Source organism: Ruegeria sp. BA2 (assembly GCF_056539605.1).
On sequence record NZ_JBQFVE010000014.1, the window covers coordinates 1 to 57,389 of the forward strand.

52 protein-coding genes and 1 tRNA gene (1 of these 53 running past the window's edge) are annotated in these 57,389 nt (G+C 57.9%); 32 read left to right on the top strand and 21 right to left on the bottom strand.

Annotated elements, in window-relative coordinates; genetic code table 11:
- Both ACR0NN_RS20895 and ACR0NN_RS20900 read left to right on the top strand, forming a co-directional pair.
- A partial coding sequence (locus ACR0NN_RS20895) for a COG4223 family protein (protein WP_480685468.1) occupies window positions 1–1,114 on the top strand: 1,114 nt, incomplete at its 5' end.
- Between the two features lie 10 nt (window positions 1,115–1,124).
- Window positions 1,125–2,612, top strand: a complete 1,488-nt coding sequence (locus ACR0NN_RS20900) for a heme biosynthesis HemY N-terminal domain-containing protein (RefSeq protein ID WP_170722614.1) — start codon at window positions 1,125–1,127, stop codon at window positions 2,610–2,612.
- Between the two features lie 4 nt (window positions 2,613–2,616).
- Here ACR0NN_RS20900 and ACR0NN_RS20905 read toward each other — a convergent pair whose 3' ends face one another.
- The 5 genes from ACR0NN_RS20905 to ACR0NN_RS20925 form a co-directional block, all read right to left on the bottom strand.
- Window positions 2,617–3,390 carry a citryl-CoA lyase gene (locus tag ACR0NN_RS20905; protein ID WP_170722611.1) on the bottom strand — a complete coding sequence of 258 codons (774 nt, stop codon included), beginning with the start codon at window positions 3,388–3,390 and terminating at the stop codon, window positions 2,617–2,619.
- A complete protein-coding gene (locus tag ACR0NN_RS20910; RefSeq protein ID WP_170722610.1) occupies window positions 3,387–4,574 on the bottom strand; it encodes a CoA transferase in 1,188 nt (395 codons plus the stop codon). The genes ACR0NN_RS20905 and ACR0NN_RS20910 overlap by 4 nt, the downstream gene beginning before the upstream one ends.
- Window positions 4,564–6,075 (bottom strand): tripartite tricarboxylate transporter permease, encoded by a 1,512-nt coding sequence (locus ACR0NN_RS20915; protein ID WP_170684612.1) that lies wholly within the window; start codon window positions 6,073–6,075, stop codon window positions 4,564–4,566. Before ACR0NN_RS20915 ends, ACR0NN_RS20910 begins: the two co-directional genes overlap by 11 nt.
- A 1-nt stretch (window position 6,076) precedes the next feature.
- Window positions 6,077–6,559, bottom strand: a complete 483-nt coding sequence (locus ACR0NN_RS20920) for a tripartite tricarboxylate transporter TctB family protein (protein ID WP_170722607.1) — start codon at window positions 6,557–6,559, stop codon at window positions 6,077–6,079.
- Between the two features lie 69 nt (window positions 6,560–6,628).
- Window positions 6,629–7,609 carry a tripartite tricarboxylate transporter substrate-binding protein gene (locus tag ACR0NN_RS20925; RefSeq protein WP_170684609.1) on the bottom strand — a complete coding sequence of 327 codons (981 nt, stop codon included), beginning with the start codon at window positions 7,607–7,609 and terminating at the stop codon, window positions 6,629–6,631.
- A 109-nt stretch (window positions 7,610–7,718) separates the two neighbouring features.
- Between ACR0NN_RS20925 and ACR0NN_RS20930 the strand changes: the two genes are divergently transcribed.
- The 11 genes from ACR0NN_RS20930 (at window position 7,719) to ACR0NN_RS20980 (ending at window position 19,355) form a co-directional block, all read left to right on the top strand.
- Window positions 7,719–8,387 (top strand): response regulator transcription factor, encoded by a 669-nt coding sequence (locus ACR0NN_RS20930; protein ID WP_170684607.1) that lies wholly within the window; start codon window positions 7,719–7,721, stop codon window positions 8,385–8,387.
- The gene (locus ACR0NN_RS20935; protein WP_170722605.1) at window positions 8,377–9,744 is read left to right on the top strand and encodes a sensor histidine kinase; all 1,368 of its coding nucleotides are present in this window, start codon (window positions 8,377–8,379) and stop codon (window positions 9,742–9,744) included. Before ACR0NN_RS20930 ends, ACR0NN_RS20935 begins: the two co-directional genes overlap by 11 nt.
- A complete protein-coding gene (locus ACR0NN_RS20940; protein WP_170722601.1) occupies window positions 9,723–10,721 on the top strand; it encodes an extracellular solute-binding protein in 999 nt (332 codons plus the stop codon). Before ACR0NN_RS20935 ends, ACR0NN_RS20940 begins: the two co-directional genes overlap by 22 nt.
- 77 nt (window positions 10,722–10,798) lie before the next feature.
- Entirely contained in the window at window positions 10,799–11,881 is a 1,083-nt protein-coding gene (locus tag ACR0NN_RS20945; protein WP_170722599.1) for an MHYT domain-containing protein, read from the top strand.
- A gap of 139 nt (window positions 11,882–12,020) precedes the next feature.
- Entirely contained in the window at window positions 12,021–12,854 is an 834-nt protein-coding gene (locus tag ACR0NN_RS20950) for an FAD binding domain-containing protein (RefSeq protein WP_170722597.1), read from the top strand.
- 12 nt (window positions 12,855–12,866) lie between these two features.
- Window positions 12,867–13,361: a (2Fe-2S)-binding protein gene (locus ACR0NN_RS20955; RefSeq protein ID WP_170722595.1), complete on the top strand. Its 495-nt coding sequence runs from the start codon at window positions 12,867–12,869 to the stop codon at window positions 13,359–13,361.
- The gene (locus tag ACR0NN_RS20960) at window positions 13,358–15,775 is read left to right on the top strand and encodes an aerobic carbon-monoxide dehydrogenase large subunit (RefSeq protein ID WP_170722593.1); all 2,418 of its coding nucleotides are present in this window, start codon (window positions 13,358–13,360) and stop codon (window positions 15,773–15,775) included. The genes ACR0NN_RS20955 and ACR0NN_RS20960 overlap by 4 nt, the downstream gene beginning before the upstream one ends.
- Before the next feature lie 103 nt (window positions 15,776–15,878).
- A complete protein-coding gene (locus ACR0NN_RS20965; RefSeq protein ID WP_170722591.1) occupies window positions 15,879–16,784 on the top strand; it encodes an AAA family ATPase in 906 nt (301 codons plus the stop codon).
- Window positions 16,785–16,831: 47 nt separating this feature from the next.
- Window positions 16,832–17,974, top strand: coding sequence for a vWA domain-containing protein (locus ACR0NN_RS20970; RefSeq protein ID WP_480685472.1), 1,143 nt, complete (start codon window positions 16,832–16,834; stop codon window positions 17,972–17,974).
- A gap of 11 nt (window positions 17,975–17,985) precedes the next feature.
- Window positions 17,986–18,795, top strand: a complete 810-nt coding sequence (locus tag ACR0NN_RS20975; protein ID WP_170722586.1) for an XdhC family protein — start codon at window positions 17,986–17,988, stop codon at window positions 18,793–18,795.
- 107 nt (window positions 18,796–18,902) lie between these two features.
- Window positions 18,903–19,355: an SRPBCC family protein gene (locus tag ACR0NN_RS20980; RefSeq protein WP_170722584.1), complete on the top strand. Its 453-nt coding sequence runs from the start codon at window positions 18,903–18,905 to the stop codon at window positions 19,353–19,355.
- A gap of 104 nt (window positions 19,356–19,459) precedes the next feature.
- On the opposite strand, the gene ACR0NN_RS20985 is transcribed toward ACR0NN_RS20980, so the two are convergent.
- From ACR0NN_RS20985 to ACR0NN_RS20995, 3 genes are read right to left on the bottom strand one after another with little or no spacing between them, the layout of a single operon-like run.
- Window positions 19,460–20,209, bottom strand: a complete 750-nt coding sequence (locus tag ACR0NN_RS20985; RefSeq protein ID WP_170722581.1) for a PhnD/SsuA/transferrin family substrate-binding protein — start codon at window positions 20,207–20,209, stop codon at window positions 19,460–19,462.
- Window positions 20,206–20,823: a response regulator gene (locus ACR0NN_RS20990; RefSeq protein WP_170722579.1), complete on the bottom strand. Its 618-nt coding sequence runs from the start codon at window positions 20,821–20,823 to the stop codon at window positions 20,206–20,208. Before ACR0NN_RS20990 ends, ACR0NN_RS20985 begins: the two co-directional genes overlap by 4 nt.
- Window positions 20,820–23,207 (bottom strand): ATP-binding protein, encoded by a 2,388-nt coding sequence (locus tag ACR0NN_RS20995; protein ID WP_170722575.1) that lies wholly within the window; start codon window positions 23,205–23,207, stop codon window positions 20,820–20,822. The genes ACR0NN_RS20990 and ACR0NN_RS20995 overlap by 4 nt, the downstream gene beginning before the upstream one ends.
- Before the next feature lie 244 nt (window positions 23,208–23,451).
- Here ACR0NN_RS20995 and ACR0NN_RS21000 point away from each other — a divergent pair, with 244 nt between their 5' ends.
- The 5 genes from ACR0NN_RS21000 (at window position 23,452) to ACR0NN_RS21020 (ending at window position 30,688) form a co-directional block, all read left to right on the top strand.
- Window positions 23,452–24,414 (top strand): TAXI family TRAP transporter solute-binding subunit, encoded by a 963-nt coding sequence (locus tag ACR0NN_RS21000; protein WP_170684583.1) that lies wholly within the window; start codon window positions 23,452–23,454, stop codon window positions 24,412–24,414.
- A 108-nt stretch (window positions 24,415–24,522) separates the two neighbouring features.
- The gene (locus ACR0NN_RS21005) at window positions 24,523–27,132 is read left to right on the top strand and encodes a TRAP transporter permease (RefSeq protein WP_170722573.1); all 2,610 of its coding nucleotides are present in this window, start codon (window positions 24,523–24,525) and stop codon (window positions 27,130–27,132) included.
- Window positions 27,129–27,560: a universal stress protein gene (locus ACR0NN_RS21010; protein WP_170722571.1), complete on the top strand. Its 432-nt coding sequence runs from the start codon at window positions 27,129–27,131 to the stop codon at window positions 27,558–27,560. Before ACR0NN_RS21005 ends, ACR0NN_RS21010 begins: the two co-directional genes overlap by 4 nt.
- Before the next feature lie 84 nt (window positions 27,561–27,644).
- Window positions 27,645–29,396: a gamma-glutamyltransferase gene (gene ggt / locus ACR0NN_RS21015; protein WP_170722569.1), complete on the top strand. Its 1,752-nt coding sequence runs from the start codon at window positions 27,645–27,647 to the stop codon at window positions 29,394–29,396.
- 86 nt (window positions 29,397–29,482) lie between these two features.
- Entirely contained in the window at window positions 29,483–30,688 is a 1,206-nt protein-coding gene (locus ACR0NN_RS21020; protein WP_170722567.1) for an MFS transporter, read from the top strand.
- A gap of 58 nt (window positions 30,689–30,746) precedes the next feature.
- Here ACR0NN_RS21020 and ACR0NN_RS21025 read toward each other — a convergent pair whose 3' ends face one another.
- Together ACR0NN_RS21025 and ACR0NN_RS21030 are read right to left on the bottom strand one after the other, a co-directional pair.
- A complete protein-coding gene (locus ACR0NN_RS21025) occupies window positions 30,747–32,222 on the bottom strand; it encodes an NAD-dependent succinate-semialdehyde dehydrogenase (protein ID WP_170722565.1) in 1,476 nt (491 codons plus the stop codon).
- A gap of 2 nt (window positions 32,223–32,224) precedes the next feature.
- On the bottom strand, window positions 32,225–33,502 hold the full coding sequence (locus tag ACR0NN_RS21030) for a 4-aminobutyrate--2-oxoglutarate transaminase (protein WP_170722563.1): 1,278 nt from the start codon (window positions 33,500–33,502) through the stop codon (window positions 32,225–32,227).
- Between the two features lie 149 nt (window positions 33,503–33,651).
- On the opposite strand from ACR0NN_RS21030, the gene ACR0NN_RS21035 reads away from it, so the two are divergent.
- From ACR0NN_RS21035 to ACR0NN_RS21095, 13 genes are all read left to right on the top strand, one after another.
- Window positions 33,652–34,218 (top strand): cupin domain-containing protein, encoded by a 567-nt coding sequence (locus tag ACR0NN_RS21035; protein WP_170722561.1) that lies wholly within the window; start codon window positions 33,652–33,654, stop codon window positions 34,216–34,218.
- A gap of 138 nt (window positions 34,219–34,356) precedes the next feature.
- Entirely contained in the window at window positions 34,357–34,830 is a 474-nt protein-coding gene (locus tag ACR0NN_RS21040) for a VOC family protein (RefSeq protein WP_170722559.1), read from the top strand.
- Window positions 34,827–35,177: a hypothetical protein gene (locus ACR0NN_RS21045; protein ID WP_170760959.1), complete on the top strand. Its 351-nt coding sequence runs from the start codon at window positions 34,827–34,829 to the stop codon at window positions 35,175–35,177. The genes ACR0NN_RS21040 and ACR0NN_RS21045 overlap by 4 nt, the downstream gene beginning before the upstream one ends.
- The gene (locus tag ACR0NN_RS21050; RefSeq protein ID WP_170722555.1) at window positions 35,174–35,311 is read left to right on the top strand and encodes a hypothetical protein; all 138 of its coding nucleotides are present in this window, start codon (window positions 35,174–35,176) and stop codon (window positions 35,309–35,311) included. Before ACR0NN_RS21045 ends, ACR0NN_RS21050 begins: the two co-directional genes overlap by 4 nt.
- Window positions 35,308–36,276, top strand: coding sequence for a carbon-nitrogen hydrolase family protein (locus ACR0NN_RS21055; RefSeq protein ID WP_170722552.1), 969 nt, complete (start codon window positions 35,308–35,310; stop codon window positions 36,274–36,276). The genes ACR0NN_RS21050 and ACR0NN_RS21055 overlap by 4 nt, the downstream gene beginning before the upstream one ends.
- A 42-nt stretch (window positions 36,277–36,318) precedes the next feature.
- The gene (locus ACR0NN_RS21060; protein ID WP_170722548.1) at window positions 36,319–39,051 is read left to right on the top strand and encodes an aminotransferase class I/II-fold pyridoxal phosphate-dependent enzyme; all 2,733 of its coding nucleotides are present in this window, start codon (window positions 36,319–36,321) and stop codon (window positions 39,049–39,051) included.
- A 17-nt stretch (window positions 39,052–39,068) separates the two neighbouring features.
- Window positions 39,069–40,517 (top strand): biotin carboxylase, encoded by a 1,449-nt coding sequence (locus tag ACR0NN_RS21065; RefSeq protein WP_170722545.1) that lies wholly within the window; start codon window positions 39,069–39,071, stop codon window positions 40,515–40,517.
- An 8-nt stretch (window positions 40,518–40,525) separates the two neighbouring features.
- Window positions 40,526–41,515, top strand: coding sequence for a C45 family autoproteolytic acyltransferase/hydrolase (locus tag ACR0NN_RS21070; RefSeq protein WP_170722542.1), 990 nt, complete (start codon window positions 40,526–40,528; stop codon window positions 41,513–41,515).
- Window positions 41,516–41,652: 137 nt separating this feature from the next.
- On the top strand, window positions 41,653–43,137 hold the full coding sequence (locus ACR0NN_RS21075; protein ID WP_170722541.1) for a glycosyltransferase family 39 protein: 1,485 nt from the start codon (window positions 41,653–41,655) through the stop codon (window positions 43,135–43,137).
- Window positions 43,138–43,278: 141 nt separating this feature from the next.
- Window positions 43,279–44,040: a glycosyltransferase family 2 protein gene (locus ACR0NN_RS21080; protein ID WP_170722539.1), complete on the top strand. Its 762-nt coding sequence runs from the start codon at window positions 43,279–43,281 to the stop codon at window positions 44,038–44,040.
- Window positions 44,037–44,336 (top strand): lipid-A-disaccharide synthase N-terminal domain-containing protein, encoded by a 300-nt coding sequence (locus ACR0NN_RS21085; protein ID WP_039542759.1) that lies wholly within the window; start codon window positions 44,037–44,039, stop codon window positions 44,334–44,336. Before ACR0NN_RS21080 ends, ACR0NN_RS21085 begins: the two co-directional genes overlap by 4 nt.
- A gap of 151 nt (window positions 44,337–44,487) precedes the next feature.
- On the top strand, window positions 44,488–45,114 hold the full coding sequence (locus ACR0NN_RS21090; RefSeq protein ID WP_170722537.1) for a GNAT family N-acetyltransferase: 627 nt from the start codon (window positions 44,488–44,490) through the stop codon (window positions 45,112–45,114).
- Between the two features lie 86 nt (window positions 45,115–45,200).
- Window positions 45,201–46,970 (top strand): adenylate/guanylate cyclase domain-containing protein, encoded by a 1,770-nt coding sequence (locus ACR0NN_RS21095; RefSeq protein WP_170722534.1) that lies wholly within the window; start codon window positions 45,201–45,203, stop codon window positions 46,968–46,970.
- A gap of 180 nt (window positions 46,971–47,150) precedes the next feature.
- Here ACR0NN_RS21095 and ACR0NN_RS21100 read toward each other — a convergent pair whose 3' ends face one another.
- From ACR0NN_RS21100 to ACR0NN_RS21120, 5 genes are all read right to left on the bottom strand, one after another.
- Window positions 47,151–47,897, bottom strand: a complete 747-nt coding sequence (locus tag ACR0NN_RS21100; protein ID WP_170722532.1) for a M74 family metallopeptidase — start codon at window positions 47,895–47,897, stop codon at window positions 47,151–47,153.
- A gap of 163 nt (window positions 47,898–48,060) precedes the next feature.
- Complete coding sequence (locus tag ACR0NN_RS21105) at window positions 48,061–48,981, bottom strand: pentapeptide repeat-containing protein (RefSeq protein WP_170722530.1); 921 nt, start codon at window positions 48,979–48,981, stop codon at window positions 48,061–48,063.
- 137 nt (window positions 48,982–49,118) lie between these two features.
- The gene (locus tag ACR0NN_RS21110; RefSeq protein ID WP_170684550.1) at window positions 49,119–50,429 is read right to left on the bottom strand and encodes a gluzincin family metallopeptidase; all 1,311 of its coding nucleotides are present in this window, start codon (window positions 50,427–50,429) and stop codon (window positions 49,119–49,121) included.
- Between the two features lie 12 nt (window positions 50,430–50,441).
- Window positions 50,442–51,797: a TfuA-like protein gene (locus ACR0NN_RS21115; RefSeq protein ID WP_170684548.1), complete on the bottom strand. Its 1,356-nt coding sequence runs from the start codon at window positions 51,795–51,797 to the stop codon at window positions 50,442–50,444.
- The gene (locus ACR0NN_RS21120; protein ID WP_170722527.1) at window positions 51,794–52,987 is read right to left on the bottom strand and encodes a YcaO-like family protein; all 1,194 of its coding nucleotides are present in this window, start codon (window positions 52,985–52,987) and stop codon (window positions 51,794–51,796) included. The genes ACR0NN_RS21115 and ACR0NN_RS21120 overlap by 4 nt, the downstream gene beginning before the upstream one ends.
- Window positions 52,988–53,271: 284 nt before the next feature.
- On the opposite strand from ACR0NN_RS21120, the gene ACR0NN_RS21125 reads away from it, so the two are divergent.
- Window positions 53,272–53,347, top strand: a tRNA-Thr gene (locus ACR0NN_RS21125).
- Between the two features lie 683 nt (window positions 53,348–54,030).
- On the opposite strand, the gene ACR0NN_RS21130 is transcribed toward ACR0NN_RS21125, so the two are convergent.
- The 6 genes in view from ACR0NN_RS21130 to napA are tightly spaced (at most 27 nt apart) and all read right to left on the bottom strand, a layout consistent with a single transcriptional unit that may run on beyond the window.
- Entirely contained in the window at window positions 54,031–54,288 is a 258-nt protein-coding gene (locus ACR0NN_RS21130) for a hypothetical protein (protein WP_170722525.1), read from the bottom strand.
- Between the two features lie 13 nt (window positions 54,289–54,301).
- Complete coding sequence (locus tag ACR0NN_RS21135) at window positions 54,302–54,994, bottom strand: NapC/NirT family cytochrome c (protein ID WP_170722523.1); 693 nt, start codon at window positions 54,992–54,994, stop codon at window positions 54,302–54,304.
- Between the two features lie 26 nt (window positions 54,995–55,020).
- Window positions 55,021–55,455: a nitrate reductase cytochrome c-type subunit gene (locus ACR0NN_RS21140; protein ID WP_170722521.1), complete on the bottom strand. Its 435-nt coding sequence runs from the start codon at window positions 55,453–55,455 to the stop codon at window positions 55,021–55,023.
- A 12-nt stretch (window positions 55,456–55,467) separates the two neighbouring features.
- A complete protein-coding gene (napH, locus tag ACR0NN_RS21145) occupies window positions 55,468–56,379 on the bottom strand; it encodes a quinol dehydrogenase ferredoxin subunit NapH (protein WP_480685476.1) in 912 nt (303 codons plus the stop codon).
- The gene (gene napG / locus ACR0NN_RS21150) at window positions 56,376–57,194 is read right to left on the bottom strand and encodes a ferredoxin-type protein NapG (RefSeq protein ID WP_480685478.1); all 819 of its coding nucleotides are present in this window, start codon (window positions 57,192–57,194) and stop codon (window positions 56,376–56,378) included. The genes napH and napG overlap by 4 nt, the downstream gene beginning before the upstream one ends.
- A gap of 27 nt (window positions 57,195–57,221) precedes the next feature.
- Window positions 57,222–57,389: the final stretch of a nitrate reductase catalytic subunit NapA gene (gene napA / locus ACR0NN_RS21155; protein WP_170722515.1), read on the bottom strand. It continues 2,325 nt past the right edge of the window; the window shows 168 of its 2,493 coding nt (coding positions 2,326–2,493); its start codon lies beyond the right edge, outside the window; it ends in the stop codon at window positions 57,222–57,224.

Consider the following 57,389-nt stretch of genomic DNA (forward strand, 5'->3'; position numbering starts at 1 on the left):
CGAAGCCGAAGCCGAAGCCGAAGCCGAAGCCGAAGCCGAAGCCGAAGCCGAAGCCGAAGCCGAAGCCGAAGCCGAAGCCGAAGCCGAAGCCCTGAACAGGGCCGAGCCGACCGAAGAGAAGGTGATCGAACGCACCGTTGAAAAGCGCGGCGGGTTTGTTCCGGCGCTGCTGGGCGGCGTTGTTGCGGCTGGAATTGGGTTTGCCGTGGGCAGCGGCGGGTATTTGTCCAGTGGGGCAGAAAGCTCGGACGCAATTGCCGCGCTTGAAAAGAAGCTGTCGGAACAATCCGATCAGATTGCCCAACTGACAAAATCTCTTGCTGATGGCCCCGATGTCTCGGGCCTTTCGGATCAGATCAAGGCTTTGTCAGACAAGCTATCGCCGGTCGAAAGCGATCTGAGCTCCGTAAAGACCAGCGTTGATGGCCTGACCGGGAAGGTCGACCCGTTGGAGGAACGCCTGAGCGCGCTTGAGAAGCAACCGCTTGAGGCAAATGTCTCGCCCGAGGCGACGGCAGCCTTTGAGGCCGAGTTGAAGAAACTGCAGGATTCTCTGGCCGCACAGCGTAGCGAAGTGGAAAAGATGGTTTCCGATGCGCAGGCGCTTGAATCCAAAGCCTCGGCCGAGGCCCGCGCTGCAACCAACGCGGCCATCCTGTCTCGTCTGCATGGCCAGTTGGACGCCGGTCAGCCTTATGAAGATCTGGTCTCGGAACTGAAGGCCGGTGGGGTCGACGTGCCGGATACCCTGGCCTCCTCCGCGAAGGACGGGGTCGAGACGCTTTCAGCCCTGCGCAGCGCATTTGCCCCCGCAGCACGCACGGCGCTGGCGGATGCGCGTGATGCCGACAAAGGCACCGGGTTGATGGCCTTCCTGCAGCGTCAGACGGGCGCGCGGTCGGTGACGCCGCAAGAGGGGGATGACCCCGATGCGATCCTGTCGCGCGCGCAGGCGGCCTTGGCGGATGGAGACGTCGCAAAGGCGTTGACCGAACTGAAAGCATTACCAGAGGCGGCGCAGACTGCATTGGCGGATTGGGAGCAGGCGGCGCAGACGCGGGTCTCTACCGTCGAGGCCGCAAACACGCTTGCTTCAAGCCTGAACTCGAACTGAAGGACCTGCCATGCTGTGGTCATTGTTAAAGATCCTTGTTTTTGTTGCGATTATCGGCCTGCTGGCCATGGGCGCCGGGTTTCTTATGGAATCATCAGGCGGCGTACAGATCACCGTCGCCGGCACCGAATACACGCTGGGGCCGCTGCAATCGGTGATCGCGCTGGGCGTGTTGGTGTTTGCGGTCTGGCTGTTCTTCAAACTTCTGACGCTGCTGATTGCGACGCTGAAATTCCTCAACGGTGATGAGACCGCCTTGTCGCGCTACTTTGATCGCAGCCGTGAACAGCGCGGATATCAGGCGCTGGCCGACGGGTTGATGGCGCTTGCCTCGGGTGAAGGGCGCGTTGCCATGACCAAGGCCAGCAAGGCCGAAAAGCTGCTGAACAAGCCCGAGCTTACCAATTTGCTGGTGGCACAAGCGGCCGAGATGACCGGTGATACCAAGAAAGCGTCCGAGACCTACAAGAAGCTGGTCACCAACAATGCCACGCGTTTTGTTGGCGTGCGCGGGATCATGAAACAAAAGCTGGCCGAGGGCGACGATGAAACCGCACGCAAACTGGCTGAGAAGGCATTGGCTCTGAAACCCCGGCACGAAGAGACTCAGGATGTGCTGCTGAACCTGCAGACCAAGGCGCAGGATTGGGCCGGGGCACGGTCCACGCTGACATCAAAGCTGAAGGCCGGGTATCTGCCGCGCGACGTGTTCAAGCGGCGTGATGCGGTCTTAGCCCTGTCCGAGGCCAAGGTGCTGCTAGATGACACGGCGACCGTTGAACAGCAGGAACACGCGATTGAGGCAAACCGCCTGTCCCCCGATCTGGTACCAGCCGCCGCCATGGCCGCGCGCGCCTATATCGAAAAGGGCAAACCGCGTGCGGCGACCAAGATCCTGAAAAAGGCGTGGGAGGTTCAACCGCATCCCGATCTGGCCCATGCCTTTGCCGAAATCGCGCCGGACGAAACACCCGAACAGCGGATCAAGCGGTTCACAGCGCTGACCCGTATTCACCCGCAGGACATGGAAACCCGCCTGATCCTAGCCGAATTAAATATTGTCGCCGAAGACTTCCCCGAAGCCCGCCGCGCGCTGGGTGATGTGGTTGAAAAACAAGGAGATGCACGGGCCTACACGCTGATGGCCGCGATCGAACGGGGCGAGGGCGCCACGGACGCGGTGGTTCAGGGTTGGCTAGCCAAGGCGCTGAACGCACCGCGCGGGCCGCAATGGGTCTGCACCAATTGCCACGACATTCAGCCCGAATGGGGCCCAGTGTGTCAGAACTGCGGCAGTTTCGATACGCTTAGCTGGCAGACACCGCAGACGCCTGAGATTGCAAGTGCGACGGGTGTGCACATGCTGCCTCTGATCGTCGGAGCACTTGAGGATCAGTCAGAGGCTGAAGAGGAATCGGAAGCAGAAGAGCCCGAGGCAGAAGATGTGATTGAGGTAAACGCTGAGCCTGTGACAGTCGAGGACGAGAAGCGCGTCTAGCCCGCTACGGCGTTTCGCCCGTATAAGTCCAGCGATATTGAGGTGGGGTCGGGCCTTTGTTGCGCCCGCCCTGCTGCATCTGCTCCCACGCATGCGCTAAAATCCCGACCGAACGCGAGAGGCAAAACAGACCACGCGCCAGAGGTGGTGCAAAGCCCAGCTCGGCATAGATGACGGCGGTGGCCCCGTCGATATTCATCGGAACAGGCTTGCCCTTTCGACGTCTGAGCGCCGCTTCCACGTCGCGTCCGATTTTCATGTACCGCCCCTCACACGCGCCCGCGTCAACCGCTTCTTCAACCAAGTCCATCAGTTTTGGCGCGCGCGGGTCGGTCGGCGTATGAAACCTGTGGCCAAAGCCGGGCAGAATCTTTCCGTTACGCGCGATCCAGTCATCCAATCCGGCATCCAGATCCTCGGACTGTGTTTCAATGAACTGGTAGAGTTCGACTGCTTGCTCTCCGGCTCCGCCATGGACGTCCCCGAGCATATTGACCGCGCTGGCCATAGCGTTGTTCAGAGGTAGACCGCAGGTCACCGCCATCCGCGCGGTCGCGATTGAGGGGGCTTGCGGGCCGTGATCCACAGCTGCGACTAAAGCTGCTTCGAACAATCGTGCCTGCGAAGGTGTAGGCCTGTCACCCCGCATCATCAGCCAGATCATTTCTGCGAATCCAACTGTGCCGATCAGGTTTTCAATCGGCTGACCGCGCAGAGCAATCTTCCCGGGTTCCATATCAATGATGGCCGTCTGCCACCAATCGGCTACGTCACTCATATGATCCCCTCTTGCCGCAGGGCCTCGAGCTCAACGTCTGACAAACCAAGCTCAGACCAGATTGTTGCATTGTGGGCACCAAGTGAGGGTGGCGCACTCTGGGGCATTTTGCGTTCGCCATTCATAACAACCGGGCTACCAGCCAGACGCATGTTTTCACCGTAAGCCGAGAGAGTTCCGATCAATCCCCGGCCCTCCATTTGATCATCCGACAGAGCCTCAGGCACCGTCAAAACCTGCCCAGCAGGTACGCCGAGTGCGTTCAATTCGCGAACCCAATCTGTGGCTGGTCGGGTGATCAATGTGTGTTCGAGTTCCTGCCGAAGAGCATGCCGGTTTTGTTTGCGATCCTCGCGCGTTTGGTAGTCGGGATTAGACAGCAAATCCTCTCGTTCCAGGTGTTTTGCCAAGGCCTGCCATTGCTCATCCCGGTTGGCCGCGATGTTGATCGGGCTATCGGATGTTGCGAAGGTTCCGGATGGGGCCGAGGTCGTGTTTTCATTGCCATGGGCACTCGGCAGAACGCCCCCCAAGAGGTAGTTCGACACGACCCAACCCATTGTCGAGACAACGGCCTCGGTCATTGCAATGTCCAGAAATGCGCCGCGTGGATTGGCGTTCAAGGCAGCGCTGATGGCAAAGGCTGCGGTCAGGCCACCCACTGTATCTGCCAGTGGATATCCGACCCGGTAAGGTGCCGTATCGGGCGCGCCAGTAATGGACATGACACCGCTGAGGCCTTGCACAATCTGATCATAAGCCGGATCGTTGCGACGCGGCCCGTTCTGACCGAATCCGCTGATCGCGCAATAGATCAGGTTGGGATTTTCGGCACGCAAATTCTCAAAGCCCAGCCCCAGCCGATCCATCACTCCGGGTCGGAAGTTCTCAACAAGAACGTCGGCGTTTTGAACCAGCCTTTTCAGCAGAGCTTTTCCCTGCTCGGTCTTCATGTCCAACGTAACGGATTTTTTGTCGGCGTTCTGAGCCAGAAAGCTGATGCCCATTCCGGCCTTATTCCGGTCGGGGTCCGCGCCCAGCACCCGGGCCAGATCACCAGTGCCGGGGCGTTCAACCTTGATGACCTTGGCCCCCATCAACGCTAGTTGATAGCAACAATAGGGGCCCGCCAGAACATTGGTCAGGTCAAGGACGCGGACCCCCGAGAGTGGCTCAGTCGCCATCTGCGATCCCGGCTGCACGCGCTTTTGCACGACGTGCGCGGTAGCTTGGCAGCAGGACCAAAAGCACGGCGATGACCAGCAAGCCCAGCGTCATCGGGCGTTCCCAAATGAAAGCGATACCGTCGTAGAGTTGCATGGAGCGGGCGAAATTATCTTCCATCATGCCGCCGAGAATGAAGCCGATCAGCAAGGGAGCAAGTGGATAATCCGCGAACTTCAACGCGGTCGCGCAGACCCCGAACCCAACGAGTATCAGCAGTTCGGTGGCGTTGTTCTGCCCGATATAGGCCCCCATAAGGGTGAAGAACAGAATGAACGGGATCAGATAGTTCCGCGGAACGGCCAGCACCTTGGCGATGTACGGGATCAGCGGTAGGTTCAGGATCAGCAGGACGAGATTGCCGATGAACATCGACATGATGACCGCCCAGAAAATCTGCGGCTCATCGATCATCAGACGCGGACCGGGTGTGACGTTCAGCGCGATCAGCGCGCCAAGCAGGATGGCGGTGGTGCCAGAACCGGGGATGCCCAACGTCAGCAGCGGTACGAAAGAACCCGTACAAGCCGCGTTATTTGCTGCTTCAGGCGCAGCAAGCCCTTTGATAGAGCCTTTTCCAAACTCTTCCTGCTCTTCTTTCGGCGCAATGTTACGTTCGACCGCATAACCAAGAAAGCTGGCGATCGTCGCGCCCGCGCCAGGTAGGACTCCGATAAAGAACCCCTGTGTTGATTGGCGTCCAATGACCGGGGCGATGGCCTTCGCCTCGTCTTTCGTGATGCGCAGGTCCTTGATTTCTCCGTCATCACCTTGCAGGTCCTTGGGTTTGAGGACCAGAAACAGCGCTTCGGGCAAGGCGAACATCGCCATGGCTAGTGTGATGAAACCAAAGCCGGATTGCAGGTCCATAATGCCCATGGTGAAGCGCGGCAGGTTGAACAACGCACCCTCGCCAACGGTTGCCATAATCAAGCCAAGGATGGTCATGATCAGTGCCTTGGCCACCTGTCCAGATCCCGCGAAGGCGGCGATGGCGGACAGGCCAACAACCATCAGCGCAAAATACTCGGCGGAATGGAACAACAGTGCGACCGAAGACAGGGCAGGGGCGAACACCATCAGTAGGATCGCACCCAATGTACCACCCGCGAAACTGGCAATCGCGGCAATGGTCAGCGCTTTACCGGCTTTGCCTTGCCGCGCCATCGGATAGCCATCAAAGCTTGAGGCCACCGTGCCCGCGACCCCCGGCGCGTTCAGCAGGATAGACGAGGTCGAGCCACCGAATATCGCGCCATAGTAGACACCCGCCAGAAGGATCAGAGCAGCGGATGGATCTCCCATCGAAATCGCGACGGGAATCATGATCGCGATGATCGACATCGGCCCCAGCCCGGGCAGCATGCCGATGAAAGTACCGATCAGGCACCCCGCAATGACCATCAGCAGGTTTTGAAGCGAAAAGGCCGTTTGCAGGCCGATCAGAAGTCCTTCGAGCATGTCAGCCTCCGAACACGCCCGGCAGGGGGCGCAGGTAAATTCCAAGAACTTGCTGAACCAGATACCAGACGACTCCGGTTGCGATCAGGGCGACAGGCACCATTATGTGCCACTTGCGCTCGCCCAGTAGGTACGAACCGAGGATCAGGAAACCGGATGTTGCGATCAGAAAGCCGACCGGACGCAAGCACAAAGCATAGACAACCATTAGAACCAGCAGCGAAATCGCCTGCCCAAGGTGGTAGTCACCCAGGCGGCGGTAATCGATATCTGCCTCTTTTATCTCGCTTTTCTCAAATCCCAGCAGGATGATTGTGCAAGCGATGATCCCCAATATGGACAGTACCTTTGGGAAGGTGCTGGGCCATATCGGGTTTCTTTGCATGAAAGGGGGCAGGCTGCCGTCCATCGTGAACCAGGCCGCATAACCATAGCTTAGACAAATCCCCAGCAGAACAAGCGCGATCCAGCGATCCAGCGCCATGGTGTCCCCTCCCGTCTTAGTTTTTTGAATTTTGGGGCAGAGCGGCGGCCCGCTCTGCCAATGCTGCCCTTAAAGGAAGCCCAGTTTTTTCATCAGATCACTGATCTGCTTCTCTTGCTCTTCAAGGAAGGCCGAGAAGTCGTCGCCCGAGTTGTGGATGTTTACCCAACCGTTGCGTGCACGAACTTCTTCCCATTCAGGCGTATCATACATTTTGGTGATCGCGTCCTGATAGGCGACCAGTTTGTCTTCTGGCAGTCCGGGGGCTGCGAAGAACCCGCGCCAGTTGACGAAAGTAGTGTCGATACCCTGTTCCTTCATGGTCTGGGCATCCGGAGCCGCATCCACCCGCTCTTCGGCCGTGACGCCGATGATTTTCACTTCACCCTGATTGGCCAGATCGACCGCTTCCGAGAAGCCAGTCGACAATGCAGCGATCTCGCCGGACAGCAGCGCTGCCATTGCCTTACCGCCTGCATCATAAGGAATGTATTTGACGCCCAGTGCGTCTTTGCCCGCCGCTTCCATTACCATGGCAGCCACCAGATGGTCCATGCCACCCGGAACTGAACCGCCGCCAATAGCCGTTGAACCCGGATCGGCGTCATAGGCTGCCAGCAGGTCCGCCATGGAATTGATTGGGCTATCCTTGCCGACAACGATTGCCGCGTAGTCGCCGATCGTGCCCGATACCAAGGTCAGGTCGCGGAAGTTATGCGGGAACACGCCTGTCAGAGACCGGATCACGATGGGCGTCGAATTGACCATCAGAGTTCCATGATTGCTTTCGGCGTTTTCGATCAAATAGCCGATGGCTTTACCACCACCGCCGCCTGACATGTTCTCGTAAGACGCGGTGCCGACTAGCCCTGCGTTTGTCAGCGCCTCTCCCGTACCACGCGCTGTACCGTCCCAGCCTCCGCCAGCGCCGCCGGGGATCAGAAAGTGGATGCTATCCACAACCTGGTCCTGCGCCAACGCGGGTCCTGTCAGGCCGACTGCGGCCACAGCTGCGATCAGGGCACGACGGCCCAGTTTGAATGTTGTCATGATGTCCTCCCATTTGACATCCGGCCGCAGGGCGGCTCAGATTATTCCGAAGTTTAAACACACGAACCTGACATCAACCTGTCACGCGCTGGGATACGCTCCGAACCTCATGAAATTCCTTCTGATCGAAGATAATCTGGATCTGGCTAACGCGATGTGCACCCGCATGCGTCAGGATGGTCATGTTATTGATCATGCAGCAAAATTGGATGATGCGACGGCCTATGCTGAGATTGAAGAATACGATCTGATCCTGCTTGATATCATGCTGCCCGACGGCGATGGACGAGACTTCCTTCAGCGACATCGGGCCCGTGATCCTGACACTCCGGTCATCGTTTTGACGGCGCGCAGTCAGGTTTCAGATCGAATCGGATCGCTCGATCTTGGTGCGGATGACTACGTCACAAAGCCCTTTGACCATGCAGAGCTTGAGGCCCGGTGTCGGGCCATTCTGCGCCGTAAATCCGGGATTGCAAAATCAAGGATTGAGGTCGGCGGGATCGTATTTGACCCTGTCGCGGGCCATCTGAGCGTCCGGGGTGAAACGATATCCTTGCGTAACCGTGAGCTGCGAATGATGGAGCTATTCATAAACGCGCCCGGTCAGGTGTTCTCGAAACAGAAGCTGGCCGACAGGTTGTTTTCTTATGACGACAACATCTCGGACAACGCGATTGAGGTCTATGTAGGTCGGCTGCGTAGGCACCTTGAAAAGTCCGAGCTGAAAATCACAACACTGCGCGGGTTGGGTTACAGGTTGGACCATGACGGTTAGCCCGGCTGTCTCAGGTTCGCTCAGAAACCGGCTAGTGCTGACGTTGATCAGTGGCGCGGCTTTACTGGCCATACTGCTGTTCTTTGCTGTCCGAAACTATGCTGCACAGGTGGCGCAGCAGGGGCAGGATAACATTCTTGAAGCATCTGCAGCCTCGATCCTCGACGCGGCGGCGCTGCGCGATGGGCAGCTTGAGATTGATATTCCTTATGCGGCGTTTTCGATGCTGGCGACACCGTCGGATGACCGGGTGTTCTATGCGATTTTTCAGGATGGAGCGTTCATTTCGGGGTATGAGGACCTACAGCTTGCTAAAGGCGCCGATGACGGCAACTGGACCTTTGGGGCTGGCGAATTGCGAGGTGAGCGCATCCGTCAGGTTAACGCCAGTCGCACGCTGGTTGGTCTGGGCCGTCAGACAGAGATCGAGGTCGCGCTTGCGCAGACACAGGATGCTCTGGCTGAAACGCTGGATCAGATTTCTCGTAACGCAGCCTTTCTGGGCCTTGGTTTCTTCGTGCTGACCGCGGCTTTGTCTTTTTGGGTCACTTCCGCAACAATCGGACAGCTGAACAAGCTGACGACCTCGGTCACTCGTCGCGGGCCGCAGGATTTGAGTCCGTTCCGGAAACCGGTGCCGCGGGAAATGGCCCCTCTGGTATCTTCGCTGAATTCTCTGATGGGGCGGCTGGATCAGTCGCTCAGCCAGTCAGAGGATTTCATAGCTGAGGCGGCACATCGGGTGCGCACACCTTTGGCGACCGTCCGATCTTATGCTGAAGCAACATTGCAGCGAGTTGAACGGAAAGAAAATCGGGAAGCCCTGCGTGCGATGGTACGAGCCATTGATGAAAGCTCTCGTGCGGCTGGCCAGCTTCTGGATCATGCAATGATCACTTTCCGTGCAGATCATCTGGAACGAGAGAACCTTGATCTTGTTGTCCTCACCCATGAGCTTGTGCAGCGTCTGACGCCCATAGCCGAGATGAAAGACCTGTCGTTGTCTCTGACTGGCGATGCCTCTGTTCTGTATTCGGGTGATCCGATCCTGTTGCAGAACGCGGTGCGTAACATGGTCGATAACGCGCTGAAATACGCGCCACCGGACAGCACGGTTGAAATCAACGTTACCGCAACGCCGCAACTCCAGATCAGTGTAAAAGACTCAGGACCGGGATTTCCGCCCGATGAGATTGACATGCTGACGCGCCGGTTTGAGCGAGGCCAGAACGCCACCGGAACCATCGGCTCGGGTCTGGGTCTTACGATCGCTCAGGACGTGGCGACTGCGCATGGCGGCACGCTTGTCTTAACCAACCAACCAGAGGGCGGCGCATGCGTTATCTTATCGCTTTGATCCTGTCGTTGTTGCCGCAAATCGGCTCTGCAGAGGACTGGGAAGATCGCAGGTTGTTTAACGAAGAATTCGATGGTGCACCTCTGCGCGTCATATCAAGCACTGACACCGTTCTGTTCGCGCCACTTATTGAAGATTTTGTTGCCGAAAATCCCTTAATTAGTATCGAATATTTGGTGTCCAGCACTGCAGAAATCTACGAGCGCGTGCGCGCGTCACCCGACGCCTATGATGTTGTTATCTCGAGCGCGATGGACCTGCAGCTGAAACTCGCCAATGACGGTTTTGCGCTGCCTCTGGACGATATCCCCACTCCGCCTTGGGCGCAGTGGCACGACAGCCTGTTTGCCTTCACTTCTGAGCCTGCAACCATTGTGATCAATCGCACGGCCTTCGAAGATCAACCCATTCCCCAAACACGGCAAGGCCTGATCGAAGCGCTACGCGAACGCCCAGAGACATTTAGCGGTAAGGTTGGGACATATGATGTGCGGCAATCCGGTTTAGGCTATTTGTTTGCCACGCAGGATGCGCGCGCGTCGGAAACCTTCTGGCGCTTGATGGAGGTTATTGGCAGCCTCGACGTCCGTTTGTATTGCTGTTCCGGTGAAATGATCCGCGATCTGGCAGATGGGACCATTCTGGTCGCTTACAACGTTCTGGGCAGTTACGCGGCGGTTCAGGCTGAGGGTAAGGATGCGCTGGAAATCATATTGCCCTCTGATTTTCAGACCACGATGATGCGCACGGTTATGGCCCTGGATGCGACACAGAAGCCCCAAGCTGCGGAACTGTTTGTTCGTTATCTGGTGACCGGCACGTCGCAATCACTCGAGACGACGCCATTACCAGTTTTATCGCAGTCGGGTGAAGGTGAGCAGGAGGCCATTGGTCTAGATCCGGCTTTGTTGACTTATCTGGATGTTCTGAAGCGAAGAAAGTTCATCTCTGCCTGGGAAAACGCCGTTATCCAGTAGGAGCGTCAGTGCCGATTGTCGCGGGCGAACGCGTTTGCTAACGTCACCCACGCGTCGGGGAGGGCGTAAACACCTAGATGCTGGACTATTCGCATAACGCCTGGCTAGTGGCGGCCTCGCTGGCTGTCGCGCTGATGGCCGGATTTACTGGCCTGTATCTGACCCATGGCGCCTCCAGTCTTGACAGTCAGAAGCGTAAACTTGTGGTTGCTCTAGCCGCAGTCATTCTGGGCGGCGGCATCTGGTCCATGCATTTTGTCGCCATGCTGGGTCTGCAGCTGCCGATCCTGTTCTACTATGACGCTCTGATCACACTGATTTCTGCTCTGGTCGCGATCCTGATGGTTGGACTGGCGCTATTGCTTCTGCATTTTCGACCGCGCACGCCCCAGATTATGATTGGGTCTGGGGTGATCGTGGGCCTTGGAATCGTGGTGATGCACTATATCGGAATGGCCGGAATGCAGCTGTGCCGCCCGGTTTATAGCGCATTGGATGTGGTTTTGGCGACGTTGGCTTCAGTGATACTGTCGGTTGCGGCCATCTGGGTCGCCTATGGTAATCGCACGCAGCGCAATATTCTTTTGGGCACGGTCTGCTTTGGGCTGGCCGTCTTTACCATGCATTTTGTGGCCACCGGCTTGACTGATTTTGTCGCCAGCGATCGCGCCGGTGGCGCGGGACCTGCGCTGGACAATCAGGTTTTGGCGATGGGTGTTACCGTTTCAGTTTTTCTGATTTGCGGAGCGTTCCTGTTGACGGGTATCTCGTTCATCGAACCAAATGAGCCACTTGCACCCAAACGCATTACAGAACCAACAGTCCTGCGTGCCGGTGTTCCATTCGAGCGCGAGGGCCAGACTTTTTTCGCCGAACCCAACCGCATCGCCGCCATCCGGGCCGAGGGGCACTATACCGTTCTTTATTTAGGTGCCGAGAAACTGTTTTGCCCTTGGTCGATCACAGAGGCTGAATCGCGCCTGGAACCTGACGGCTTTCTGAGGGCCCATCGCAGCTATCTGGTGAACCCCAAGCACGTCTCGAGCTTTGAGCGTCATAAGGATAATGGGACCTGCTATTTCGACGGCGTCGACGCGTTGACAAAGGTACCGGTCAGCCGATCCCGTCTAACAGACATTCGCGAGGCGCTTGGCCTTTGATCGCATCTCGTGCAGCCAATTCGCATTTCGTGAAACAAGCTGCGCGCCCTGTTTCCGTTGGCTGGAACGCCTGAGCCCACCGCTCTTTCCTGACCCCAGGTTCCCCAAGGCATAACGCTCGGACCCAGGGAGGAAGAAAATGATACCAGCCGGTTTTGAGTATCACCGGCCAGGCGATATCGCCTCGGCTATCGGCATACTGCAAGAACATGGAGACGAGGCGCGCGTCATCGCAGGCGGGCACAGTCTGATCCCGATGATGAAGCTGCGCATGGCCGAGATGGGTCATCTGGTTGATCTTCAGGCCATCGATGAATTGAAAGGTGTCGAGGTTGGCGCCGACACCGTCACATTGGGTGCGATGGTCACGCAGCACGAGTTGATCACTCATGACGGGCTGGCTGCTGCTATCCCGCTGATCCGCGAGGCTGCTTTACAGATCGCTGACCCTCAGGTGCGGTACATGGGGACCGTTGGCGGCAACGTGGCCAATGGCGACCCGGGCAATGACATGCCGGGGTTGATGCAATGCCTGAACGCGACGTTCCACCTGTCCGGCCCGGACGGCACGCGCGAGGTTGCAGCGCGGGAATTTTATGAGGCGGCTTATTTCACCGCCCGTGAAGATGAAGAGATCCTGACCCAAATCTCGATCCCCGTACCGGGCGCAGGCGTTGGCCAGGCGTATGAAAAGCAAAAGCGCAAGATCGGCGATTACGCCACCGCAGCAGCGGCGGTCATGGTCGGGGGTGGCACAGCGTCGGTCGCGATGACCAATCTGGCTGACACGCCGATCTGGTCCGATGCTGCCAGCTCCGCATTGGCGGGTGGCGACGTCGACGGCTGCGTGGCCGCGATGCTCGAAGCGATCGACCCGGTTGCTGACAACCGCGGCCCTGTCGAATTCAAAAAACACGTGGCCGCCGTGATGCTGCGCCGCGCCATCGACCGTGCGCAAAGCCGCGCGGGTTGAGGAGGGGAAATCATGTCAAAAATGCACGTCAAACTCACCGTGAACGGCAAGCAGGTCGAAGGTCTGGCCGAACCGCGCACGCTGCTTATTCACTTCCTGCGGGAAGATCTGAAAATCACCGGCCCCCATATCGGCTGCGAGACCAGCCATTGCGGTGCCTGTACCGTGGATATCGACGGGAAGTCGGTCAAATCCTGCACGACTTTTGTGGCGCAGGTGAACGGAGCCGATATCACCACCGTCGAAGGACTGACCAATGACGATGGTAGCCTTGGCGTTCTGCAGGAAATGTTCCGCGAACATCACGGGCTGCAATGCGGTTTCTGCACGCCGGGCATGATCACCCGCGCGCATCGCTTGCTGCAGGAAAACCCGAACCCGACTGAGGAAGATATCCGCTTTGGTATGGCTGGCAACCTTTGCCGCTGCACTGGGTACCAGAACATTGTCAAGGCGATCTCAGCCTCGGCTGATATGCTGAATGCTCAGAAGGAGGCTGCGGAATGAACGATCAAACAATGACCCCCGAAGAACGCGCCGCCAATCTCAAAGGAATGGGCTGCGCCCGTAAGCGCGTTGAGGACGTGCGCTTTACCCAAGGCAAGGGTAATTATGTCGATGACATCAAGCTGGATGGGATGCTGTTTGGCGCGTTCGTCCGCTCACCCTATGCCCATGCACGTGTCGTCAGTGTGAACAAGGATGCGGCGCTGGCTGTGCCCGGTGTGGTTGCCGTGCTGACCGCCGAAGATTTGGCTCCGCTGGGTTTGCATTGGATGCCGACGCTAGCGGGCGACAAGCAGATGGTGCTGGCCGATGGCAAGGTTCTATTCCAGGGCCAGGAGGTTGCCTATGTGGTCGCTGAAAATCGCTACATCGCGGCAGATGCTGCTGAGCTGGTCGAAGTTGATTACGAAGAACTGCCGGTCCTGACCGACCCCTTCGAGGCTTTGAAATCGGACGTTGTTCTGCGCGAAGACCTTGCAGGTCAGACCGAGGGCGCACACGGACCTCGCAAGCATCACAACCACATCTTCACTTGGGAGCAGGGCGACAAAGACGCCACCGAAGCGGTTCTAGGCGAGGCCGATGTCGTGGCTGAAGAGATGGTCTATTATCATCGAACCCACCCATGCCCGTTGGAGACATGCGGCTGTGTCGCTTCTATGGATAAGGTCACAGGCAAGCTGACGCTCTATGGCACCTTCCAGGCACCCCACGCGATCCGGACCGTTGTGTCGCTGATCTCTGGCCTCGCCGAGCACAATATCCGGGTGATCAGCCCCGATATCGGTGGTGGCTTCGGCAACAAGGTCGGCGCCTATGCGGGCTATGTCTGCTCGGTCGTCGCCTCGATTGTCACCGGCCAGCCGGTGAAATGGGTCGAGAACCGGATGGAGAATCTGATGTCCACCGCCTTCGCCCGCGACTACTGGATGCAGGGCAAGATCGCGGCGACCAAGGAAGGCAAGATCACCGGTCTGTGGTGCCATACGACTGCGGATCACGGTGGGTTCGACGCCTGTGCCGACCCGACCAAGTTTCCAGCCGGTTTCATGAATATCTGCACCGGTTCGTATGACATCCCAACCGCCTATCTGGCTGTGGATGGCGTCTACACCAACAAAGCGCCGGGCGGTGTGGCCTATCGTTGCTCGTTCCGGGTGACGGAGGCTGCCTATTTCATCGAACGGATGATCGAAGTTCTGGCCATCAAGTTGAACATCGATGCGGCCGAGCTGCGCCGGATCAACTTTATCAAAGCTGATCAATTCCCGTACCAGTCAGCGCTGGGATGGGAGTATGACTCGGGCGATTATCACACCGCTTGGGATAAAGCGCTGAAGGCCGTGGACTATGACGGTCTGCGGGCGGAACAGGCGCAGCGGATCGAGGATTTCAAGGCTGGAAAGACCCGCAAGCTGCTGGGCATTGGCCTGACGCATTTCACCGAGATTGTCGGCGCGGGGCCGGTAAAGAACTGCGATATCCTTGGGTTGGGAATGTTCGACTCATGCGAAATCCGTATCCACCCAACCGGTTCCGCCATCGCGCGGCTGGGGACGATCAGCCAGGGTCAGGGCCATGCCACGACCTTTGCCCAGATCATCGCCAGCGAAATCGGCCTGCCCGCCGACGATATCACGCTGGAAGAAGGCGACACAGACACCGCGCCTTATGGGCTTGGCACCTATGGGTCTCGGTCGACACCCGTGGCCGGTGCGGCAACGGCGATGGCCGCCCGCAAAATACGTGCCAAGGCGCAGATGATCGCGGCTTACCTGCTTGAGGTTCATGACAATGACGTCGAATGGGATGTGGATCGGTTTGCCGTTAAAGGCGCACCTGAGCGGTTCAAGACGATGAAAGAAATCGCCTTCGCCGCCTATAATCAGGCCATATCGGGGCTGGAACCGGGGTTGGAGGCCGTCAGCTATTACGACCCACCGAACATGACCTATCCGTTCGGCGCCTATATCTGTGTCATGGAGATCGACGTGGATACCGGCGAATGGGACGTTCGGCAGTTTTATGCGCTGGATGATTGCGGCACCCGGATCAACCCGATGATCATCGAAGGGCAGGTCCACGGCGGCGTGACCGAAGCGCTGGCCATCGCGATGGGTCAGGAAATCGCCTATGATGAGATGGGCAACGTGAAGACCGGCACTCTGATGGATTTCTTCATCCCGACGGCGTGGGAGACGCCGAACTACACCACCGACCACACGGTGACGCCGTCTCCGCATCATCCAATTGGCGCGAAGGGCGTTGGGGAAAGCCCGAATGTGGGGGGCGTGCCTGCGTTCTCGAACGCGGTGCATGATGCGTTCCGTCCTTTTGGCTTGGTGCAGAGCCATATGCCGCATGATCACTGGCGGATCTGGAAGATCGCCAATGGGCTGGGGATGCACGGGTAATCGGATTCGAACCGGCTGAGGCCGATCCGACCGAACGGAGGGGTCGTTCATTGTCGCGCCATTGGTCCGAGAGACAAAGGACGACGCCCACTCCTGACCTCCCATGGGAAATTTACAGCCGGATGAAGATTGGATCCTGGTTTTGACTTTGAGCGATGTACAAAAGGGATTGGCCACGCAGGGCTATATCGCGGATGAACGGCTGGCCATGGCTTTGCATCTGGCGCAGGCGCTGGGGCGGCCATTGTTGCTTGAAGGGCCAGCGGGCGTGGGAAAGACCGAGGTTGCGAAGGCGATGGCCGCTTGGCGCGATACCCGCCTCATCAGGCTTCAGTGTTACGAAGGGTTGGATGCCAGCCACGCCATTTATGAATGGAATTACCAGCGTCAACTTCTGGCAATCCGTGCAAGCGAAGCGCAGGGTGGCGTGGGTGAGGCGCAGCTGTTCTCTGATGGTTATCTTTTAAAACGGCCTTTGTTAGAGGCTATATCTGAAGAAGAACCACCTGTTCTTCTGATCGATGAGATTGATCGGGCGGATGAAGAGTTTGAAGCTTACCTTCTGGAGATTCTCTCGGATTTTCAGATCACGATTCCCGAATTTGGGACGGTAAAAGCACGGGTACGACCGATCGTGATCCTGACGGCCAACGGAACCCGCGACTTGTCGGACGCCCTGCGCCGGCGGTGTTTGTACAGTTTCCTCGACTACCCTTCAAAAGAAGCGGAAATGGCAATTTTGCAAGCGCGGATACCTGAGATCGAAGGAATCCTTGCCCGTCAAATCATTGGGGTCGTCCAAGCGCTGCGCAAAGAAGACCTTGAGAAGACACCGGGTATCGCCGAGATGTTGGACTGGGCGGCGGCTTTGTCGGGTCTTGGTGTCAACGATCTGGCCAAGTCTCGGGAAGAGGTTCAAGCGACACTGGTTTGTCTGTTGAAGACCGCTGCAGATTATGATGCCGCCCCGCCTGAGGTGATGGATCGCCTGATCGGGAAGGTCGCATAATGCAGGTGACCCGCTTTCCTACTCGCGCGTCAGGTCTTTCAGACCGCATGTCGGGGTTCATTGCACATTTACGCATGAACGGTTTGCGTGTCGGGCCAAAGGAGACCGGGGATGCTCTGGCAGCTTTATCCGTCGTTCACGCTACGGATGCTGACCAAGCCCGGCAGGCGTTATGCGCGCTTCTGGCTGGGGATGCCGAAGATTGGCGGCGCTTTGATGAGTTGTTCAATGCCTATTGGTTTAACGCAGGAAAGCAGCGCATGGGTTTGGCGCAGAACACACATGTGCGTGTGCAATCCGCGAAACCGATGATCTGGCAGAGCCACGATCAGGACGCGAAAGACGCTCAGACCGATACAGTTCAGGACGCCACCACTCCTGATCCCGGCGATGCTGAGGCCGAAGGGATCGATGGGAAGCTTATGGCGACCCGAACAGCCAACCTGTCGCGCCGGGATCTGAGGGAGTTGATGGATGAACAGGCTCTAAAACAAGCAGAAATGGCCGCAATGAGAATCGCGAACGCGATCCGGGATCGTCGTTCACGGCGGCGCAAGAAGGCACAGCGTGGGCCTGCGTTGGACATGCGGCGTATTCTGCGGGCCAGTCTGGCGCGCGGGGGTGAGCCCATGGATCTGTACCGCCGTGCCCGACCGCCGCGCCCGATGCGGATCGTGGCCCTGTGTGATGTCAGCGGTTCGATGACTGTATACTCTCGGGTGTTTCTGGCCTTCCTCAAAGGATTGATCGGCAGTGGGACCGATGCGGATGCGTATCTGTTCCACACTCGGCTGATGCGCGTCACCGACGCGCTACGCGATCATGATACGCTCCGGGCCGCAGGGCGATTATCGCTGATGGCCGAAGGGTTTGGGGGCGGCACCGACATTTCTGGTAGCCTTGAAAGCTTTCTGAACGGTTATGGCGCGCGGGCGCTTAATGGGCGGACGATCGTGCTAATCCTGTCCGATGGTTATTGCAGTTCAGAGCCCGAGGCGTTGGGTGCTGTTTTGGCACGGATCAGACGCAAGGCGCGGCGGATCGTCTGGCTGAACCCACTTAAGGGCTGGGCCAGCTATGAACCCGTTGCCGCCGCGATGCAGGTCGCTCAGCCACATCTCGATGCGCATTTGCCCGCCAATACGCTTGAGGCGCTGGCCGCGCTGGAACCTCAGTTTCGCAAATTGTGAAAGGAACCATCATGCCCGGTTTCGACATATTCGACACAATCGAAGATCTGCGCCAGAGCGGGGACAGTTTCTGCGTCGCCACTGTGTTGCGCACTGCGGATGTGACCTCGGCCAAGGCTGGAGCTAAGGCGGCGATTACGCGAGATGGTCGAATATTGGGACATCTCGGCGGGGCCTGCGTACAGCGGGCCGTCAGGGCGTCAGCCAAAGCCGCGCTTGAAAGCGGCCAACCAGACATTATCCGCGTGAAACCTTTGGACAAGGTGGTGGCCATGACGGATCCTGACGGTGTGCAGACTTACAAAAGCGGATGTCCCAGCGGTGGGACCGTGGACCTGTTGGTTGAACCTTATCAGCACGCGCCGAGGTTGGTGATTTTTGGCGCTTCGCCAATCGCGTCGGCGTTGGCTGCGCACGCCACCTTGGCGGGTTTGCGGGTCTGCGTGCCAAAAGGGGCTGAAGGACCTGATCAGATCGGATTTGATCCGGATGATTTGCCAGCGCTGGGTCTTGAACCCAGAGATTTCGTTGTTGTTGCGTCGCAAGGCAATGGGGATGGCCCGGCGTTAAAAGCGGCCTTGGAATCTTCATCACGCCGTGTGTCGATGGTAGCCAGTCGACGCAAGGCCAAGGTGCTCTGTGAAAAGCTGATCGAGCACGGGCTGGACGAAGGCCGGGCTGCGCAGCTTAAGGCACCTGCCGGGCTGGATATTCATGCGGTCGATCCTCATGAGATAGCGCTTTCCATCCTTGCCGAGATCGTGCGCTGGCGGAACACCGATACCTCAAAGGAGAGCTTTGATGATGAAAAAATGGCGTAGTTGGATACGACGCTTTTGGCCGGCGCGTCCGGAACTGAGTGCAAAAGAAGCGGCTGAAGAGGCGCTGCGCGTCTATCCAAGATGTTGTTGATCAAAAGGAAACAGGAATGGAACTAAGTGACGAAATCCGCATCAGCGCCCCGCGCGATGTCGTTTACCAAGCGCTGAATAACGTGGATGTATTGCGCGAGTGTATACCCGGCTGTGAAGAACTGACTCAGGCAAGCCCGGATCAACTCGAGGCCAAGGTCGTGCTGAAAATCGGACCCGTCAAGGCAAAGTTCGCTGGCGAAGTAACGCTGGATACGTCTAATGCTCCAAACGGGTTTTCGCTAATGGGCGAAGGCAAAGGGGGTGCTGCTGGTTTCGCCAAGGGCGGGGCGGATGTGACCCTGACAGAAGATGGGGACGAGACCATCTTAGCCTACACCGCCAAGGTTGATATCGGCGGCAAGATTGCTCAGTTGGGCAGTCGATTGATTGCTGGGACAGCCAAGAAGCTTTCAGGTAAGTTTTTCACCAAATTTGGAGAAGTGGTCACGGAGCAAACCGTCTCGTAATGAGCCACTCTGCTGACGACAAATACTGGGCATGGGAAAACCGGGCCTGTTCGTTGCATTTGGGGTCTATACAAAGCACCGAAACTGGTTGTTAAACCATGAAATCAGGCATGTTCAGGAGGGTTTGGTACTGCGAGATATGACTCTTTGGGTATCCGCACCAACCCTCTCAGCCCAAAGGCTTCCCGGTCCGAAGGATCGAGTCGTTCGATGCCCGTCTGGACCGCCTCAAAGATCGCCGCGGCATCGTTCCCCTGTGCGGTGATCAGCGGAAGGCCCGGCGTTGGCTGTGTCCAGTCCAGCACACGCAGTTCCGAGGCAAAGTTCTCATGGACGCGCATCAGACGCCACGAGACCGCATCCAGCGCGGCAATATCAGCGCGGCCTTCAGAGACCGCCTGTGCCGATTTCAGGTGCCCATGGGTTTGCACTCGGTTTTCGAACCAGAACCCATGTGGCTCAAGATGCCAATAAGGCGCGGCATAACCGGATTGCGAGAATGTTTGGTTATAGGCAAAAACCGCATCCTGAAACGCTGTCAGATCGCTGCGCCGATCATCGGCGCGCACCACCAATGCGCTACGGTAATAGCCGGGCGGGCACCCGTCGAGGCCATAGTCGGGCGTGCCAACCAACGTGACCTGATCGTGCAGCCATGTTCGGTAGGGCATACCGCAGGTCTGGCTCAGCACCAATTCCGGATGCCGCCAGACCGCGAATTCCTCGGCGTCCTGCGACAGATTTTCGGGGGCGTTGATCCCTGCATCGCTCAGACTTGCGCGGATCAGGGCCCAGTATCGCTGATGCGCCTCATCTAGCTGTGGGCGCGCATACATCATCAGGTTTGCGATCATTGCATCTGCCCAAACAGTTCATACAGCTCAATCGTTGTTTTTACCCCAACCTTCTGCTGAATACGCCCGCGATGAATTTCCACGGTGCGGGGGCTGATGCCCAGTGCGGCGGCGATCTCTTTGCTGGAGGTACGCGCCGGATGGGTCAGGATATGCTGCAACACCTGTTCCTCACGTTCTGTTAGAAGCCTGCGTTTATCCGCAAGCATTTTGCGCCGCGATTTTTCAGCACGAAGCCCGGTGCCGATATCAAACGCAGCCTGTATCCGTTCGATTAGTACGCTCAGGTCAAAGGGTTTTTCAAGAAAATCGATCGCGCCAGCCTTGGTCGCCCTTACAGATTCCGGAATGCCGCCATGCCCGGAGATGAAAATGATTGGAATGGTCGAGTCGCGCCGGTTCAGATGATCCTGCAGCTCCAGCCCGTCCATTCCCGGCATGCCATAGTCCAGGATCAGGCAGCCATTGGCGTCCTCATGGACCTGGTTCAGAAAGGTCTGCGCATCGCCAAAATGTTCGACCCGCATGCCGCGTTTGCTGAGCGATCGCGACAGAGCGATGCGCACATCTTCGTCGTCATCGACAATATAGACGACCTGCGGCTCAAGGATCATGCGCGTTCTTCTCCTGACTGGTCGCGGCGTAACGTGAAACAGAAACGCGCGCCGCTCGCTCTGGTCGGCTCGTACCAGATCGTGCCGTCATTGGCTTTGACGATGGTTCTGCAGATGGACAGGCCCAACCCCATCCCATCAGATTTCTGAGTGTCAAACGTGTTGAACAAGGTGACATCGTCGCTGACCCCGGGCCCGTCATCTTCCACGCGCACCTCGACCAGCTCATCGCTGATTACTGTGGTGATGGTGACTTGGCCCGTGCCATTCGGCTGGCGGGCCAGTGCATCAATCGCGTTGCGCAACAGGTTGACCAGCACCTGAGCGATCTGTGTCCGGTTTCCGATGACCGGGGGAATTTCGGTTTCTTCATACAGCAGCCTGATATTGTGCAGCTTCGCCTCGGACTCCATCAAGCTGACGGTTTGCCGGATCAGCCCGTTCAATTCAAACGGAGTCTGACGGCCACGGTCCTTGCGCACCACCTCGCGCAGTGCTCGGATGATGTCGCCCGCGCGGCGTGACTGGCGGTCGATATCCGATAAGATCTCTGTCAGTTCAGGATCGGGTTCACCAATTTCATCCAGCGTCAGCTTGGCGGCGTCGACGTTATAGGAAATTGCGCTCAGGGGCTGGTTGAGTTCATGCGCCAGCCCGGATGCCATCTCGCCCATCAGGTTGACCCGCGCCACATGCGCCAGATCGCGGTTGAGACGGCTGGCTTCATCCTCGGCCTGCTTGCGGTCGCTCACGTTATCGATGATGGCAACCGCGTGGTCAGGCTTGCCGCTTTCGTCGCGGATCAGGATCGCGTTGACCCGTAGCCAGATCAGAGATCCGTCTTTTCGAACAAATTGGTTCTCGGCGATGAATTCGGAATCCTGCAACAGGGTTTCGCGGAATATGACCGCAATCTGCTGACCGTCTTCCGGTAGTAAATCAGCCAGCGTCATCGTCTCCAGTTCATCCCGCTGATATCCCATGATGTCACACAACTGGTCGTTGGTGCGCAGAAACTGACCCGTTTCGGGCGAGAATTGCGCCATCCCACGTGAAGCCAGATCGAAGGTGCGGCCATAGGCTGTTTCGAACCGCTGCCGTTGCCGGACCTCCTGCGTCAGCGTCGCGCCGGTATCTTCGAGCTCACGATAGGGGCTATGCAGGCCTTCTTCGGGGGTGATCTCTCCGCTGGACAGTTGTTGGCTCTGGCTGGCAAAGGTGCGGACTGGGGCGTAAATCCGGTCGGCCAGGGCGAGCCCGATTGCACCGGTTAGAATGGCGATGGCCAACGCGATCCAGACGCCCTGGGTTCGGTTCTTCTTGATCTCGCCGATAAAATTGTCCTCGGCCGCATAGAGCCCGATCAGCCAACGCAACCCTGGTTCCGAGACCTCGATCAGCATCGCGACGTAGTCCTGACCATTCAACTGGAAATCGGTATGAACCGGACCCTGCGCATTGCTAAGACCGGTTTGCACCACATCTCCGAACGCCTTTTGCGCGATGGGGTCCGCGATCTGGTCCACAAGTGTCAACTCGGGCGCTTCCATATGCGCTTCCTGCCGGATCAACACGAGTGTTGGATGCGCCAAGACCGCACCATTTTCATTCAGAACCAGCGCCGCCCCGCGCCGTTCCGACCAGATGTCCAGCAGGAACCCCGACAGGGCGTCAATCTGAATATCGACACCCAAAATGGCGCGGATATCTCCGTCATCGTCCAATATCGGAACACTATAAGTGATACCCGGCTGGCGCGTGGTGAAGAAGATATAAGGCTCGGTCCAGATCGGCGCTTTAGCCTCACTCACCATCCGGAACCAGGGCCGGTTACGCGCCTCATACGTATCGGTCTCGGTGGTGTCTGTCTCAAGCAACGTGAACTGATCATTGCGCCACTGGAAATCGGCGGGATGCTCGGCAGTGCCCCGTGGGAAGGGCGGAACGTATTTGGTGCGATAGCGACCGGGCTCTTCCGCACGCATGACATAGACAAACCTGCCCGTATCATCAGCCAAATACATGCCCGCAAGCTGCGGCGCGACCTGTAGCTGCTGGAAGAAATGGCTTTCCAGAATGTCAGGGTCGCTGATGTCCAGTACGTCATTTTCAGCAAGCCGTCGGGTGGCATCCAAGGCCTGCCGCGCCGGATTCAGAAAGCTTTTGACCTGACCGATGACATTGACGCTGACCTCATTCAGCGATGTCCGCGATTGCCGCAGCAACGCGTTTTCCGAGCTGACGAAGGTCGACAGGATCACCGACAGGATCGCGATGAACTGCAACCCGCCAAGACACAAGGCCAACGTCGCACGCAGCGACCGGCGCCTGCGGGCAGGTTCGGCCTGTTCCTGACGGAGTTCTTGTTGCCCTGCGTAGTTCAATTCCTGTCCAAACGACCTTTTGTCCGGGTCGGTGCCACAGCCCTGAACCGTGACCAGTTACCCTCATTCCCCTATCTTTGAATCCAAGCCTATACGTAATCAACCGTATAGACACCTGCTGTTTGGTTTCGCTTTTCTCTTATTCATCGGGGGGCCTGATTCCAGTGCGATTTTTTCTGTTGTGTTCTGAACGGTTTCAGGCGCCCCAACAGATCAAAAAAAGACTGACAGCAGGAGTGTCAAAGTGTTCAAGAAAACTTCAATCACCGCATTTGCCGCGGCGGCCCTGATGGCACCAGCGGCATATGCAGAAGAGTTTATTACGATCGGAACTGGCGGCGTTACGGGTGTCTATTACCCGACGGGTGGCGCGATCTGCCGTCTGGTCAACAAGGGCCGGAAAGAGCACGGGGTCCGGTGTTCGGTGGAGTCGACTGGGGGGTCGGTTTACAACATCAACACCATTCGCGAAGGCGAGCTTGAGTTTGGGGTGGCACAGTCGGATTGGCAGTACCACGCGTTCAACGGCAGCTCGAAATTCGAAGAAGCCGGCCCGTTTGAGAACCTGCGTGCCGTGTTCTCGGTACACCCAGAGCCGTTTACGGTTGTGGCGCGTGCCGACGCGGGTATCTCGAATTTCGAAGACCTGAAGGGCAAGCGCGTCAATATCGGCAACCCCGGTTCCGGTCAGCGCGGCACCATGGAAGTTCTGCTGGGCGAAATGGGCTGGTCCACCGATGATTTCGAACTGGCGACCGAGCTAAAGGCGGCTGAACAGTCCGCAGCTCTGTGCGACAACCAGATCGATGCGATGGTTTACACCGTTGGTCACCCCTCGGGTTCGATTCAAGAAGCGACCACAGCTTGCGACTCGGTTCTAGTGAATGTCAGCGGCGACGCGGTTGACAAGCTGGTGGGCGACAACTCGTTCTACCGTACTGCAACCATCCCCGGTGGCATGTACCGTGGCTCAGACGGTGACACATCGACCTTTGGTGTTGGTGCAACTTTCGTGACCTCGGCAGACGTGTCGGACGATGCGGTTTACGCCGTTGTCAGCTCGGTCTTCGAGAATTTCGACGACTTCAAAAAGCTGCACCCGGCATTTGCCAACCTGAAACCGGAAGAGATGATTGCGGACGGCCTGTCGGCACCGCTGCATCCGGGAGCCGAGAAATACTATAAAGAAAAGGGCTGGATTCAGTAATCCAGACCTGACGCGGGGCGCCTGAAAAGGCGCCCCGATTCACATCCGGGATAAACCGGTGACAAGAAGGCCGATAAAAACCAAGGCCAAGGACGGGGAGACTTCAGCATGAGTTCCGACACACAGGGCAACCGCCCTCTTTCCGAAGAAGAGCTTCAGGAACTGGTTGCCTCATCAGATGCAGGCGCGCGTGATCCGGCAGGGAATGTTGGGGTGTTTCTTGCGATTGTTGCGGTCTTGTGGTCGGTGTTTCAGGTCGTTCTGGCCTCTCCCTTGTCGAATTATCTGCTGCCGGGCAGCGTGGTGAACAACTCGCGCCAGATCCATCTGGCTTTTGCGATGTTCCTAGCCTTTTCGGCCTATCCGGCGCTCAAATCCAGCCCGCGGGATTACATTCCGATCCAGGATTGGATCATGGGCATCGTCGGCGCGTTTTTGGCGCTGTATGGTTATTTCTTCTATCAAAAGATCGTCGATGCTGGCGGTCTGGCGGATGATACCGACAAGTGGTTTGCCCTTGTTGGCTTGCTGCTGTTGTTCGAGGCCGCGCGCCGCGCGCTGGGCCCGGCAATGGCGATCATCGCGACAATCTTCCTGGCTTATGTCTTCTTCGGCTCATCCGAATGGGTGCCCGAGGTGATCCGCTGGAAGGGCGCCAGCCTGCAAAAAGCGATGAGCCATATGTGGATCACGTCCGAAGGTGTCTTTGGCATCGCTTTGGGCGTATCAACCAAGTTCGTGTTCCTCTTCGTCCTCTTCGGCGCGCTGCTCGATAAGGCGGGCGCGGGCAACTATTTTATCAAGATGGCCTTTGGCGCGTTGGGGCACCTGCGCGGTGGCCCGGCCAAAGCGGCGGTTGTTGGTTCAGCAGCGACAGGCCTGATCTCGGGGTCATCCATCGCAAACGTTGTCACCACCGGTACCTTCACCATCCCGCTGATGAAGCGGGTGGGCTTCTCCAGTGAACAAGCGGGCTCGGTCGAGGTTGCCTCATCCGTGAACGGCCAGATCATGCCGCCGGTGATGGGCGCGGCCGCCTTCCTGATGGTTGAATATGTGGGCATTTCTTATGTCGAGGTGATCACCCACGCCTTCCTGCCCGCTGCAATCTCCTACATCGCGCTGGTCTACATTGTGCACCTTGAGGCGGTGAAGCGGAACATGCCGACATTGGGCGACCGCGTTGTTTCGATGGGTCGTACGATTGGCGGCATGGCGCTGTTCTTCGTGGGCTTTGCCGGGCTGTGCTACGGCATTCAGTACCCGATCAAGGCGATCGTTGTGCTCATGCCCGACGCGTCGGGGCTGGTCTTGTCGGCGCTGATTGTGCTGGCCTATCTGATCCTGCTATGGCTGGCTTCCGGAGTAGAGGACTTGGTTCCGGATGACCCCAACGCCAAAGAGGTCGAACTGCCGGTGATCGCCGAGATCTACAAGGCTGGTCTGCATTACCTGCTGCCGATCATCGTGCTGGTCTACTTCCTGATGATCGAGCAGAAATCTCCGGGCCTATCGGCTTTCTGGGCAACTTCGCTGCTGTTTGTGATCCTGCTGACGCAGAAACCGCTCAAGTCGATCTTCCGGGGTGAGAGTGACACTGCGAATGCCTTTATGGCCGGTGTTGTTGATCTGTGGAACGGGCTGATCGACGGCGCGCGCAACATGATCGGTATCGCGCTGGCCACCGCCACTGCGGGTGTGATCGTGGGCACCGTGACGTTGACCGGTGTGGGTCAGGTGATGGCCGATCTGGTCGAGTTCCTGTCGGGCGGTAATCTGATCGCCATGCTGGCGCTGGTCGGGCTGCTGAGCCTCATTCTTGGGATGGGTCTGCCGACCACGGCGAACTATATCGTGGTCAGCTCGCTGATGGCCGGTGTGGTCGTGGAACTGGGCGCGCAGGACGGTCTGATCGTGCCGCTGATCGCGGTACACCTGTTCGTGTTCTATTTCGGCATCATGGCCGATGTAACACCGCCCGTGGGTCTGGCCAGCTTTGCCGCCGCCGCCGTTTCGGGTGGGGATGCGATCAAGACCGGCTTCACCGCCTTCTTCTACAGCTTGCGCACCGTGGCCCTGCCTTTCGTGTTCATCTTCAACACCGATCTGTTGCTAATCGATGTGGGCTGGGTACAGGGCATCTTGGTGGCCGTCTCTGCAACCATCGCGATCCTGATTTTCACCGCTGGCACCATGGGCTGGTTCCTAACCAAAAACCGTATCTATGAAAGCGTCGCGCTGATCCTGATTGCCTTTGCGCTGTTCCGTCCGGACTTCTTCATGAACCGGATCGCACCACCCTTTGCGCAGATCGAACCTTCACAGCTGACACAGGCCGTGGGTGACGCCGCACCAGGCAGCACCATGCGGATCGAGGTCGCGGGCCCGGACTTTGACACCGGCAACATGACCGAAACCACTGTGGTTCTGGATATCCCGGAAGGGGATGATGGGGCGGCACGCGTTGATGCACTGGGTCTGATCACTCTGGAAGAGGATGGTTTGGTCAAACTGGACGAACCGCTGTTCGGCACACCGGTCGCGGATGAGCTGGACATGTTCGACTATTATGCTGACGATGCCGTTCGCATTACGAGCATTCAGGCCCCGCAAAGCCAGCCCGCGAAAGAGCTGATCTTTATCCCGGCGCTGATCCTGTTGGGTCTTGTCGCCTTCCTCCAGCGCGGCCGCGCCGCAAAACAGGGAGAACCCGCATGAGCAAATCCATTCTATGCGCCGTGGATATCAGCAATGGCGATCTTGATGTTGCTGTCCTTGAACGCGCCGCAGCGCTGGCCGAAATGGATGGCGCGCGGCTGGATGTCGTGACCGTGACACCGGATTATGGCGAAGGTTTCGTCAGCAGTTTTTTTGAGCCCCACCACCACGAAAAGGTGATTGAAGAGGCTCATGAAAAGCTGGTCACCCTCTGCGCCGCCACGCTGGGGGAAGAGCGCAACGCCAATGTTCGCCACGTGGTGGCGACCGGCAGCGCCTATCAGGAGATCCTCAAAACAGCGGAAAGCGCGGGTTCGGATCTGATCGTGATCGGTGCGCACAAGCCTGATTTCAAAGACTATCTGCTTGGTCCAAACGCAGCCCGGGTCGTGCGTCATTCGCAGACCTCGGTATATGTTGTGCGTTGAATGGAAGCGACCTAAGGTACGAATCTGCCATTTGAATTTCGGTACTCAGTAGTTAATCACGCAGATCCTTACCGGGAGATTTTTATGATGAAGACTGTCATGAGAACCAGCGCCGCCTTGGCGCTGGCGCTAGTTGCGTGCGCGGTCCATGCACAGGACCCTGCACCAGAACACGGCTATGGCTGGGAGGATAAGAATTCGGTGACCGGCTCCGAATTTATGGTCTCTGCCGCCAATCCCATCGCCGCCAAGGCCGGATATGACGTGCTGGCCGCAGGTGGCACAGCCGCAGATGCGATGATTGCCGTGCAGTTGATGCTCAATCTGGTCGAGCCTCAATCTTCGGGCATCGGCGGTGGGGCGTTCATGCTGTATTGGGATGCATCGGCTAAATCGCTGACCACCTTTGATGCGCGCGAAAAGGCCCCCGCGAAAGCCACGCCTGAACGGTTCCTGTTGCCGGACGGGGAAAAGATGCCGTGGCCCGAAGCTGTTGTAGGAGGACAATCCGTTGGCGTTCCAGGCATTCTGCGCCTGATGGAAGTGACCCATAACCTCTATGGCAAGAAAGACTGGGCCTCGTTGTTCCAGTCCACCATCGATCAGGCCGAGCAGGGGTTCGAGGTTTCGCCCCGTATGGCAAACTCGATCCAAAGCACGATTGAACGTGAGCGTTCTGTCGGTGTGTTCCCGGCGGGCAAAGCGTATTTCTTCAACGAAGATGGCACGCCGCTGCAGGCCGGAACCTTGCTACGGAACCCCGAATTTGCCGAAACTCTGCGCATTCTGGCCGATCAGGGCGCAGGGGCCTTCTATAGCGGTCCCATCGCCGAAGATATCGTGGCTGCAGTGGATGCCACATCCAAGGTGGAAAACAACATCACGCTTGAGGATCTGGCCGACTACCGCGTCAAAATCCGCCCTGCCGTCTGCGCCGATTATCGCGGTTACGATGTCTGCGGAATGGGCCCACCAACCTCCGGCGGCCTGACCGTCGGGCAGATTCTGGGGATACTCAGCAACTTCGACCTCGAAGGCACCGGTTGGAACGCCGAGATGGCGCATCTCTATGCCGAAGCTGCCAAGCTGGCCTATGCGGACCGCGCCCTTTACATGGCTGACGGTGATTTTGTCGATGTGCCGGTCAAGGGCCTGTTGGACAGGGATTACCTAAAGCTGCGCTCGGAAATGATCGACCCGGCAGCGGCAAGTGAAAAGCGTCAGGCCGGCGAGCCGCCGCGTGATCACACCGCCTTGTTTGCGCCCTCGCAAAACCCGGGCCGCCCCGGCACCAGCCATATCGTGATCCGTGACCAATACGGCAACGCGCTGTCAATGACGACCACGATTGAGACCGCCTTTGGCAGCCGGGTCTTTGTGCGGGGTTTCCTGCTGAACAACGAACTGACCGATTTTGACCGTGCGCCGATGGATGGCGACCGGTTGGTGGCCAACCGCGTTGAGGGTGGTAAACGCCCGCGCAGCTCGATGTCGCCAACCATCGTGATGAAGGATGGTGAACCCTATCTGCTGATCGGTTCCCCCGGCGGCAGCCGCATCATCAACTATGTGGCCAAAACGATCATCGCGATCGTGGTTTGGGATATGGACCCGCAGGACGCCATCGAAACCGGGCATTTCGTGCACCGCAACGGGTCCTCGATGGATCTGGAACAGGGGACCTCTGCAGCAGAATTCGCCGATGCCCTGACCGCTAAGGGGCATGAGGTGAAACAGGTCGATCTCAACAGCGGATTGCACGCGATCCTGATCAAGGATGGGCAGCTGATCGGTGCCGCCGATCCGCGTCGCGAAGGCGTGGCACTGGGCCAATAAACGCAAACTGCAAAAGGGCTGCCGGTCAATTGTACCACGCAGCCCTTTTCTCTTGCTTTGTCAACGTACTCGTCCGATAGGGCGGTATGTTCAAAAACCGGGCTATAACCTTTATCCTGATCACGCTGATGATCGATGCAATCGGCATTGGCATCGTTTTCCCGATCATGCCCGATCTGATGGAACGCGTTGGCGCGGGTGACACCGGGCAAGGGGCCTTTTGGGGCGGGCTGCTGATGGCCGCCTATGCCGCGGCGCTGTTCCTGTGCGGGCCTATCGTGGGCAGCATTTCGGATGCGGTTGGTCGCAGGCCGATCCTGATCGCGGCGCTGACCATGTTGGCGCTGGATTATGTGATAATGGCGATGGCCGAAACGTTCTGGCTGCTCCTGCTTGGGCGGACGCTCGCGGGGCTTGCCGGGGCGACTTATATTACCGCAACAGCTTACATCGCCGACATATCCAAACCGACCGAGAAGGCGGCGAATTTCGGTCTGATCGGAGCGGCCTTCGGGATCGGCTTTGTGCTTGGCCCGGCGATCGGCGGCATCGCTGCCGAGATCAGCATCACCGCGCCGTTCTGGATCGCCGCCGTTCTATCAGCTGCGAATGCCCTGTTCGGAGTATTCGTGCTGCCAGAGAGCCTGAAGCCGGAAAAGCGCCGCCCTTTTGGCAAACGCGATCTGAATCCGTTCAAATCGATCTTTGATGCTTTCCGTTTTCCGGGTCTGGCTGTGCCGCTGCTGTGCATCTTCATCTTTGAGTTTGCCAACATGGTCTACCCCACCCTGTGGGCCTTCTGGATTCGTGAGGTCTTTGGCTGGTCCACGCTCTATATCGGGCTGTCGCTGGCCGCATACGGGGTGCTGTTGGCCTTCGTGCAGGCGGGTTTGATGCCGCTTTTTATCAGGTTGATCGGCGATTATCGGACGCTGCTTTTGGGCATGACATCCGCGCTGATCGGGCTGATTGGGTTTGGTTTTACAACAACGGTCATCGCACTTGCGATTTTCATTCTGGTGGCTGCGCTATCTGACCTGGTGCCTGCATTGATCACAGCCATGGCCTCGAACCAAGCCGATGAAGATCGGCAGGGCGTGGTTCAGGGGGTGATTGCGTCGCTCTCATCTGTAGCGGCCGTCCTGTCGCCTTTGGTGATGACGGGTATCTTTCAGGCATCCGTCGATGGTGAGGGCATCTATTTGCCCGGTGCGCCCTACTTCTTCTCGGCTGCGCTGGTGTTGATCATGATGCCTTTTGTGTTCCGCCTGCGCGGGCACGCATCGGTCTGAAACGAAAACGCACCCGCAGCGGGCTGCGAGTGCGTCAAAAGTTCAATGCATCGGGTGCTTACTGAATTTCACCCATGCAGAGATATTTCATCTCAAGGAAATCCTCGATCCCGTATTTCGAACCCTCGCGACCAAGGCCCGATTGCTTGACGCCGCCAAACGGGGCGACCTCGGTCGAGATCAGGCCAGTGTTGATGCCCACCATGCCCGATTCCAATGCTTCGGCCACACGCCAGACGCGGGCCAAATCGCGGCTGTAGAAATACGAGGCCAGACCGAACTCGCTGTCATTGGCCATGGCAACCACGTCGTCTTCTTCTTCGAATTTGAACAGAGGCGCGACGGGGCCAAAGGTTTCATCCTTCGCCACCACCATGTCACGGGTGACACCGGTCAGAACGGTAGGTTCAAAGAATGTTCCGCCTAGGTCCGAGCGTTTGCCGCCCAGCGTGATCGTCGCGCCTTTGGATACCGCGTCCGAGATGTGTTCCTCGACCTTGGCAACCGCCGCGTCGTTGATCAGCGGGCCTGTGGTGACACCATCGCCAAAGCCGTTGCCAACGTTCAGGGCTTTGGTCTTCTCGGCCAGCTTGGCAGCGAATTCATCATAGACGCCTGCTTGCACATAGATGCGGTTGGCGCAGACACAGGTCTGACCGTTGTTGCGGAATTTGGCGATCATCGCGCCGTCTACGGCAGCATCCACATCGGCGTCGTCGAAGACAATGAACGGCGCATTACCACCCAACTCCAACGACATCTTCTTGATGGTGCCCGCCGCCTGACGCATCAGGATCTGGCCCACGCGGGTTGAGCCGGTAAAGGTGATCTTGGCGACCTTGTCATTGGTGCAAAGCTCATTGCCCACGCCGGAACTGTCAGTGCCCGGGATCACGTTGAACACGCCTGCCGGAATGCCCGCACGTTTGCCCAGAACCGCCATCGCCAGTGCGGACAGCGGGGTCAGAGTTGCAGGGCGCGCCACGAAGGTGCAGCCCACGGCCAGCGCCGGGCCAACCTTGCGGGCGATCATTGCATTGGGGAAGTTCCACGGCGTGATTGATCCCACTACGCCCACGGGTTGTTTCAGCACCACGATGCGCTTGTCGCGCTGGTGGCCGGGGATGACGTCGCCATAAACGCGCTTGGCTTCTTCCGAGAACCACTCGATGAAGGACGCACCATACAGGATTTCACCGCGTGCTTCGGGCCAGGGTTTGCCCATTTCGGCGGTCAGGATGGTGGCCAGATCGTCGGCGTTTTCGACCATCAGATCGAACCACTTGCGCAGGATCGCAGCGCGTTCCTTGCCGGTCTGTGCAGCCCACTCCTTCTTCGCGGCATAAGCTGCATCGATGGTCTGTGCGGTGCCTTCGATGCTGACATCGGTCACGTTGGCGATCAGATCACCGGTAGCAGGATTATAGACGGGAAAGGTTGTCTCACCCTCAACCCATGCGCCGTTGATATAGGCGCGTGTTTCCAGAAGGCTGGGATCTTTCAGCTCCAGCTTGGTCACTTTGGTATCCAGCATGTTCAGGCTCCTTTGGCAGCGTCGATCGAGGCTTCGAGGATATCCATCGCCTCGGCGAAGATCTCGTCTTGCACCGTCAATGGTGCAAGGAAACGGATTACATTCCCATATACGCCACATGTCAGCAGGATCAATCCACGCTTCAGTGCCTCGGCGCGCACGGCATTGGCCATATCGGGGTTCGGGGCGCCGCCATCTGCGGTGTTGAACTCGGCCGCGATCATGAAACCCGGACCGCGAATGTCGACGATTTCCGGCGTGCGCGCCCGGATCGATTCCAGCCGCTGTTTCAGGCGTGAACCCAGTTCGTTGGCGCGGGCGCACAGGTCTTCTTCTTCGATTGCGTCCATCACCGCATGGGCGGCGGCAATGCCCAGCGGGTTGCCGCCATAGGTGCCGCCCAGACCGCCGGGATGTGCGGCATCCATCAGCTCGGCACGTCCGGTAACAGCGGCCAGCGGCAGGCCACCGGCCAGACCTTTGGCCATGGTGGTGATGTCGGCGGCTACGTCATAGGCCTCCATCGCGAACAGATTGCCGGTGCGGGCAAAGCCGGTCTGCACCTCATCGGCGATCAGAACGATGCCGTGTTCGTCGCACAGGCTCCGCAGGCCCCGCATCAGCTCCGCAGGCGCGGGGTAGAAACCACCTTCGCCCTGCACCGGTTCGATAATGATTGCAGCAACACGACCCGGATCGAGATCGGCCTTGAACAGTTTAGTCAGCGCACCCAGAGAATCCTCGGTAGAAGTGCCGTGCAGTTCAATTGGGAACGGGACGTGATAAGTGTCAGGCATCATCGCGCCGAAACCTGCCTTATAGGGTTGAACCTTGCCGGTCAGCGACATGCCCATAAACGTCCGGCCATGGAATCCGCCGCCAAAGGCAATCACCGCCGGGCGGCCCGTGGCAGCGCGTGCGATCTTGACGGCGTTCTCAACCGCCTCGGCTCCGGTGGTGACAAAGACGGTTTTCTTGGTGAAATCACCCGGCACCTTCTCGTTCAGGCGTTCGCCCAGATGGATGTAGTTTTCATACGGCAGCACCTGATGGCAGGTATGGGTGAAATTGGCGGCCTGTTTTTGCACCGCTTCCATTACCTTGGGATGGCAATGCCCGGTGTTCACAACGGCGATACCGGCGGCGAAATCGATATATCGCGTGCCCTCGACATCCCAGACCTCAGAGTTCACGGCACGGTCCACATAGACCTGTGTTTGCATCCCCACACCCTGCGCGATTGAGGAATTACGGCGTTCAGCAATCTGAGCGTTCAGCATCTTGCGTCCTTTCCGGTTATCGGGCGCAGCGCCCGTATGTTCGACTGCGCGACTGTAGTGTCTGCGCCTGCAAGCGAAAGCCTGTTTCTTGTGATTCATAAGCCGTTGATTTACCGTCCCGGCACGATCAAGTGTTGCGGATATTGAACATGAAAAACACCAGCCAAGAGGATCTGACCCTTGGGTTGCGCCTGCGAACCCTGCGCGAACGGGCGGGCCTATCGCAGCGGGCGTTGGCCAAAAAGTCGGATGTGCCGAACTCGACCATTTCGCTGATCGAGTCCGGCAAGATGAACCCTTCGGTTGGTGCGCTGCGCAGGATTTTGCAGGGAATACCGATTGGCATGTCTGATTTCTTTTCCTTCGAAATCGAGCCTGAGCAGACCGTCTTTTATGCCGCTGAAGAACTAACCGAGATCGGCAAAGGCGGGTTGTCGTTGCGGCAGGTGGGCTCAAACCTGCACGGTCGCGCGATGATGATCCTGCAGGAAACCTATGATCTGGGCGCTGATACCGGCCGCGTGATGTACGGACACGACGCGGAAGAGGGCGGCGTAGTAATCTCAGGCCGGGTCGAAGTCACCGTAGGGGATCAACGCAAAGTTTTGGGGCCGGGCGATGCCTATTACTTTGACAGCCGCACACCGCACCGATTCCGTCAGGTCGGGCCCGAGGTCTGCCGGATCGTCAGCGCCTGCACACCACCTACTTTCTAAGCACTGACGGTGAAGATGCAGCACTATGCATCATAGTGTTGCAGTATCTTCTGGTTTGATCCACAGTATGGTGCATAGTGCAGGAATTACCCTGCATATCCTTAGGGCGGCCCCCGGCCCAATTCGGAGAGTACCGGAATGAAAAAGAAACCTGCCACTCTGCCACGTGGCTATCGCACTTGTACTGCGTCGCTTGCCGTTTCTGACGTGCCCGCTGCGCTGGCTTTTTACAAGGCTGCCTTTGGCGCCAAGGTTCAGGCATCGGACGATGATGAAGCACCCGGTTTTGCCTCGATCAAAATCGGCAATTCAATGATGTTTATCACCGCTGGTTGGGGCGCGCATAGTCCAATGGTGCCAGGAACGGTCGCACCTGTTGGGCATCACATGTATGTCGAAGACACCGACGCCACGTTGGCAACCGCGCTGGAAAGCGGCGCGCGCCTGATCACCGAACCATCTGATACCTATTGGGGCGAACGCTGCGCTACGATCGCCGATCCGTTCGGTCATGTCTGGACACTGGCAACCCGCCTTGAAAACCTCAAACCAGCAGAGATCAGTGAGCGACGCAAAGCGCTGGACAACGCCACACAGCCCGAGGCTGCATGAGCGACGCCCCGCTTCCAACATTCACGATCCGTCAAAACGATCTGGCTATCCTCGCGGCTGAGGGCCGCATCGGCGACTATCCTGTCGCTGTACGCACTGCGCGCGAGGTGGTCAGCGGCGGCTTTGCCAACCACTCGGCCCATCCCAATACCTGGACAGTGTATTTTCTGGTCGATGGCCAGTGGGCGCTGGTGGAATCCACGCGCGGGTTGCGGCGCGAATGGTCCAGCCTGGACCGGCTTGAGAAATGGCTGCGCAGTTGTGGCTTCCGTTTTTTCTGGGTCCGCAATGACATCGATTTTGTTGAACCGCTAGCAGACGACGTGACCGAGGAAGCGGCTCTATGAAGGCTGAATTTCCGAAAAACCATGGCCTGAGGACAGCAGGCTTGCGTGAGCACACGGTTTTGTGTTCCGATGAAGAACGCCAGATCAAAGCGGCGTTCGCAATCGGCAAGAAAATGAGAAGAAACAAGAAATGACCCCTTTTGCGATAACCGGAATCCAGATGCATGTCGGTGCATTGCAGTCGAATGTCGACGCGATGCTGCACCGGATCGACATCATGATGGCACGGTTCCCCTGGACCCAGATGGCCCTGTTCAGTGAGTTGGCGCCGCACGGTCCGCTTGATCGGTTTGCACAGTCCTTCCCCAATGACGACCTGTCGCGCTTTCAGGATGCGGCGCGGCGGTATGGAATCTGGCTGATCCCCGGCTCGATGTTCGAAAAGCGCGAGGACGGGCGGATTTTCAACACATCTGTGGTGATCAACCCGGAAGGTGAGATCGTCTCGAAATATTCCAAGATGTTCCCGTTCAAGCCTTATGAACAGAACATCGCCTCGGGCACGGAATTCTGCATTTTCGACGTGCCGGATGTGGGTCGGTTTGGTCTGTCGATCTGCTATGACATCTGGTTTCCCGAAACCACCCGCCACCTGACCAGCCAGGGGGTCGAGGTTTTGTTGCATCCGGTTCTGACCGGCACAACCGACCGAGAGGCCGAGTTGTCGATCGCCAAAGCCACCGCCGCACAGTTCCAATGCTACGTGTTCGACGTGAACGGGCTAGCCGCCGGGGGCGTAGGCCGCTCGTTGGTCGTCGACCCGTCGGCCACCGTGCTGCACCAGTCTGCGGGGCAAGAGGACATCTTTCCTATCGAGATCGATCTGGATCAGGTCCGCCGCCAGCGTGAGGTCGGGCTGAAAGGTTTGGGGCAGGTTCTCAAAAGCTTCCGCGACCGCGAGGCAGAATTCCCTGTTTATGACCGCTCCAGCGGCGCAGATGCCTATCTGCACACGCTTGGCCCATTGCGGATACCACAGAAAGGCGACGTCGCGGGGGTTGCCGCCTCCGATCCCAGAACTGCGCTGGGATATACCGAAGACGCCACGACCAAACCTGACAATCTGTTTCTATACAAAGGGCGCTCTGGCACAGACTGATACCGAAGCAGCTTTTCGGTATCGGCAGAAAGGAAAAATTTCATGCACGGCATTTCCGATAGCGAAAAGCTCCACACCATCTCGGACTACTACAGCGCCTCACAGCTGAGGGCAGACCGATGGAGCGCGCTAAGGGAAACGGCCGAGTCTCTGGATCAGGGCGGTAGCGAAAAAGATCGGGACCGGGCACGGCAGTTGCTGCAGGCGCTGGCCCCGATCGAGGTGTATTTTGCCTTTCCGGGTGGGTCGGCCTTCGACTATCTGCGCCGGTTGCTGGATCACGGCAACTTTGGCGATTTTTCGACCGCCGTGCGCAGGGTGTCGCGTGCACTTACATCGGGGGCGTATCGTCGCCGTTCGATCCCCCTGATCGCGGATGAAACCGAAGGTGATGAGTTCGAGGATGAAGCGGCCCAAAGCCATGAGGCGCGCGCGCTGGGCCGTCCTTATTTCGAGGTAATGATTGTCGACAATGTCAACGAGCATCAGGAACGGTTCCTGCAATCCAGCCTGCAACGCATGCGCCGAAGCGAAGACCCGTTCATCTACGAAACCGTTGTCGTTCCCAGTGTCGAGGACGCCCTGATCGGCGTTCTTTTCAACCAGAATGTGCAGGCCGTTATCGTCCGCCCGGGCCTAAGCTTGAAATCCAAGAATGAAACCAATGTGTTGGGGCGTTATATCAGCCTCTATGGCGAGGGCGCTGACCTTGATGCGCTGTCGCCCTCTGAATACGGGCCGGAAACCTGCCGACGGATCGGCATGCTGCGCCCTGAGCTGGACGCTTATCTAATCACCGATCGCTCGGCCGAGGATATTGCCGGCCTTGATCTGGGCCTGTGTCGGAGGGTGTTCTACAATCAGGAAGACTTTCTGGAACTGCATCTGAACATCCTGCGCGGAGTGCAGCGGCGGTACAAGACGCCGTTCTTCACCGCGCTCAAGGAATATTCCAAGCAGCCCACGGGCGTGTTCCACGCCATGCCGATCAGCCGGGGCAAATCGATCAGCCGCAGCCACTGGATTCAGGACATGGGTGCGTTTTACGGATCGAACATCTTTATGGCCGAAACCTCGGCCACCTCGGGCGGGCTGGATTCGCTGCTGGAGCCGCGCGGTCCGATCAAAGAGGCGCAAGAGGCTGCCGCCCGCGCTTTCGGCTCTAAACAGACGTTTTTCGCCACTAACGGCACCTCAACCTGCAACAAAATCGTGGTACAGGCGCTGGTCAGGCCGGGTGACATCGTGCTTGTCGACCGTGATTGCCACAAATCGCACCATTACGGCATGGTGCTGGCTGGGGCGAGCGTCGTCTACATGGACAGCTACCCGCTGCATGACTACTCGATGTACGGCGCGGTGCCGATCCGTGAAATCAAACATAAACTGCTGGCCTTGCGGGCCGAGGGCAAGCTGGACCGCGTGCGCATGGTGTTGCTGACCAACTGCACATTTGACGGCATCGTCTACAACGTCCAGCGGGTGATGCAGGAATGCCTGGCAATCAAGAAAGACCTCGTGTTCCTGTGGGACGAAGCCTGGTTTGGCTATGCCCGCTTTGCGCCCAACACCCGCGTGCGCACCGCCATGCGCTCGGCCAACATTCTGCGCGAACAGTTCCGGACGACGGACCATGCCGAGGCCTACGCCGCTCAGCAGAAAGAGCTTGAAGGCAAGGGTGATGATGCTTGGCTCGATACCCGCCTAATCGCACCGCCGGATGCGCGGGTGCGGGTCTATGCCACGCAATCCACGCACAAAACGCTGACCGCGCTGCGGCAGGGCTCGATGATCCACGTCAATGATCAGCAGTTCAAAGGTGCAGTCGAAGAGGCGTTTCACGAGGCCTATATGACCCACACCTCAACTTCGCCCAACTACCAGATCATTGCCTCGCTGGATGTTGGCCGCAGGCAGGTTGAAATCGAAGGATATGAATTTGTCCAACGACAGGTCGAAAGCGCGATGGCCATCCGCCGGGCGGTGACGACCCATCCGCTGCTCAGAAAGTACTTCAAGCTGGTTACGGCGGGCGACATGATCCCCGAAGAGTACCGCGAAAGCGGCATGTCCAGCTATTTCGATCCCGATCAGGGCTGGGCCGATGTCTGGGATTGCTGGGCTAACGATGAATTCGTGCTGGATGCCACCCGCATCACCCTGCATGTGGGCGCGACGGGCTGGGATGGCGATACGTTCAAGACCAAGATCCTGATGGATAAATACGGTATCCAGATCAACAAAACCTCGCGCAATACCGTGCTGTTCATGACCAATATCGGCACCACACGCAGCTCGGTCGCTTATCTGATCGAGGTTCTGGTCGAGATCGCCAAGGAACTGGACGATCTGATGGACGATGCATCCAAAATGGAAAAGCGCGCCTTTGACAAGCGGGTCAGTAACCTCAGCGAACACCTTCCGCCTTTGCCTGATTTCAGCCGCTTCCACGACGCGTTCCGCTGTGAAACCGGGACCGAGGCGGGGGACATTCGCACCGCATTCTTCCTGTCTTACGACGAAGACAATTGCGACTATGTAGAACCCGACAAAGAGATGCTGGAAAGGCTGAAAGCCGGAGAGGAAATGGTCTCGGCCACATTCGTGATCCCCTATCCGCCGGGCTTTCCAATTTTGGTGCCAGGGCAGGTGATCAGCCCTGAAATTCTGAAATTCATGCAGGAACTGGACGTCTCGGAAATTCACGGGTTCCGCGCCGATCTTGGCCTGCGCATATTTACCGAAGACGCTTTGAAGTCAGTCAAAAAGAAATAAGGGGCTGGGAGGAACACATGCCAAAGAAGGTTCTCAAGAACATCTCGGAAATCCGCCGGTATTTTCATACCAACAAGGACCCGATCTATTTCGTGTCGGCGACCAATTTCAACCTGTTGGGGCTGGATGAATGGGTGATGAATTTTACCTATATCTGCTACATGGATTGCTTTGACGGGCGACATCCGAACGTGTTCGTGCCCTCTGAGATGCCGCATGATGAGTTCCAGTCGATAGAAGACATCAACAACTATCTATTGCAGCACAAAGAGGTCATCGATCTGGTCAAGCGGCGTGGTGGCAAGCCCAAATTTGTATTCCTGATGTTTGACGAGACGACTGAAAAGCTGGTCAAGGAACTGGGGGGTCAGTTGTGGTTTCCCAAGGCCAAGCTGCGCACCAAATGCGACAACAAGATCGAAACCGTCCGCATCGGCAATAAGGCGGGTGTGCCGTCCGTGCCCAATACCCTAAGCGTGGTCAAAAGCTATGATCACCTACAGAAAATCTGCGACAAGGCCGGGCTGGGTCACGATCTGGTGCTGCAATCGGCCTTTGGCGACAGTGGCCACACGACGTTCTTCATCAAGTCCGAGGCCGATTTCAACAAGCACAAAGACGAGATCATCGGCGAAGGTGAGATCAAGATTATGAAGCGGATCGATTGTCGCGGGGCGGCGATCGAGGCTTGTGCGACCTCGGAAGGTACTATCGTTGGACCGTTGATGACCGAGCTTGTGGGCTTCAAAGAGCTTACCCCATACCGTGGTGGCTGGTGCGGGAACGAGATTTTCTCGACCGCCTTCCCGCCCAAGGCCCGCGAACAGGCGCGGCAATTAACCTTCCAATTCGGGGAAGAGCTGCGCAAATCCGGCTATCGCGGGTATTTCGAGCTCGACTTCCTGATCGACAAGAAAACCGATGAGCTGTGGCTAGGCGAGCTGAACCCCCGCATCACCGGTGCCAGTTCGATGACTAACCATGCGGCCTTTGCCCATGCCGACGCGCCGCTGTTCCTGTTCCATTTGCTTGAATTCTCGAAGAAACCGTTTGAGCTGGATGTCGAAGAGCTGAACGCCCGCTGGGCGGATCCAGATATGATCGACAGCTGGTCGCAGATGGTGATCAAACACACCGATGACAGTGTGGATCGTATCACGCAGGCCCCACAATCGGGCATCTATAAGATGCTGGAAGATGGCCGCGTGGTGTTTGACCGCTTCGACTATCACCGCCGTGCGGTAGGCGAGAATGAGGCATTTTTCCTGCGCATCTCAAACGTGGGCGATTACCGCTATGAAGGCGCTGACCTCGGAATTCTGGTAACGCGCGGGCGGTCGATGACCAAGGGCTTCAAACTGACTGACAAGTCGAAGAAGTGGATTCACGGCATCACCTCGGCCTACGCCGCTGAACCGCTGCCTGCCGCGCAACCGATGCAAGACCCTGCGTTCAAAATCATGTAGAAAGCCCTATGACGCTTGTTTTTCGCTCAATTGACGAAGCGCAGCCCGGTCCCAAGCTGGCCGGGCTGTTTGCCGAATACTGGCCCGCCTATCGGAAATGGTGGGCGCAAGAAGGGTTTACGGCACGTCCCACCTATCGCGAATGTTTGCGTGCGCTGGAGCGGCACATGCCGGAATTCTTGCCGCTTTATGACGAGGTGGTCGAGCTTGTCGGCGGCAGCGACAGTCAGGCCCGCTTTCTCAGCTTTTATTGCCCGCCGAAATACCTGTCGGGCTGCAGTCAGGCGATCTGGCAGGGGAAATCTCCCTTTCTGGTGCGTAACTACGATTACCACCCCAAAACCTTTGACGCGGCCCTGCTGAAGACCACCTGGGGTGGGCGCGGCGTGATCGGAATGAGCGATGGCATCCTTGGCCTGCTCGATGGGATCAACGATGCCGGTCTGACCGTATCACTGACCTTTGGTGGACGGCGCGAGGTCGGTGACGGCTTTGGCGTTCCGCTGATCCTGCGCTATGTCCTGCAAACCTGCGAAACCACAGCAGAAGCGGTCGACTGCTTGTGCCGCATCCCCTGCCATATGAGCTATAACGTCACCATTCTGGACGCGAAGTATAACTACAACACGGTCTATCTCGCCCCGGACCGGCACCCGCAAATCTCGGACGCGCCGGTGGCCACAAACCATCAGGGCCATGTGGAATGGTCCAAACACGCGCGCTTTACCGCGACTGTGGAACGTGAGCGGTTCTTGCTCAACCGTCTCAACCAGCACCCGGAAAGCGAAAAGCGATTTATTGATGCCTTCCTGCGCCCGCCGCTTTATTCGACGGCGTTCAAATCAGGTTTCGGAACGCTCTATACGGCGGTCTATCGACCCGCGAAAAAGCAGCTGCAACTGCTGTGGCCCGGGGCCGGCTGGGATCTGTCCTTCGACAGCTTCAGAGAGGGCGAGCTGAGCCTTATGTTGCCCGACCAGGCCGAGCCTGCAGTCTGACAAACGCCGTTGTCCCTTAAACTTCTTGCTCTTGGGTAGGTGAGGCAATAATGGGGGCGCGTCGCGCGGCCGTTGCAGATCGGGCCCGGCGGGATGAAAACCACATATTTCTATGACGCGATAGGACCACGGACAGCATGACTGGCACTTCCCCAAACTGGCTAAGATCGCTTCCCTACATCGCCACCGCATTGGTGATGGTTCTGGTCTGGTCCTGGTATCTGACCGATCTTGGTGTGGGGAACATCTATCACTATGATGAGTTCTACACCTATGACCGCAGCACCGGGTTTGCGCGCAATGGCGATTGGCTGGCGGTCTATTCCAATAACGAACCCAGCCTGAAAAAGCCGCCTATGCAGTACTGGATGTCGGCGCTGCTGATGGAATTCGGTGTGTCCGATATTCTGGCCCTGCGGCTACCCTCAATGATCTTTGCGCTGGGCGCGCTGATGGCAACGGCCGTTCTGGCGCGGGTGATGATCCCCGATAGCCCCTGGGCCATGTTGCCCTCGGTCCTGTTGGTGGCCACGTCACTGCAGTTTTGGCAACATGCTACATCCGCAATGCTGGATACCGGCGCGGTGTTCTTTTCGATTCTAGGAATTGCGGCCCTGCTGGCGGCGCTGGAAAAGCCGAAATACTGGCCCTATTTCGGCGCGACCCTGGTGCTGGCCGCCCTGCAGAAAAGCCCCACCCCGCTGGCCTTTCTGGCGCTGGCGCTGCTGACGCTTAAGTTGACCAACAAATGGCAGACGGTGCCTTTCCGCGAGGTCTGGCAGAACCGCACGTTTCGCCGAACGCTCAAGATTGCGATCCCGCTGGCCTTCGCCTGGCCAATCCTGCAGGAGCTTCGGTTTCTCTTTGGCGACTCGCTGGACGGCAACATCAAGGGCGAAATGCTGGACCGCTTTCGCCCGTCGCTCAGCGATCGCGGCTTCGGGAAACTCTATGATCTGATTATCGCGGGCGAACCGTGGTTGCGCCTGTTGGGCTTTGTCGGCATCTGTGCGCTGCCATTCGTGCAAAAGCGTCCCCGACTGCTAGCCGCGACGGGGATTGCCCTTTTCTTCGTCATTATGATGTGGGCTGCTGCCGGTAAGGTCTATGCCCGCTACACTTTGCTGATTCTGCCAATGCTGATGGTGGCCGCCACCGGGCTGTTGTTCTCGGTCAAACGCCTGCGCTGGGCGGGGATGGTCGCAGCGCTGGGTCTGGTTTTTGTGTCCGGCGGCCTGTTCTATGACCGCGACGCCACCGATCTGGGCAAGGGCCGCGTGCGTCTGGGCGTGCCCGAGGCCGAGATTCTGACCCCTCTGGGCGCAATGCTGCAACCGGATGAAACTCTGCTGCTCTGCGCGTATGACCGCAAAATGCGCGTACCGCCCGGTGCCGCATCGGTTTTTGCGTCAAATGGCAGGCGCTTTGTCTATCTCAGACGGCTTGAGCTGCACAGATACCTCGAGAGGTTCGGCTATACCTCTGGGCCATTGCGTGGGCTCTGTTCGGAAGGCGAGCTGTCTGTGCTGGCCCCGGACCTGATCGGGCTCGAGACGCAGCCCACTGCTGTCGAAGGTCTGGTTTATTGGTCCGCAATCGGCATCACACCTGCCTCTGAATAGGCGAAGCGGCGCAATCTACGCCATCGCAGCACAATGCCCTGCCAAGTTGCGCAGATGTTGGCTTGCGCTGCCGTGGCCACTTGAATTTTTGCCGTTGATCCCGCAAAAGCCCTGAGACTGAAACAAGTAAAGCTTTTCACCATGCAAGCTGATCATGATGCCACCGCTGATACTCGACCAACCGTGTCGATCGTGATTCCCATGCATAATGAGCAAGGCGCGGTTTCAGGTCTCATTCAGGGTATCAGCGCAGCCGCTGCTGACCTTCCCGCGTTTGAGATCATTGCGGTGGATGACGGATCGACCGACGGCACTTTTGCAGCCCTGCAAGAGATGCAAAAAGAGTGCCCGCAACTGCGCATCCTGCAGCACAAAACAGCAGGCGGCCAAAGCGCTGCGGTGCATTCCGGTGTCAAAGAAGCACGCGCCGATATCTGCTGTACGCTGGATGGCGACGGGCAGAATCCGCCGGCAGAGCTGCCAAAGATCTGGGCGCCGCTGGTTTCGGGTGACGATGCCTCAATCGGCCTTGTGGCGGGGCAGCGGGTTGGCCGCAAAGACACCGCGTCGAAAAAGCTCGCCTCGCGCTTTGCCAATGCACTGCGGGGCTGGATGCTAAAAGATGGCACCCGCGACACTGGTTGTGGCTTCAAGGCGTTCCGCAGACAGGCTTTTCTTGATCTGCCCTTCTTCAATCACATGCACCGTTACCTGCCCGCGCTATTCAAAGCCTATGGCTGGAATATCGCGCTGGTGGATGTGGCGCATCAGCAGCGTCTGTCGGGCGAATCCAAATATACCAATTTCGGGCGGGCTATGGTTGGTATCTGGGATTTGTTCGGCGTTGTCTGGCTAACCCGTCGCGCCAAATCCGTTTCGGCAACCGAGGCGTCGCGGTCATGAAAGAGACTATTCTGGAAATCCTGCACGTAGACAGCCCGACCGAGGCGCTTTGGGTCTTTATCGGTCTGGCCGGGCAGCTGATGTTCAGCGCCCGTTTCATCGTGCAGTGGATCACCTCGGAACGGGCCAAGAAATCCGTCATCCCGATGGCGTTCTGGTATCTGTCAATCGGCGGCGGTTTGATCCTGCTGAGCTATGCGATCTACCGCCGCGATCCGGTCTTTATCTTGGGTCAGTCGATGGGCCTGTCGATCTACCTGCGCAATATCTTCTTGATTCGCGCCGAAAACCGCTAGGCAATCAGGCACATTTACCGATCTGTCAGCCTGTGTCAGCGGGTCGTGGCCGACGCATATTTTGTGTGAACAACCTCTTATTGTTTCTGAAAATTTCGTGCTAGTATCGGGCGAATAGATTTTCAGATTTGTATTCGAAGGATGTTTTCTCTTGCCCGATAGCTCACCCCGGCTGTTCAGACTGCGCCCCCTGGAAAAAGCGGACCTGGGAACTGTTGCGCGATGGTTTCAGGATATCCAGGATCTGGCCCTGTTTGATCGCACCACGCGCATCCCTCAGAATCTGGTACAGACCGAGCAGTATTGGGAGGAGGCGATCAGCGGCACAAAAGATTGCTGCAAATGCTGGTTCGCAATCGAATCCGACAGCGGTGATCTGGTGGGAATAACCGGTCTCGAAGCGATTTCCAGCGTCAACCGCGATGCCGTGGTTCCGATATTTGTCGACAAATCCATCCGGCGACATGGCGTAGCGCTGCGTTCGGTTGCCCTAATGCTGGACTTTGCATTCCGGCAATTGGGAATGAACCGCATCACCTCGTATTACCGGGCCGATAATCACAGCAGCCGCGATCTGATTCAACGGATCGGCTGCGAGATAGAAGGCACCATGCGTCAGGCCTGGTTTGCGGATGGGCAGTTCCACGACATGGTCGTTGTTGGCATGTTGCAACAGGAATGGCGGGTCCGGCGCGAGGTGCTGGCAAAAGAGCTTGGCCCCGAAACTTTGGTCAGTTTTGACGCTTCTGGCTGGTCCTGGCCGCCGGATCCGGCGTAGATACCTAAAATGTTACGTATTTCGAGTTATTTTTTGCTAAAACAGTCGTGTCGGATTCGACATGACAACACAATTGAGTATTGCCAGTGAACACGACCGGTTTGGACACATCAATCAAGCAGAAACTTGGCGCGGTGCTATTCGCCGATGTCGTCGGTTATTCCCGCCTGATGAGCGAGAATGAGATTGATACGTATAACGCGTTGAAGTCCTTGCTTTCGCAGCTTGAATCCGTGTGCTCGAAATACCAAGGCAAGATCATCGAAGTGCGCGGTGACGGTGTTCTTGCGATGTTCGACACTGCGACCAGCGCGGTTGAATTCAGCATCGAGTTGCATCGGATCGCAGCCGAGCACAATCAGACGCGGGACGATGAGCACAAGATCAAGTTCCGTGCGGGTGTTCACATGGGCGAAGTGCTGATGGACGAGCGCGGCATCCATGGTGACAACGTTAACATCGCCGCTCGTCTGCAAGAGATTGCCGAGCCCGAGCGGGTTTACGTCAGCGCCGCCGTGTATGAACAGATCCGCAACCGCCTGCGCTATGGCTATGAATTTCTTGGCCCGAAGCAGCTCAAGAACATCCTGTCTCCGGTCGCCACCTACTGTGTCCGCACCGAGGTTGAGGGTGCCACTATGGCCGCCACCTTGCGCCCGGAGATGCAACTTGAGGTGCTGGAACGGCCCGATATCCCATCGGTTGCGGTGCTGCCCTTTTCCAGTCAGGGCGGGGATGAAGATGACAGTTGGGTTGCCGAGGGGCTGACCGATGACATCATCATGAACCTGTCCAAGTTTCGGAACCTGTTCATCATTGCCCGCAACTCATCCTTCTTCTTCAAGGCTCAGTCGATGCCGCCGAAAGAGGCCGCGCGGCGCCTGAATGTGCGCTATATCGCGCGCGGCAGCGTGCGCCGCTCGTCCAGCCGCATCCGCATCACGGCCGAGCTGATTGACGCCAATACCGAACGCACCATCTGGGGCGAACGGTTTGACCGCAAACTCGACGATATCTTCGACATTCTCGACGAAGTGACCGAATGCATCGTCGCGGCCACGGCCGTGATGATCGAGTCGCACGAGAAGCAGCGCATGGTGCAGGCCATCCCGTCAGACCTGCGGGCCTATGGCTCGGTTCTGCAGGGGCAACACCATATCTTCAAATACACCCGCAACGACAATCGCAAAGCGCAGCATTGCTACGAGTCCGCGCTTGAACGGGATGGCGGGTATGCGCGGGCTGCGGCGGCTTTGTCGCGCACGCTCAATATCGATTGGCGCTATTCGTGGACGGAAGACCCAAACAGTGCCTTGGACAAGGCCCTAAAGCTGGCCCAACGCGCCGTGGAGCTTGACCCGACCGACGCGCGCGGGTTCGGAGAGCTGGGCTATGTGCAGCTTTATCGAAAAGAGTTTGATTCCGCGATCGAATCCTACAAACGCGCGCTGCAGCTGAACCCCAACGATGCGGATATGCACTCGGACTACGCCGATGCTCTGGCCCATTGGGGTGACAATGAAACCGCGATCAAACATCTGCAGCAGGCCATGCGCCTGAACCCCTATTTCCCGGATCAATACCTGTGGCATCTGGGGGGGGCCTATTACAACCTCAAACGCTATGACGATGTGATCTCATGCGTGAACAAGATGAACAATCCAACCGAAGGGCAGCGCGTGCTGGCCGCCAGCTATGCCCATAAGGGCGAGTTAGATATGGCCCGCCAGATCGCCGATAAACACCGCGCGGTGCATCCCAATTTCTCACTGTCGCGCTGGGCCAAGGTGCAACCTGACCGCCTGTCCGATGACACGCAACACTTTGTCGAGGGGCTGAAGAAGGCCGGGTTCTGAGTGCGAAGAACCGGCGAGGTTTGTGTTGGCGCGACTAATCTATCATCGTGTCCGATGCAGCGACGGACTGTCTGAAGTTAAGACGATGTTTGCACTATCGCAGATTAGCACGAAGGCAGAGTTCCATCGAAGGATCAAGTTTCTGGACAAAGCCACCATTGGCTGAGTGCCAAAAGACTTTCAGCGAAGTTGCATGTGAATATGATCGTCGTGGCGTGCGGCGCGGCACCCTTGAAATCCGATGCGGTCGCTTCCGGCTTCTAAACTCTCTACGAGATGTGGTTCAACGAATATCCTACCCACCCGTGGGTCGTTAGATAACACTTCGAGAACAGCACGATTACGTTCCGGATCGAGATCGTAATCTCGCCAAAGCGATTGGACAGCATTAAAATCCCATCGAAGCGTTGGCCAAGTTGGTTGGCAGTGCGTGGGGCCTTGCTCGAACGCGAAGTACCCAATTGGGGACCGTACTGCTCCTGGTAAGTACCCAGAGGCATCAGCATAATAGAAGGCCAAGTCTGCTTTTTCACCATCATCGTGCGAAAGGTGGGGCAGCAATGGAAAACCATCAAAATAGGGAAAGTTTGCGTCTAGAACGAGGGTTTTAGTGCCTGGATAACGTCGTTCCATCTCTTCGGCTGTATCAATTAGAACCTGGGCGAGTTCGGGCGTCACGTAATTGCGGTTCAACGCGCAGTACATCCAACTCTGCATTTCCAGAGGCCGGCTCTCAAAACAGCTCAGCGCAACCCTGCCGAAATTCGGCGCGACCCAGACAGTAACAACTGAAAGGGCAAAATAAATCACAGCGAACGCCAGCAATGTCCTTCGGAATGCTAAGGCAAATAGCCAAGCAACACCGCCGACTTGGGTAAGCAAAGTGAGAATGACGATAATTGTAATGTGCAAAAGGTAACGACGCATGGCTGACTGGTGGTCAAACTCGAGAGAGAAGATAACGATGTTCAGTTAATAATTTGGGCTCAACGCAACCATAAAGCTGTTGCTGTCCACACACTTGCACGTATGTGATCAGCAACAATTGTCATATCAGGCTCAACTCAAAGACGCCTCGTCTCAACCGGCCTTATTCGCCGCGCGCCTTTGCACCGCTGACCTTCGCACCCGACACCTTGGCGCCCGACACTTTGGCCCCGCTGACCTTCGCACCTGATACCTTGGCTCCGCTCACCTTGGCACCCGATACCTTTGCTCCGGACATCATCGGTGCGTCATATTCGAAATAGACGTCCAACAGCACGTCTTCGATCTGACCAGCTGCGATATCCATGCGGATGGTGTAATCGGCCTGGTCGTAATTCCAGACGCGGATATCATTGGCCATCTGATAGTCCGCTGCTGCGACACCCGATACCGAAGGGTTCAGCGGCGCGCGCGCGGCCTGTTGCGTGGTGTCCGGCGCGTCGGCATCATTGCTGGTTTGCAGCTTGAAGCCGTGGGGCAGGTTGCCGCCCGTCGCGCTCTCGCCTTCGCCATGCACCAGAAAGATCGTGGGCTCGGGCATTTCGTAATAAGTGCCGTCATAGGCGAAGCCGTAGATCCGGGCCAGCCGTGCATCGCCTCCGAACTGGTCCCCGATGAAATTATTGACGCCGCGACCCCTCCGGCGGCCATCCTGTTCGATGAACAACTGCTCTGAGTGACGGTTTGCGACCTGCTGCCAATGGGTGTGCTTGAACTGGCGGCCCCGGCGGATATAGACCAACGAGTCGTGCGGGACCTTCTTGCGCTTGTCGAATTTGAACTTGTCGCCGTCCTTGACGACCTTGTAGATGCCGGACTTTTCATTCGCCGCATCCCCGACCTGCACCAGGACGCGATCGTCTTCCCGGACATGCACGCCGTCGATTTTTGTGAATTTCTTACTGAAGTCGTGGTCTGCGTCGACCTCTTCGGCCAAACGGACCGAACGTTGTTTCAGTTTTAAATCGCTTAACTCTCGCCCAAACAGTAATACCTCGGAAAAACTGAGTAAGGACTCAGACATATCGCTTTCTCCCTATTGGGGGTTGACGCTGCCGATTGCCTCGCCTGTCCCGGTTTGCGCGTTTATTGCGCGTTGATTGTCACTCTTATCACCCCGTGCGCACAACCTGCCATAATACTGAGGCGAAAACAAAGACTTTAGGGGTCTTCGACCTCGGGTGACAATGTTCGAACCGACGCCGCGTGGCTTGATCCATCCGGCTTGGTTAACCGAGGTCCCGGCGATGTCAATCCGATGTCTCGCATGCGGAAATTGCCTTCGATGATTTGTCGGAATGCGCCGCCTGTGACCTCGTGATCAACCATGACCAAAGCACGCTCAACGCCAAAGTAGCTCAGCATGTCGGGGTCCAGTTTTTCCCACGCATCCGCAAGGTAAGATCCCAGCAGGTCCCGCGCTTCGATCAGGGCAACGCGAAAACCTTCGGGGTCGGCGGCATAGTGTTCGTCAAACAGATCCTGCATGATTGCGTTATATTCGTCGGTTCCTTCCAGTTCATCCGACAGCTCTTCCATCTCCGGGTCGATGACATCATGGGCGACCAGCCGTTCGTGGTAGATATCGACCAGTATGTCGAACATCGCCCCGGTCAGCGGTTCCGACAACGCGTGTTCACTGGACCAGCCATGCGAGAACTCGGACAGGGTCCGGTCATTCGCGGCGATGCGGATTTGTGAGTTCTGCGACAGCTCGGCAAAGCGGCTTAGCCGGTTATAGGTATAAAGGTTGCCGCGCGTGTTTTTCAGCAGCTCATCCACGACCGAGCCGAAATGCAGCGACGCCAGCAGTGCTACCATATCGGCCGCGGATTCGTGAAAGCCGTAATATTCCCCTGTTGCATCCTCTTCGGATGGCATGCCAACCACGCTGTAGATGATGGCATGGCCGATCTCATGCGCCACGACGTCAAAGTTCAGGCTGTAGGGGCGGTATTCGTCACCGATTTCACGGGTGCCGCCGGTTTCCAAAAACCCCCACCCGATATGCGCGTTGTCAAGGCTGGGCAGCAGCGATAACTCAAGCCGCTCAAAATCGCGTGCAAAATGCCAGGGAATTGGGCGGTTAAAATAGCCCTCCCACACATCCATGGTGAAATGAGCGGCGCCGAACAGATGCGCGGCTTCAAAGGCTGGATCATCGGGATCGATATGGATGAAATTGCCGAACTCATCCGGCTCGGGCGGTGGCAGGATATAGCCGTCCCAGGCGGGCAGATACATCTCGGGGCCGTCCTCACCCTCGATCATCGCGCCATACGGGGTGGTCTTGTCGACCGGGTACATCGCATACATGCGCGGCCCGGACGGGCCCGGACCGATGGTGCCTTGCGGGGCCGATATTTCGACCAATTCGGGCTTGGAATTTGGCTCTAAAAAGGGCGATTGCGGGTAAAGCAGGAACCGCGTACCGGGGGGATCATTCTCTGAATAGTCGGGCCAGATCGCCAATTTCCCCTCCCGTTATCCGCCGGCGCGCAGGCTTGTTGACAAGCCGGGCACCCGATCAACCGGATCGTAACTGGCGTTGCAAAATATGAACTCGGCTTCGATCAGATCCAAAAACGCCTCGCGCCCTTCCAGGCCAAGCCCGATTGCATATGAGTCAAGATCATCCGGCGCCGCCTGGTCAAGACGTGTTTCAAAATACCAGATCAGAGCCTGCGTTCGGGTTGTAGACCTGTTGGGGGTGTTCCGCTCAGCAAGCTGCGCGGCCTTACGATCGGCACGCTCGCGCAATGTGCTATAGTTGCCCGTGTGCCGCAGCTCGGCCAGCAATGCGGCATCCAACCCTTCGGCCAGGGCTGCGACAGCAAGTTCGACACGGGACCGGTCGGTCAACAGCGCCTCGTATTGCGCCAAGGTCAGGTCGTTTTCTTTCAGCCATTCGATCAGATCAGAATGGCGCGGCAGTCGGGCGTCAAGGCGATGTTCGTTCATCTGCCGCACCACAGCGTCCTTGTCGGGGTCCAACCCTTGCCGACGGGTCTCGTCCTGCGCCAGCAGGTTCAACGCCGCGCGGTCGCGCAGTTCAGCATAAAGGTCAGGGTCCAGCCGCAGCTCATCCACCAATGCCCTCGTCTCTGAATCCAGCGAGGCGGTCTCGGCATCAACTCGTGCCTGCAGCTCACGCCAGACCAGTGTACGTTCTACCCGGGGCGTTTCGGGCGCATCAGAGTCCGCCGCCAGATATTGCGCCATCTGCGCCAGCATTTCCCGGGCGTCATCGCCCTTGGCGTCAACCTGCCCGCCGGGCAGCCAGTTCTGAAATTCTTCCAGCGCCAAGCCGTCGCCAGCCGCCGCAATCACATTGTCCCAAGCCCGTTCGCGATAGTGCAAGGCCTCGGCAGCGGTTAGCAAAGCCTGCGCTTCCATGTCAGATACCACCTTGGCCATCTGCGCCTTAGATAGCGTTGCGCGGATCGAAACCATCGGCTCGCTCAGTGGCATAAAGCCCAACTCTGCCGGACCGTGCAGCACCGCAACTTCATCGTCATCGGTAATTGTACCGCTCAGGTAATCCTCAAACACCCGCCCAACGCCAATCATCCCGAAATCGGCCAGTTCTGCCGCCCGCAACGCGCCCATGCTGGCACTGCCAAAGACCGGGATGCCCTGCTCCAGCGCCCACAGGATTTCCTTGTGCCAGACCGAGGGCACGCCGTCGAAATACCCATCAATGATGCCAATTGCGCGCGGCCTGTCACGCACCGCGCGATACACGTCACCCTGCTGAACCGGCGGCAGGATGGTCGCGTCCAAAAGGCCCCGAACCGTCTCGGCCCGCAGGGTCGGGCCAACGAAGATAACAACGCTCATGCCGATACCGCCCTTGCCCTTGGACCCGCGACATAATCAGGGTCGTCATGCGGCGCCTCCAACCCCGGAATGATCGCGCGGACTACGGCGATGTCGAAGTCCGGCCGGGACAAGTCAACCGTTACCACCTGATCCATTCCGGCGATGGACAGGCAGGATCGCAGCAGATCAAGGTCTTCTGTAAACGACTCGGTCACATGCGACGGACAATCGGTAAAGCGGCCCGTTACCTCAGCGCCGTCAATCAGTTCGCGGATATAGCGGCTGCGCCAAGTGCGGGCCTCGTCCGAAAACTCCTGAGGGTCCAGATCATCCCGCGCGCCCGAGATGTAGGTCAGCCGTGTCTGCGCCGCTTCGGTCAGCGCGCGCAGCAAGGCGATGGCGCGGTCGGGATGGCAGCCATCACCGATGCCGATATGGCCATTTGCCTCTCCGGCCTCGCAGATCAAGCAGCGAAAGCTGGCAATACCGATATCCGAGGTCGTGTCCCAGATCCCCAGATCCAATCCCGCTGCCGAAATCTGTTTCATCGCCTGTAGGCAGCGTGGATCATCCACCGTTTCAGGGTCGACGCGCGGCGTTAGTCCGCGATGATGCCACAACGTGGTCGCATCCCGCTCGATCAACTCGCAGATCGCATGGCAGCTGGCCTCGCTTACATCATTGCCTGAGGCCAATCCATTAGTCGTGCGCGGAAACGCCCTCTGACCCGCGACCGGAGAGGTCGTGTAATCGGTATCCACCATCTCATAGGGCACCCAACAGGCCACATCCGCCTTAAGATCGCGCCCCTGCACCCACAGCATCGCGCCATGCGGATCAAAATGCCCACCGGTCACGCGGGGCAGGCGTTCGACATCTACCACATGACCCCGTTCCAGATCAGCATGGCTGCACAGCCGCAGTGGCAATTCGATCCGCTCGGCGTGCCACGACTCGATCGCCTCCATCACGCCCGAGGCCTGCGCCGCACTCAGCGACAAACCCTTGCCCAATGACACCGCAACCGAGCGCGAGTTGGGTCGCGTCACCATCACAGTTGGGAGCCCGATCCGATCCAGCCCCGTCAGGTTGGCAATCCGCGTGATTCCCATCTGTTTGAGGAAGGGTTTGACAATGGCCAGAGTCTCTTCCGGGTCGCGCAGCCGGTGGGTATCCAGCACATAAGACTTCTGCGAATTCCCGGACATTCAAATGACCTTGCCAAATATATGATAAACCACCGCAACCCGGCGCGCGGATCAGATCGGCGTCAAGATGCGGGATGAACGAGAAGGGGTCAACAGCGCAAGCCAAGCGATCCGCACTTGCATGGCCTGCGTCCTGCCGCTAAACGATCTTCCGCGTCGCCTCAATAGCTCAGCTGGTAGAGCAGGTCCTTCGTAATTAGCGGGTCCCCGCGAGAATGGCTTGCGAAACCAAGGAGTTCGCGACAAAGGAGTAGAACTAGTAGGGCCATAGTAGGGTCCAAGAAGCCGCTGTAGCTCAGATGGTAGAGCACGTCATTCGTAATGATGGGGTCGGGGGTTCGAGTCCCTTCAGCGGCACCATTCTTCTCAGTAAAATCCCTATACCAGGCAGACCCTTGATAAAATCGCAAGAGCAGGTCCTCCCCGCTTCCTGAAGGGCAGTGAGCCGCAAGTGTATGGGTTGTATGGGGGGTATAGGTAGTTGAAATTTATGCCAAAGGTGCGACTTAACGGGGCGGCAAGCACCACTCCGTTTGCCTATATTGCCCATATTAAAACGGCTCGTTTCGATCCCGTTTGAAGTCGCTGTAGTCCGGTGCTGGATCAACGTCTCCGAGCCATTCCGTGGTGTTGTCTGACCAGGGTATTTCCTGACCGATGTACAACTCGAAGCTCTCCCGACATGCGGAAAAAGGGCGTTTCAAAGGACGGTATCACCAATACGGTATTCGTGGGGCGTTGCAATTCAGCTTGCCGGACGATTGACGCCACTCTTTCGCAGTGTTGACATTCGTTAAGGCACCAGGGCGATCCAGCCCTGATAGTCAGTACACTGGTTAAACTGCGCATAGAGAGCGTAGTGCGCGAAGACATAACTCTATAATTGGTTTCGACGCTCTGTCCAAAGCAACACACACGACCCATCCGTCAATCAGAGCATGCTGCGCGTCTACTTGAGCTTATTCAATTGAACTGCACTAGTTTATCATGGTGCTTACAGTCTTCTCCATGCTGATCTTCGGTCTCAAGCCGGGTTGATCCGATTAGACCGTTGCCCCTTTGCGGCGAATGGCAGTGCCGAGGCTGCCAGCGCAAAGGCCGACTATTACTGCGATCAACAGCGCCATCGTTCCCACATGGGAAAACTGCCAACTGGCAAAAAGCAGGGGCGCGGTCAGGCCAATCAACCCGCCCATCAAGGCACCTAGCCAATATTGGCGGGTCATCATGCCCAGTGCCAGACCAAGAATACCGGGCAAGCCCAGTACGTTGCCACCGATGGTTCCAAGTATCTCTAACATATCTGCCCCCACCTTAATCAGAGCTTTTGTTCAAGAACGCGCGGATGTCGTCACCTGATGCGGCCGCGTGCTCTTGCAGAACATCACCGCCCACCTCTTTCGCGATCTCCTGATACGTTTCCAGATAATTTGGCGGCAGGCTGTGGGCGATGCCTTGGTGGCAATCGATGCAGGTCATGCCTGTGTCAATCGCACGCTGGTGTTCGTTGGCGGCACGGGTCTCCTGAAGTGTAAAGTCCATATAGTCAAAGTTGTGACAGTTGCGGCACTCACGGCTGTCGGATTCCTTCATTTTCTTCCACACGGCGGAGGCCATGGCGAGGCGATGATCCTCGTATTTCTCAGGCGTGCTAATCGTGCCCGCCAGTTCGTGATAGACATCCTTCACGGCCATGATCTTGGCCTTGATCTTATGGTTCCACTCGTCCGGGACGTGACAATCCGAACAGATCGCGCGCACGCCCGAATGGTTGTTGTAGTGAATCGTCTCGCGGTATTCACCCAGATTGACTTCCATCGTGTGGCACGAGGTACAGAACTCTTCTGTATTCGTCAGTTCCAGAGTCCAGTGGAACCCACCCCAGAACAGGATGCCTGCCAGGAACCCGGCCAGCAAAGTGAAACCAACGCTGAGGACAGCGATCGGGCTCCAGAACCAGGTCCAGAGGCGTCGGATGAGCCCTTGTTTTTCTTGGGAGTCGGACATGGCGCGCTCTCCTTTTCGACCTGAGTTCAGTTTCCGGAGGAAGGTTGAAACGTGTTGTCGACCAGCGGCAGCGCGTCGGCCTGCGGTACGTGACACTGGTTGCAGAAATACCGTGTGCCTGCGATCTGATCTAACTCGCGCCCTTCGCGGTCCAGATAGTGCGTCATCGACAGCGTCGGCGCGTTGCGTTCACCGGCTTTGGTCCAGTCGTGGCACGATAGGCATTGGTTGGTTCGCAGATCGATCTGGTACTGTTCGATCGAGTGCGGGATCAATGGCGGCTGTTGGCGATAGTTGCGCTGCATGCGACCCTCAACCGTATTGTGAACTTGATCAAGACGAACAGGTTCATCCACCTCGGCACCGCGCAGGCTTGTGACTCCGGCAGATTGCGCGAGGGCTAAGCCGCCGAGGAGCAACGGCGGGATCAGGGCAAGGCCCACAAGGATCGGCTTTTTCATCTTCTCACTCCTTCAAAAAGGTCTTGAGGCGCGCGGCTGGGGCGCGGCGGTTGGTTCCGGTGGTGCGACGATCAGGGCGTCGAACCGATGGGTGAATTTGAATACGTCTTCGGCGCAGATATCGATGCAGCGGCCGCAATTGGTGCAGTCGGGTGACAGGATCAGCGGCGTGTCATCGCCTTTCAGTGCCGGAGAGATCACGTGGTTTTCCGGGCAGACCGCATAGCAATCCATGCAATCGTCACAGGCGTTGCGATTGGCGGCGCTGACCCGCAACAGCGCTTTGGGTCCGATCAGACCATAGAACGCGCCCACCGGGCAGACATGGCCGCACCAACCGTGGCGCGAGACAAACAGGTCGAACAGAAAGATCGCGGCGATCATCGCCCAGACGAAGCCCATACCAAAAATCAGTCCGCGATGCAGCATGGTGATCGGGTTGACCAGTTCCCACGCGATGGCACCGGTCAGGCCAGAGACGATAAGTACCGTCGCCATAATCCACAGCCGCGTGCCACGTTTGGGTAGCCAGCCTTTTTGCAGGCCCAGCTTGCGGTGCAGCCAATGCGCGCCGTCCGTCACCGGATTAATCGGGCAGACCCACGAGCAATAGACGCGACCGCCGATCAACGCGTAGGCAACCAGAACGATGGCGGCACCGATGGCGGCAGTCAGTTCGGGCCAGTGCCCGGCTATCAGGCTTTGCAAAAAGACAAACGGATCGGTCAAGGGCAGCACACCTAGCGTTAGCGACCCGGCCAGAGTCCCCTGCACGATCCATATCCCGAACCAAGGGCCCAGCAGGAACAGCACCAGAAAGAACAGCTGGCTAGCCCTCCGTAGTAGCAGGTACTTGTGGGCACCCAGCCAGCCTTTGGCGGCGATGGCCTCTTGCCCCAGCGGCATATCTGTGCGGGCGGTCATTGGGTGACCTCCGGAAGCTTAAAGCTGGGCTCAAACCCGCCCGGTGCGACAAGGTTATCGGTGCCCGGTCCCGGTAGGCGGTCAGGCAAATCGATGATGCCTTCGACGAGGGGCGCGCCTTTGGCTTCTTTCTCTTCCCAGCCCTTGCGGTAGTGATCTGCGCTGCTGCCACGGGCTAAACGGGCGGGCAAAACCTTAATTGCGGCTTCAGGCAGAACGCAGCTTTTTTCGCACATGCCACAGCCGGTACAGTGATCGGCATGAACGGTCGGAATGAAGATCGCGTGACTGCCCGAACGGGCATTGTGCTCGGTTTCCAGCGTGATCGCCTCGTTTATGACGGGGCAGACCCGATAACAGACGTCGCACCGCAGGCCGAGGAAGTTCAGGCAGCTTTCCTGATCGACCAGAACGGCGACACCCATCTTGGCGTCGTCGATATTGTCCAGTCCGGGGTCCAGCGCCCCGGTCGGGCAGGCCGCGACGCAGGGGATGTCGTCACACATTTCGCAAGGGATATCACGGGCGGTGAAATACGGCGTGCCGGCAGCCACTGCATCAACGCCCAGTTCGGCCAGTTTCAGCGTGTCATAGGGACAGTCCCGCACGCATAAACCGCAGCGAATGCAGGCGGACAGGAAGTCTTTTTCCGGCAAGGCACCGGGTGGGCGCAATGCCTCGGCCGGTAACGCCCGCGCGTCTCGTGCCAGCCACGCCAGCAAGGACCCGGCCGCCACGCAGCCGCCCGCTGCACGCGCCGAGTCCTGCAGGAACCGGCGCCGCTGCGGCGAAAGGGGTATGCCAACACGAGACATGGGGACGACCTTTGCCTTGCCAGCCTTTTACGCGCGCTCGACCTTGCAGGCGCACTTCTTAAAGTCGGTCTCTTTCGACAGCGGGCAGGTCGCGTCCAAGGTCAGCTTGTTGGTCAACTGGCCCTCGTCGAACCAGGGCATGAACACCAGACCACGCGGCACTTTGTTCCGGCCTCGAGTTTCGACCCGGCTGTT

Excerpts from the sequence above, each read along its gene's own strand:
- ACR0NN_RS20900 (WP_170722614.1), top strand. The coding sequence starts at position 1,125 with ATGCTGTGGTCATTGTTAAAGATCCTTGTTTTTGTTGCGATTATCGGC.
- ACR0NN_RS20905 (WP_170722611.1), bottom strand. The coding sequence starts at position 3,390 with ATGAGTGACGTAGCCGATTGGTGGCAGACGGCCATCATTGATATGGAA.
- ACR0NN_RS20910 (WP_170722610.1), bottom strand. The coding sequence starts at position 4,574 with ATGGCGACTGAGCCACTCTCGGGGGTCCGCGTCCTTGACCTGACCAAT.
- ACR0NN_RS20915 (WP_170684612.1), bottom strand. The coding sequence starts at position 6,075 with ATGCTCGAAGGACTTCTGATCGGCCTGCAAACGGCCTTTTCGCTTCAA.
- ACR0NN_RS20920 (WP_170722607.1), bottom strand. The coding sequence starts at position 6,559 with ATGGCGCTGGATCGCTGGATCGCGCTTGTTCTGCTGGGGATTTGTCTA.
- ACR0NN_RS20925 (WP_170684609.1), bottom strand. The coding sequence starts at position 7,609 with ATGACAACATTCAAACTGGGCCGTCGTGCCCTGATCGCAGCTGTGGCC.
- ACR0NN_RS20930 (WP_170684607.1), top strand. The coding sequence starts at position 7,719 with ATGAAATTCCTTCTGATCGAAGATAATCTGGATCTGGCTAACGCGATG.
- ACR0NN_RS20935 (WP_170722605.1), top strand. The coding sequence starts at position 8,377 with ATGACGGTTAGCCCGGCTGTCTCAGGTTCGCTCAGAAACCGGCTAGTG.
- ACR0NN_RS20940 (WP_170722601.1), top strand. The coding sequence starts at position 9,723 with ATGCGTTATCTTATCGCTTTGATCCTGTCGTTGTTGCCGCAAATCGGC.
- ACR0NN_RS20945 (WP_170722599.1), top strand. The coding sequence starts at position 10,799 with ATGCTGGACTATTCGCATAACGCCTGGCTAGTGGCGGCCTCGCTGGCT.
- ACR0NN_RS20950 (WP_170722597.1), top strand. The coding sequence starts at position 12,021 with ATGATACCAGCCGGTTTTGAGTATCACCGGCCAGGCGATATCGCCTCG.
- ACR0NN_RS20955 (WP_170722595.1), top strand. The coding sequence starts at position 12,867 with ATGTCAAAAATGCACGTCAAACTCACCGTGAACGGCAAGCAGGTCGAA.
- ACR0NN_RS20960 (WP_170722593.1), top strand. The coding sequence starts at position 13,358 with ATGAACGATCAAACAATGACCCCCGAAGAACGCGCCGCCAATCTCAAA.
- ACR0NN_RS20965 (WP_170722591.1), top strand. The coding sequence starts at position 15,879 with ATGGGAAATTTACAGCCGGATGAAGATTGGATCCTGGTTTTGACTTTG.
- ACR0NN_RS20970 (WP_480685472.1), top strand. The coding sequence starts at position 16,832 with ATGTCGGGGTTCATTGCACATTTACGCATGAACGGTTTGCGTGTCGGG.
- ACR0NN_RS20975 (WP_170722586.1), top strand. The coding sequence starts at position 17,986 with ATGCCCGGTTTCGACATATTCGACACAATCGAAGATCTGCGCCAGAGC.
- ACR0NN_RS20980 (WP_170722584.1), top strand. The coding sequence starts at position 18,903 with ATGGAACTAAGTGACGAAATCCGCATCAGCGCCCCGCGCGATGTCGTT.
- ACR0NN_RS20985 (WP_170722581.1), bottom strand. The coding sequence starts at position 20,209 with ATGATCGCAAACCTGATGATGTATGCGCGCCCACAGCTAGATGAGGCG.
- ACR0NN_RS20990 (WP_170722579.1), bottom strand. The coding sequence starts at position 20,823 with ATGATCCTTGAGCCGCAGGTCGTCTATATTGTCGATGACGACGAAGAT.
- ACR0NN_RS21005 (WP_170722573.1), top strand. The coding sequence starts at position 24,523 with ATGAGTTCCGACACACAGGGCAACCGCCCTCTTTCCGAAGAAGAGCTT.
- ACR0NN_RS21010 (WP_170722571.1), top strand. The coding sequence starts at position 27,129 with ATGAGCAAATCCATTCTATGCGCCGTGGATATCAGCAATGGCGATCTT.
- ggt (WP_170722569.1), top strand. The coding sequence starts at position 27,645 with ATGATGAAGACTGTCATGAGAACCAGCGCCGCCTTGGCGCTGGCGCTA.
- ACR0NN_RS21020 (WP_170722567.1), top strand. The coding sequence starts at position 29,483 with ATGTTCAAAAACCGGGCTATAACCTTTATCCTGATCACGCTGATGATC.
- ACR0NN_RS21025 (WP_170722565.1), bottom strand. The coding sequence starts at position 32,222 with ATGCTGGATACCAAAGTGACCAAGCTGGAGCTGAAAGATCCCAGCCTT.
- ACR0NN_RS21030 (WP_170722563.1), bottom strand. The coding sequence starts at position 33,502 with ATGCTGAACGCTCAGATTGCTGAACGCCGTAATTCCTCAATCGCGCAG.
- ACR0NN_RS21035 (WP_170722561.1), top strand. The coding sequence starts at position 33,652 with ATGAAAAACACCAGCCAAGAGGATCTGACCCTTGGGTTGCGCCTGCGA.
- ACR0NN_RS21040 (WP_170722559.1), top strand. The coding sequence starts at position 34,357 with ATGAAAAAGAAACCTGCCACTCTGCCACGTGGCTATCGCACTTGTACT.
- ACR0NN_RS21045 (WP_170760959.1), top strand. The coding sequence starts at position 34,827 with ATGAGCGACGCCCCGCTTCCAACATTCACGATCCGTCAAAACGATCTG.
- ACR0NN_RS21050 (WP_170722555.1), top strand. The coding sequence starts at position 35,174 with ATGAAGGCTGAATTTCCGAAAAACCATGGCCTGAGGACAGCAGGCTTG.
- ACR0NN_RS21055 (WP_170722552.1), top strand. The coding sequence starts at position 35,308 with ATGACCCCTTTTGCGATAACCGGAATCCAGATGCATGTCGGTGCATTG.
- ACR0NN_RS21060 (WP_170722548.1), top strand. The coding sequence starts at position 36,319 with ATGCACGGCATTTCCGATAGCGAAAAGCTCCACACCATCTCGGACTAC.
- ACR0NN_RS21065 (WP_170722545.1), top strand. The coding sequence starts at position 39,069 with ATGCCAAAGAAGGTTCTCAAGAACATCTCGGAAATCCGCCGGTATTTT.
- ACR0NN_RS21070 (WP_170722542.1), top strand. The coding sequence starts at position 40,526 with ATGACGCTTGTTTTTCGCTCAATTGACGAAGCGCAGCCCGGTCCCAAG.
- ACR0NN_RS21075 (WP_170722541.1), top strand. The coding sequence starts at position 41,653 with ATGACTGGCACTTCCCCAAACTGGCTAAGATCGCTTCCCTACATCGCC.
- ACR0NN_RS21080 (WP_170722539.1), top strand. The coding sequence starts at position 43,279 with ATGCAAGCTGATCATGATGCCACCGCTGATACTCGACCAACCGTGTCG.
- ACR0NN_RS21085 (WP_039542759.1), top strand. The coding sequence starts at position 44,037 with ATGAAAGAGACTATTCTGGAAATCCTGCACGTAGACAGCCCGACCGAG.
- ACR0NN_RS21100 (WP_170722532.1), bottom strand. The coding sequence starts at position 47,897 with ATGCGTCGTTACCTTTTGCACATTACAATTATCGTCATTCTCACTTTG.
- ACR0NN_RS21105 (WP_170722530.1), bottom strand. The coding sequence starts at position 48,981 with ATGTCTGAGTCCTTACTCAGTTTTTCCGAGGTATTACTGTTTGGGCGA.
- ACR0NN_RS21115 (WP_170684548.1), bottom strand. The coding sequence starts at position 51,797 with ATGAGCGTTGTTATCTTCGTTGGCCCGACCCTGCGGGCCGAGACGGTT.
- ACR0NN_RS21120 (WP_170722527.1), bottom strand. The coding sequence starts at position 52,987 with ATGTCCGGGAATTCGCAGAAGTCTTATGTGCTGGATACCCACCGGCTG.
- ACR0NN_RS21130 (WP_170722525.1), bottom strand. The coding sequence starts at position 54,288 with ATGTTAGAGATACTTGGAACCATCGGTGGCAACGTACTGGGCTTGCCC.
- ACR0NN_RS21135 (WP_170722523.1), bottom strand. The coding sequence starts at position 54,994 with ATGTCCGACTCCCAAGAAAAACAAGGGCTCATCCGACGCCTCTGGACC.
- ACR0NN_RS21140 (WP_170722521.1), bottom strand. The coding sequence starts at position 55,455 with ATGAAAAAGCCGATCCTTGTGGGCCTTGCCCTGATCCCGCCGTTGCTC.
- napH (WP_480685476.1), bottom strand. The coding sequence starts at position 56,379 with ATGACCGCCCGCACAGATATGCCGCTGGGGCAAGAGGCCATCGCCGCC.
- napG (WP_480685478.1), bottom strand. The coding sequence starts at position 57,194 with ATGTCTCGTGTTGGCATACCCCTTTCGCCGCAGCGGCGCCGGTTCCTG.